Origin of the sequence: Salinivibrio siamensis, from assembly GCF_001996005.1 — a bacterium.
Classification (GTDB): Bacteria; Pseudomonadota; Gammaproteobacteria; order Enterobacterales; family Vibrionaceae; genus Salinivibrio; species Salinivibrio siamensis.
In genome coordinates, this window is the sequence record NZ_MUFB01000010.1 from 1 (window position 1) to 57,671 (window position 57,671).

Genomic DNA, 57,671 nt, shown 5'->3' on the forward strand with positions numbered 1-57,671 from the left:
ATTTAGAAAAGTCTAATTATATTTAAAATTTAGAAAAGTCTAATTATATTTAAACTAAATTAGAATTGACTAAATAAAATGGCGCGCTAAGCTATGAGTATTGGCGAGAAAGGAGTAGGCGATGGCAGAGTCAAGCGTGCCGTTTGAGACAGAAAGCATACCTGACATGGACATTGTTGCCATGCGTGAGCAAGCGTCTTTGGTGGCGACCATGTTGAAAGTGATGGCCCATCCTGAGCGCTTAATTGTGCTGTGCCAGCTTTTGGCCGGAGAGCGCTCCGTGGGGCAATTGCTGCAAGGGTCGTCGCTCAGTCAGTCGGCGTTTTCCCAGCACCTTAGCGTGTTAAAGCGGCATCAACTGGTTAAGGTGCGCAAGTCATCCCAGCAGGTGTTTTATCAGCTCAATGATCCCTACGTCGCGGCGATTATCGCCACCTTGCAGCGGCTCTATTGTGCCTGATGTGTCTGAATCTTAGAGATCAGCACACATTCATTGCCCGTCGATGCACTAAGTTAATTAACATTCAGCCATTTTACCTATCGTTTTCTTGTCGTTACTGACATCAGCCAAAGGATCGAATATGCGAGATGCCCAGCCACAAGGTCAGCTGATCACCCGAGTAATGAATAGCTTCTTCCCGCCTATCCTCATCGTGCTCGCACTGCTGGTCGGGGCGGCGGCGCTGTGGCTTACACCCAAAGAAGAAGATCCGCAAATCGTGGTGCCAATGGCAGATGTGGTGGTACAAGCGCCCGGTTTGAGTGCGCCACAAGTGGCAAAGCAGGTGACGCAGCCTCTGGAGAAAAAAGTCAGTCAAATTGATGGGGTGGAGTATGTGTATTCCACCACCCAAGCAGGCTCCGCGTTGGTCACGGTGCGCTTTTACGTGGGTGAAGATCGCGAGGCAGCCTTGGTGAAGCTTTATAACAAGCTGTACGCCAATCAAGATGCGATCCCAGCCGCGGTGAGCGAATGGGCAATCAAGCCGGTGGAAATTGATGATGTGCCGATTGTGATTGCGGCACTGCGTAGCGAAAACCCTGACCAGCTCGACCATTATGCGCTGCGACGCATTGCCGAGCAGGCGACCTTGGATCTTAAAGCCCTTCCCGAAACCAATGCGGTGAAGGTGGTAGGTGGTGTGCCGCGGCAGGTATTGGTCACGCTCGATCCTGCGGCTATGGCTAGCTATCAAATCAGCGTGTCCGATCTCACCAATGCCTTCTCATTAAGCCATCAAAAGCGCGATGTCGGGGATATTCAGCATCAGGGTGAGCGCTATGTATTAAAAACCGGCCAGTGGTATCAAAGCCTTGACGAGATACGCCATTTAGTGGTGGCGGTGGTTAATGGCAAACCTGTGTACCTGCAGGATGTAGCCGAATTATCCGACGGCGCGCAAGAGTCCACCACAGATACCTGGATCCAATCGACCGATGATAGCCAGCCGCATCCAGCAGTGTTTCTCTCGGTGGCCAAGCAAAAAGGTTCGAACGCGGTGAGCGTGGCCGAGGATATCACCGCCACGCTCAATCATCTGGTCGCCACACAATTTCCCGAGGGCGTGAGCGTCGAGATCATTCGCAATTACGGCCAAACCGCCGATGCCAAAGTAAAAAACTTGGTATCCAGCCTCGGTATTGCGGTGCTCACCGTGGTGGTCTTTGTTGGTTTATTCTTAAACTGGCGCAGTGCCTTAGTGGTGGCGATTGCTATCCCAATCAGTTATGGCGCGGCATTAGGGCTGGATTTAGCCTTTGGCTACTCAATTAACCGCGTCACCTTGTTTGCGTTAATCTTGGCGCTAGGGCTGATTGTCGATGATCCGATTGCCAGTATCGACAACATTGAACGGCACCTGACCCATGATAATAAGCCCCGTGGACGCACGATTGTGCTGGCGATGTTGGAAATCAAACGCGCATTGATCATGTCGACCGTGGCGATTGTGATTGTGTTCACCCCGATGTTTTTTATCACCGGCATGATGGGGCCATATATGGCACCGCTGGCATTCAATGTGCCGGTCAGTGTGGTGATCAGTACCTTGGTGGCGTTTTTAGTCACCCCTTGGCTCGCCAAAAAAATTGTCCGCGCCTCCAATAAAGGTGATGACTATCGCATAGAGACCACGCCGCTGTACCGTGGCTACCGACGCGTGTTGCTGCCATTGCTCGAGAGTAATCGTCGCGCCAAAGCGTTTTTATGGCTAGTGGGCGTGTTGTTCGTCATCGCCGCTCTGCTGCCTGCTTTGCGTCTCGTGCCACTCAAACTCTTGCCGTATGACAATAAAAACGAGTTTCAGGTGGTACTGGATTTGCCGGAAACCGCCAATCATGTTGATACCTCCAACGTGCTGCGAGAAATGAACCGTTATCTACAAACGCAAGCCGAGGTGGTGTCGGTATCCGGCTTTGCCGGGCTCGCCTCACCGATGGATTTTAATGGCATGGTGCGACATTACTTTACTCGCCAAGCGCCTTACCAGGGTGAACTGCGTGTGGTGCTGGTGGATAAGCACCGGCGCACGTTGCAATCGCATGGCTTGGTCACGCGCATGCGTGATGAATTAGAAGCCATTGCAGCAAATTATGATGCCGAGGTGCAATTAGTGGAAATGCCGCCGGGGCCGCCGGTGCTGGCAACCATTGTCGCGGAAGTGTATGGCTCACCAAGCACGCCGTATTCAACCCTGCAAGCGCAAGCGACGCAGGTGGCCGAGCGATTAAAGCGTGAAGCCTTGGTGTCAGAAGTGAGCACCAGTATTCAAGGGTCTTTATCGAGCTGGCAGTTTGTGGTGGACCAAGAAAAAGCCGCCTTGTCGGGTATTGCCGTGGCCGACATCAACCAAGCGCTCAGGGCCGCGAACCAAGGGGTCACGCTGGCCCATTTAGCGGATGCCGATGAAATGGATCCCTTGCCCGTGAGGCTGCAACTTGCGCCAGATGCGCGTGATCAACTTGATGCGCTGCTTGCACTGCACGTACGCGGTCGGGCTGGGGTGGCTAAACAATCGATTCAAGGTGCCTTGGTGGATGCGCCGCAGCCGCTGGTCGCCTTGAGTGAGCTCGGTCATTTTACGCGGCAACCGGTTGATCAGCCCATCTATCATAAAAATTTGCGCCCCGTCGTGTATGTGTACGCCGAACCCACTGGACGCGTGCCGGGCGAAGTAGTCGCCGATGTGATGGCCGACTTTAATCAACCTGAATCGGATAGTGCTCGCCCGCTATCAGCGCGTAGTTATCTGGATAATGGCGGGGGTGATGGCTGGCAAGTTGATGAGGGTATCGAGGTGGTATGGAGTGGTGAAGGAGAGTGGAAGATCACCATTGATGTCTTCCGCGATCTGGGGATTGCCTATGGTGCGGCACTGCTGGGCGTCTTTATTGTGATGCTGATACAAACTGGGCTACCGGCGGTATCGGGCATTATTATGCTCGCGATCCCGCTGACCGTGATTGGCATCATGCCGGGTTTTTGGTTGCTCAATGGCTTAAGCGGTGAGATCAACGGCTACCCAAACCCGGCGCTATTCACCGCCACCGCGATGATTGGCATGATTGCATTGGCAGGGATTGTGGTGCGTAACTCACTGGTGTTAATTGAATTTATTCAACAGTCACTTGCACAAGGCATGGCGCTGAGTGAAGCCCTAGTACAAGCGGGCGCAGTGCGAATGCGGCCTATTTTGCTCACTGCCGGCACCACCTTATTGGGGAATGTGATTATCACCCTCGACCCTATTTTCAATGGCTTAGCGTGGGCAATTATTTTCGGCATTGCCGCGTCTACCGTGTTTACCTTGCTGGTTGTGCCTGTGGTGTACAACCTTGCGTATCAACATCACCCGACCCATGGCTTATCAGTAGAAGGAGAGGATGCATGAAGGCAAAAAAAGGCTTACTCGCACTGGTGCTAGGCACTGGGTTATTGGTGTTATTTTTGGCGATGGCTGGCGCCTTTACCGAGAAAGTGGCGTCAGAATCGCCCCCCAAACCTGTCGCAAGCGATATGAAAACGCTAACACTGGAAGCGGTCGAACAGCCGCAAACGCGTACCTTCTCGGGTAAGCTAGTGGCACGACAAAACGCCACGCTGGCAGCGCGGATGACGGCCACCGTCGCGGAAGTGTTGGTTGATGTCGGTGACCGCGTTGAGCAAGGCGATGTATTACTGCGTTTAGATAATGCCGACCTCAGTGCCAAAGTTCGCCAAGTGCAACAAGCCTTGGCCTCGGCGCAATCGCAATTGAATACCGCGCGCAGTGACTACCGCCGAATGGAGACCTTGTTGGCGAAAAAGCTGGTGCCTCAATCTCAGTTTGATGAAGCGGAAAACCGCTTAAAAACGGCGCAGTCTGATTATCGCCGCGCCCTTGCTGCGGTGGACGAGGCAGAAACCCAATTTGGTTTTAGTCTGGTGCGAGCGCCTTTCTCAGGCGTGATCACGGAAAAGATCATCAACCAAGGTGATACGGCAACACCGGGCGCGGCGATGTTATCGCTGTATAACCCTGCCAGTATTGAAGCGGCGGTGAATATGGCTGAGTCTGCTTTGCCTTTTGTGGCGATTGGCCAATCGTTAACGGTTGAATTGCCCACCTATGATAAAACGCTGATAGGTATGGTGCGCACGATGACGCCCGCCGCCGATGCGAGCTCACGTAGTTATCGTGTCGTGGTGACACTGCCTCATTCGGATCCTAACGATAGCTTGCTGCCAGGCATGTTTGCAAAAGTGACCGTGTCACAAAAGTCCGAACCTGTGCTTTACTTACCGAGCAATGCGTATTATCAAATTGGACAACTTAACTATGTGAAGGTGCTCGATGCGGGTGAGGTGAGCACACGGCTGGTATCGCTCACACAGCAAGGACGCGTACGTAAGGGGTTAAAGCCTGGCGAGGTGGTTATATTGAATCCGTAAAAATGCAGTGATTCAGGTCGCATTATGGAGAATATCGTCAATACTTAAGGTGAGTTTTCCTAAAAGGAGTTCACTATGAAAATAGCGACACTTTCTGCAACCGCAATCGCCGCGACAGCACTCACTGGTTCCCTACTATCTGGGCCAGCGCTCGCTTTAGAGACATCATCACTCAAAGCCTGTGGAGACGGTGCTGGTTGGCCACCATATACCTTTGAAAAAGGCGGACAAGTGCAAGGGTATGATGTTGACGTCCTTGACGCGATATTCGGCAAAGAAGGGGTCGATGTTTCGGTCGAATTGCCTCCTTGGAAACGTTGTGTACTGCAAACGAAGGCCGGCAACTATGATATCGCCCTCAGTGCTTCGTACAGCGAAGAACGGGATAAAAATTATCTTCTTACTGATTATTACTATACGTTACAGCCTAGCTATATTTATTCGACAAGCCAACATCCTAATGGCTTGAATATAAACTCAGTGGACGATTTAAACGGCCTAAGAATGTGTGGCTTACTTGGCTATAATTATACCGGTTTTGGTGTTGACGACAGTAAAGTCAGAAAATCAGCAAAAAGTTTCGAACAGCTCGTGCAAAAAACGGAAGCAGGACGCTGTGATGTCTTCTTGGCGCGTTACGAAATATTGGCTGGATTTAAAGTTTCCCAAGGGACTGATTATCTCGCCGGTGGTATGAAAGCTGAGCCTATTCCGGGCAACAGTGGGGATAAGTTCCACATGATGATCTCGCGTGAGCATCCAGAAGCCATGGAAATAAAAGCCACGCTGGATGCCGGGTTTGAGTCAATGCGTAACGCCGGTGAATTACAGTCTATTCTCGATACTTATATTAAATAAATGGTTATTAAAAAATAAAAAAAAGAGGTGATGCGTCACCTCTTTTTTATTGTTGATAAACATTGTAGTAGAAAGACCAACAGACAGTCGTTTTAATAGTTGGGTGTAAACCCAGTCTATAGCATGAAAAAATGGGTTGTGCTCTCTTTCAATCAACCGATGGCGTTAATGGATAGTCCGGATGTGTTTTTCTCTGATTTTGCTTTGTACATATCTTGATCTGCCGAGGCCATCAGTTCATCTAGATCACGAGGGGACCGATGGTTAAAGAGGACACAGCCAATACTGAGCGATGGGTAGATATGATAGCGCTGCCATCGACATGCGGAGGCCTCGACCGTTTCTTTTAGGCTTTTTAGCACTTTGTTGACATCGCTAGGGTGTACATCTCGCAATACAACAATAAACTCGTCACCGCCCATTCTTGCGACCAAGTCTGATGAGCGGGTGCTTTGGTTTAGCGCTGAGGCTACATGGCTAAGCAATGCATCGCCAGCTTCATGACCGTATGCGTCGTTAACCTTCTTAAAATCATTTAAGTCGATATTGAGCAGCGCAAAGGACTCTTTTTTCTCTTGTGTGAGTGAATCAAGTTTCTCGATCGCGAACCGCCGGTTAGGAAGTTGGGTTAACTCGTCGACGAGTGCTTGTTTTTTCGCGATAAGAAAACTGCGATAGAAAAGTAATGTCAGGCCATAAATAACGATAAATATGCCCGAGCTGATCACGTAAATCATAATACTTAGGCGCAAGATTTCGGGCGAGCGTTTAAGTGTGTATTCGACGGCGAGTGACCATTCACCAGTAGGTAGAGAAATCGGAACCGTAAAGTCGGCATTGACAACTGTCGATTGGGAGCCATAAAAGTAAGCCAGTGTTTCACTGTTTTTGATGGCTACATTGGCGCCACTGAGATCGTATAACCCGACTTCACCGAGCATCTTGATATGGTCAATGACAACACTGACTCCTCCCCAGTAGTTCGACGTATCTGTCGGGGAGGAGAAGATAGGAAACCGTGCAATGATCGCTTGACCACCTTGAACGAGGTTTACGGGCCCAGCGATGTAAACGTCGCCAAGATTTCGCGCTTTTAATACCGCACGGTACTGGTCTGGACGAGAGCGAAAGTCTAATCCGATTGCAGCTTGGTTCCCTTCGAAAGGGTAAACATGGCTGATAATATTATCGGGTGCTAGGCCCACATTGCGGACATAATCTGCCTTGTCTAGGAGTTTTTGCGCCACACTGTCCCAATTGGCCATGGCGAACTCCGGATCAATGGTGACCACGGTCGCCAAGCTATCAGCGACATAGGTATCATGATATATCGCCGCCTCAATCCGGGACCGTATCAAGGAGGCTTTACGATTAATGTCCTCTTGCTCTTCTTGGATGACTCGGTTGACGATAGTGTCGCCAATGAGAGCCGTCACGCCTACTGCAGCAACCAAGTACGCGAGCGTGAAAAGGATAAACCAAGTTTTAAGGCGGCGAGGTAAAACCATATTGCTCCAAGCTAAAAAAGGGGAAAAGAAACATTCTCTCCCCCTTAAGCGTACTCAATTTTTTTATATGCGATCAGTTTATGCCATATTTTTTCAGGATTTTTTCAAACGTGCCATCTGCTTTTATCGTATTAAGCCCTTTGTTGTAGGCATTGATAAACATCTGGCTATCGGGGTTGGCTTTGCCACTCGTGATATGTAAAGGGTTGGTTGAGAGCGCCTGGTCAGTAAAGGCAAACTGGTTACTATCAAGCCCCTCTTCCTGCATCACTGATTGGGCGACGACCTTGTCTTCCAAGGTCAGGTCAATACGATCGGCGAGCAGCTTTTTCAAATTGGTTGCTAGGTTATTGGCAGCAGGTTTATCAAAATGCGTCGCCTCCAAAAACGCATCACCGTAGCCGTAATCGCGCACAATACCAACCACTTTTCCCTGTAAGTCATTTAAACTCGAGAACTGAAAAACGTCATCTGCACGTTTAATAAACGTTAGCTGATTGCTCATATAAGGGTTGCTGTAACGTAGGAACTCAGTGCGTGCTTCAGTGTGCCAAGTGGCGGGAAGCAAGTCGATATTCCCTTTGCTGACCGCATCAAGGGCGCGAGCCCATGGCATGTTTTTAAACTCGACTTCATAGCCTTGGGTGGCCATCGCAGCTTTGACAAGCTCGACAGAAATCCCCGGCCGATTGGGATCTGTAGTCACAAAGGGTGGCCACGGATCCTGAGCCGCTGTCAGCGTTCTTGCCATCGCACTAGGCACCAGTAATAGTATTGCCAAGCTAACGGTAAACAGCTTTTTCATGTTCTCTCCTTGTTATTATTCCTTTAATTACGTTTTAAATTTCCCCATTTGTGCTTTGATGTCTTCACTGAGGGTAAGCACTTTGTCGGTGCGTGCTGCGTTTTCTTGTGCACCTTCAGTCACGTAATTGGTTGCTTCTGAAGCTTCATTGATTGCTTGACTCACTTCATCAATGGCTTGACGTTGCTCGTCAGTGGCTTGCGAGATTTGTCCACTACGCTCGGAAATATCCGTGATGGTCTCGCGTACCTGACTGACAGACTCTTGCGACTCAGAGACACGACCGGCGGTGTTTTCTAAGATACTACCAATGCGTTTTATCTCTTTTTCTACCGACTCAGTCGCTTCACTCAACGACTTGATGTTGGATTGAATTTGCTCGGTGGACTCACTGGTTTTGACTGAAAGACTACGTACTTCGTCAGCCACCACCGCAAAGCCTCGGCCTTGTTCACCCGCACGCGCCGCCTCAATCGCAGCGTTCAGCGCCAAGAGGTTGGTTTGTTCAGAGATATCATTGATGACGTTCACGACATCTGAAATTTTCTCGCCTTCCTCAAGCAGTTTATGCATTTCAGCATTCACGTTCTCCATCTCTGAACGCATATTGATGATTTCAGAGGCTGAACTCTCAATGGTGCCGTACACTTGGTTAACCAGATCAGTGGCCCCCGCTGCACGTGTGGCGGCATCGTTCGCCGTATCCGCAACGGTGGCAATGGATTGATTCATCTGCGTGGCGGCGGCAGCAACGGTAGAGAGGCTTTGTTTCTGTTGCTCCAAGCGTTCCGCGTTAGTGCGCGCCATTTGTCCACTCTCTGCTGAGACTTCAGCGAGATTGATAGAAGCTTGAGTCACTTCATTGACGATTTCACGTAACGAAGCGGTGAAGTGGTTAATATGCTCGGTGATCTGGGCGAATTCTTTGTATTTCGGTGCTGGTATAACGGTAGAGAGATCGCCATCACCACTGGCGAGTTCTCGGACGCGCCCAGTTAAATCGTTGAGCGGTTTAACGACGGTGGCAGTTAAGGCCAAAATTAAGAATACGATGATCACAAGATCGAGCACTAGCAGCTCAATGAGGCTTCGAGTGAGGGTCTCGGATAACTCCGCCTCTAGCCTGTCGGTGTTGTAGAATACCTGAAGTGTCCCCACTTTGTTGGTTTCACCATACTCGGTAAATGAAAGCTCACTTTCTTCGTTGGGCATGGACTCGTACATCGATTTTTCGCCGTCGCCAATGTCTTTCGGCTGGCGTTGCCCCTCGTCATTGGGTGGCCCGAGGCGCAGAAAGACGATGGCAGACCCTTGATTATCCAGTATTCGCACCGCTTTGATATCGGGTGCTTTTAATTCGGCAGAAATCGAGAGTTTGGCCGCTTCCAGGTCGAAGTCCCAAATGGCTTTGGGCAAACTGAGATTCATACGATTGGTGGCATTTTCCACTGTGGTTTCAAGCGCGCTATTCAGTTCCTGTTTGGTATTTTGATAATCAATATAACTTGATATCCCTAATACCACAGAAACAGCAATAACCACTTGAGTGACAAATATTGCTTTTAGACTCTTAAACATAGCGCTACTCTTCCATTTTCATTGTTATGCGATCTTAGTGCGACCATTTTCTCTTCGAGTGATCATTATTCGCCTAGGTGTTCTTTCATTATCTGTTCAACATTGATTTTCTTTAGTCCTTGATTGACGACTTCACGCCATTTTTGCCCTTCGGTATTGTCTGCAAACGCAATGTAGAGTTTTTTATCAACCAAGAGTTTTTTGTTCATTTGTAGATTGGCTTTAACAGCACTGAGAGCAGGATCATTCTCTTTGAGATAGTCCAGCACATTGGCATCGACGACGGCTAGTGGGATACGTTCACGCCCTACTTTCTGTAAATTTTGTGTATCACTGGTGACCGCAGACGATTTGAGTGTGCCATTTGCAATGCGCTCATCTAATTCTGGTGTGTTGACATAGCCACGCACCACACCAATGGTATGTTGAGTTAGATCATCAAGGGTTGACCACTCGATAGGCTGGTTGACGTTTTCAACGAACCCGAGCGGGCCTGTGCCTATGGGGTCAGAGAAGATCAATTCATCTGTTTCGTAATGATATTCTGGAAAATAGCCAGCGTACTGCGCATCATTCTTCACCAAATACACGGTGCGTGACCAAGGGTAAAATTCGACGTTAAGTTCGTGCCCCATGGCTTGTACAGCCGCACGCACAACAGCTACCGACGCACCTTGATCGGGCAAGTTCTTACCAGAATAAGGAGGCCACTCGAGCGATGGCATGGTGAGAACATCGGCTCGAGCTGGTGTTGCTAGAAGAAGGGCCGAGAAAACGATGGCGAACAGATGCTTGAGCATAATGCCTCCAATTTATCCATCATTCCCTTAAGCGTAGACGAGATAAAAATAGGTGGGCGCAGTGATCGTTTATTTGTCGAAAAATATGCGTTTTTTATTGTCATAATGTGATGAAAATAAACAATTTTCTGGTCGGGCCAACAGAAGAGAAGACGATGACTAGCCGGAAATACAGGGGGGATTTCTGGCTTTGTCTATAAACCTGGCCGTTTTTGTCTTTGAGTTAGACAAAAAAGCCGCTGCTTTAAACAGCGGCTTGTTAGTGAGCGATTAATCACGCTCAAGGCTGACGTTAGAGTAGCTACGGTAGCCACGTACCATTACATGGTACTCGGTACCTTCTTTTGCACTGATACGACAGGTCTCATCGTTGCCATAGTCATAAGGACGACAGTCCCAGTTGTTAGTAGTGGGTTTGCTGCCCGCTTTTACATAAAGGTCGGCATCACCCGTGCCACCGCTCATTGCCACATTCACGTTACGGCTGCTATCAACTGTGAACGTAAAAAAGGTTTCACTGCCGCTGCCACCACTTAAACCGGTAACCGGCTGGTTGGGCTGAAGCACGTTTCCACCGTTGTCACCACAACTTGCATCGACGCCTACGGTATTAAATGCATCGATAACGTCTTGCGCATTGTAAGCCAAGTCTTGCGTGGCTTTCACTACGCCGCACGCACCTTGGTCAAATGTGCTGCTGGCGGTCCAGTACAGTTGGTTCGCGGTGGTGAATACTTCGAAGCCTTTGCGAACATCCCAGTTTGCTTTGTTAGCGAGGAGGTAGAAAGCACGGTTATATACGCCGCTTGAATAGTGCACATTCATGCCATCACGGTACTGGCTGGCGTCATCAATTGATTTGCCATCGCGTGAAGGTTGGTCAAAATAGCGCAGACCACCAGTGCCTTTAAAGATGTCGGCACCGACCACCCAATCGACTTCATCATGCATGTAGTATTCTGCAGCTTCACCGGCAATATCAGAAAACGCCTCATTGATCCCGCCCGACATGTCTGCATAGATGAGACCAGAGTTTTGCTCAGTAAAGCCGTGGCTGACCTCGTGGGCACTCACGTTGATATCGACCAGTGGGTAGAACGTTGATTTGCCATCCCCGAATGTCATTGAGCTACCATTCCAGAATGCATTCTCATAGTCGTTGCCGTAGTGGACGCGCATAGTGAGCTGGAAAGTCAGAGGTGCGGTGTTCATCCAATCTTGGTACATGTCAAAAACAACGTTACCGAAATAGTGCGCATCGTTCAGTGCAGAGTAAGCGCCGTTAACATATCTTTCGTCGTTGTAGTTACTGCTATCTGTACACGGGTAGGTGAAGGCAGTGCTGCCTGTGGTACCGTTCTCTAGATCGACCGTTTTCACTTTGTCGTTTTCTAGCGTACATGTGGTGCCGGTTTTGTCGATAGGGAACCCATCATAGTCCGTCCCATAAATATATTGGCCGGTTTTTTCGTTACCACCAGGGCCTGTACCAACGGCAGTGGCATGATTAATACCATCCCAGTGTTTCAGAATCTCACCAGTGTTGGCATCCATCATATAAAAAGGACGGCTTGGATCGTCACCAGCGATAAAGAAATCAACGATATAGACGAGCTGCGCATTCTGCTCGTCATCCAGCTTGACCACCAAGCGAGTGTTCTCGTTTTCAAATGGGGCAGAGGTAATGGTTTGTTGGTTCTGCGTGAAAGCAGCCTTCGCGGCTTCCAAGGCCGCTTGGCTATTGAGCGCGGGTGAGATAGAGGTGATATCGTTCGCGACACCTTGTGCCATGGTACCGTAGACGTCGCTACGTTGACCTTGTTTTTCTGTCGCGACGACAGCCGTGTCAATAACGGGCACACCTTGATAGGTTTGCTGGTAACGCACTTTGACTWTGCCGTTTGGCAAGGTGACACGCTTCACTTCTTTAAACCCTAGTGGGTTGGCTTGTGAACCTGATGGTGCGTAAACACCTGCAGGTTGGTCTAAGACCTGACTTAGCATTGCATCATCAGTGACGTTAATCAGTTCTGCACTCAGTGCCGGTGTGCTAGCGACAACGCTAGAGGCGATAAGCCATGTCAATTTAGAGAGTTTCATTTTATTGCCCTAATTGTTGTTGAAAGATTCCTTTCTTCCCAACTGCACAATAGGAAGACGAACATGTCGGTTCGCATCTTTAACGTGGCCTATCAATAGAATCATTTACAAGCTCGTTACAATTAACAGTGTAAACAATAAATTACGGTATCGGCGTGTTTCAAACGTCAATGAGGTAGAAAACGCATGGTGACTAGTTTATATGACAGTTGTGCTGGTTAATTATTAATTAATGACCATAATTCTTTACAGAATAAATGACTGTTCATTTATGAGATATTTGCCGCAGTATTGATGAATGAGCTTGCTGTCTAAAAAAGAGGTTAAGGTCACAAAGTAAGTGACCTTATTGTTATGTGTGGGACATGAAGCGGTCAGCTTGTTAAGGATTACTGATACGTCGCCACATACAGGTTTTGTCGCCTGTCTGGGTGTCAGTCAGCCAAGTATACTGGCAATTATCATCGTAGCTATAGCGCCCTGTCTGTACTTGAAAGCGACCTAGCTCCGTGTCTTGCAGAGACGTGAAACGACCATCTTTAAGTATTGAGAAGTGCAGGTGCGGGCCTGTTGATGAACCGCCTTGGCACAAGGCGACTGTGCGCTGGCTAGCATAGGTACCGATTTTTGTGTTCTTACTGACCCACTGATTGTTGTTCACTTGAATCCCATCCAAGTGGTAATAATTGGTTGCCCAACCATTATCGTGCGTGACCCGTAATTGGCAGCGAGATAGCACAGTGACATAGCCGTCATGTGCGGCTGTGACACTGTAGGTTGTCCCGCCCCAACGAGGCCAATCGTATGAGACGTCAATGGATGAAAGTGGATAGCCTGAACCCGAGTGGGCATGTGGACCATTTGGAACCCAAGCATATCCTTGACGCCACGGCCACTGCATGAACCCAGTGGGTGGTGCAACCTGTGTTCGTAATGAATGTCGTTGTTGACCCAGTGGCTTTTGATCACTAAACCAAGCCTGATAGTGCGCTTTCCATGCTTGCCAATCACTGGGCGTATTAAGTGCGCTGACTAGCACTTGTGTCGCATGATGCGCCATTTGAGTAGTAGGCTTTTGGGACTGGTATAACAGAGAAGATAGAGTTGCCGCCGTTTGTTTAATGTCTTCGAGCAGTTTGAGTTTGCTGATCCGATCGAGGGCGATGTTTTGCGCTAAAGCAGGCTCATTTGTAATCAGCGTTGTAATCACAATACGCGGGTCGATACCAGATGCGCCGCTCCAGTGCATGACAGCTTCACTCACCGGTTGCCAGTGTGGGAGGTGTGAGCCGAGAAACGCATTGATATCGAGCGGATACTGCCGTGGTCGAAAAGTCAGGTCTTCTTCCGTGACTAACTGACTATTAATGCCGACATTTTCAAGGCTTGTCATCGGGCGTGTTTGTACGTGATTTGCCATCAATGTATGTGCTTGCGATGAGATTGAAAATGCAATAGCGCAGGCTGTAGCAAGGTGGGGTAAACGTAGCATGCTATGCTCTCCTTTCATTGTATGAAAAGTAAGCGTGGCACGATCCGCCTTACTTTCTAGTCATTGTTGTCGGTCTGCGATTGCCTGAAAAGATTGAATGTAATGAAGGAGACACAATGATAGAAAATGTGATACCGGCCATCCGCTGGCCGGTGATAAACGCGTTGGGTTTTATGGCGTACGGCGTTGACTTGCACTTTGCGATTTCACTGCAGGAACCGGATCTTTCGGCCAGAATAGACTAGAGGGGTGTTGTTTGATTTGTGTCAGTACCGCGGTTCTCACCGACTTAATGTCTAATTCACAGTTACGAGAGCGTAGAGCGACGAATAACGCCAAACCAAAGCTGACCCAAAGGTTAATAAAGCCGATCATTAACACAAAGAATAGGCTGGATAATACTGTCCCCCATGACTGGAAATCACTAATATGTGCGTATGCCGCGTGCGCAGATGAGAACGCCACGTGGCGTATATCTAGGGGGACCTCAATCAGGTAGCCCAAATAACTCGTCATGCCCAATAAGACACCAAAAATAAAGTTACCACCCAGTGCGCCATAATTTTCGTGAATGTAAAAAGCCGCTTTCTCACGGTGTTTAGTGGGGATGACCCGAAACAACCGATGGGCGACTAATCGATCTTTTAGCTCAATATAATCCGCTCGGTTATCTAAAATGCCGGTGATGATGCCAGATAAAAACAGCCACACACCGGCGATGCCAGCATAGAGCCAAGCCAAACCACTAAGTGGATGGATGGCTGCTTTTTGATAAGCCGCTTGTTCGCTACTCAGTAATGGGCTGTGATAAAAGTGGCTAAAAAGCAGGCTTACTAAGATGCTCACAGTGATGGCTGCAGTAATGTTTCCCCACACTGCAAACCATTGAGAGCGGTTTACATTTATTAACAGGCGCGCGAGTTTTTTACTGCGTGTCCGTCCTTGTTTGTTTTTCTCTACGTGCGCAGCAAAGTTTGCTGCAGTCATCGCGGGCTGCTTGGTGGCAATGGTAAAGTGCAAAATGTGTACGAGCATAAAGCCAACGCCGTAGTTTAGGCTGACCAATAGCGCATTATTAAGTGGCGCAAGCTGCAGGCTTTCGATATACATCTTTACCCACGCTAGTAGCGAAATAATCACCCCAGCACCACAGGCCCCGCGCAGGATTTTAAAATAATCCTTTTTGGTCTTGGCAATGTAGTGCTCGCCGTGGTTACTTTTGTTTTGGGTGACACTTTGCGCAAAGGTGCGAGTGCTTTTGCGGTAAATCGCGCGTACACTGTTGCGCTCGGTCACCGAGGTAAGTAGTTGTCGCCAAAGGTTAAGCACGCAACGCGCTTTTTGGTGAGGATGGCGAAAATCTAAGATTTGAATCAGCAGTACCATGCGGTTCAACGTTTGATCAAGGCGCTCGAGCATATGCGAAGCGTGTGCGGAGAAACCCATTTGGCTGATGCCGCGTGCGCGGATCCGTTTTACCTGTTGTTGGCATTGTTCAATCATTACCCAAAAATGGGCTGTGTCTTGGCCAGATATGTCGTTGGCCTTGATAGCCGCGACCAAGTGGCTGGTTTCACGTTGAAGCGCAATGAACGGTGAGTCGATTTCACTCAAACGGCGGTCTATGCGAAGTAGCTCAGGGTCTAGCTCTTCTGCCGCAATCCAGATAGATAGCATTTCTAGCGAATAGCAAAGCTCGCTTTTGATATAAGCGCCTGTTGTGCGAATAGCCTCTGTAGGGGCGTTTTTCACCAACAGACAATAAAGCTTAAACCAACATTTATGGGAAATGGTTTTAACCCACGCTTTGTCTTCACCACCGACAAAGTAACTGAGCAAGTCATTGATATCGTTGCAGCGTTTTGGCGGCGGATTGACTTTATTGTAAAGGCGGCGAAAAATTTCGGTGACGAGCCCGTTTTTAGAAAAGATCCCCAATTGCACAAATGCGGGTGACAGTTTTATTTTCTTTGCCTCATTGCACACGCTGTTGGCGAATAATGCTGCTTGAGAAGGGGAGTTGGCTAAGGCTAAGACAAGTTGTTCAAGACGCAGCTCTGCCAGCTCGGGTTCACCTTCACGAAGATAGGTAAAAAATATATCAAGGCGCTCTGTGTCGCTGGCACAGAGTGAGAAACCGTCTATCACTTTAAAGGCCGGTGTAATTGCAGGCATATATCAATTTTCTTATCAGTAGATAGTCAACGCGCGCGTAGTCTACAAGAGGGAGTGAATAGGGGGAAGTAAAAGTGTGTTTAGATCACATCTGCAATGTTCTGACTTGGAGGCGGCAAGCATGAATTTTATCTCTATCCTTGTTCGTTTAATAAAAAAAGCTTTTTTATTAATATCTTGGATAAGATGGTATAAATGCACCATCATGAGTCGATGCTATCGGCTGAGCCAACTGAATAGGCCTTTAAGGGGGAGCCATGATCAGAGAAATTACCCGACCTGACTTTGCGTCGTTTTGGCCAACATTCTCAGCCATTATTAAGGCAGAAGAAACCTATGCGTTGGATCCTGACATGACGCAGCAAGAGGCTTTTTCGCTTTGGTGTGAATCAACACTGGAAGCCTATGCATTGGTAGAAAATGATGTGGTTTTGGGTATTTACTACCTCAAATCTAATGGAATGGGCCCAAGTCGCCATATCTGTAATTGTGGTTATATGGTGGCCAACGAGGCGAGAGGAAGAGGCATCGCACGCCTTTTATGTGAGCATTCACAGGAGAGGGCGATCGCGTTTGGGTTTCAAGCCATGCAGTTTAATAGTGTGGTCTCGACCAACGAGGTGGCGGTAACGCTTTGGCAGAAACTCGGCTTTTCGATTGTTGGCACCATCCCTCGAGCGTACAAGCATTCGCAATTGGGGTTGGTTGACAGTTATGTGATGTACAAATGGTTATAGCATCGCTCAGTATCAGAAAGGTGAAAGCGCTCTCAGTCATTTTACTGGTCACCCAACTCGTGCTGATTGGCTTTTCTTACTACTACCGGGGCATGGCGAGTGGTGAGCTACAAAATATATCGACAGCGGCAGGTAATCATCTTGATGAGTACCTGTCTCGCTTGCAGCACTATGATCGCTTGGAGGCCCTTCTTGGTTACGCTGCGGCGGGTGTTTGGTTATTAACAGTTACTATCTTGAATGTCGGAAAAGCGACAAAGCTCGTGTGGGCACAAGTATCGATTGTTGTCCCTATGGTGATCAGCTTTTTACTGAGTTTTTTCTAGCGCCACTGAGCCGGATAGGAATAGTCTCTCCCTTCGGTTGTGGCAAGCATAGTCGCGTTAATTAGGCACGCTCCGATCAGCCTACAATAACCACTATGGGCTGGAATCAGCAGACTTGTATGATGAACCCTCATCAACGACAATGATAGCCATTCTCATTAATTCTCGTTTATAAGATATGACGCAATTCGCTTTCATACAGTCACTGTGCCCTGTGGCCTTGCCTGATCCTGACACGTCAGTATTAATGGTTCCGTTTGATGTACAGCATTATTCCCCAATGCTATTTGCCAAGCTTGGTATTGAGATGCCCGAGGCGATTCGTCGGGCAGTGTGTAAGCGACAAGCGGAGTTTTTGGCGGGTCGTTATCTGGCAAAAAAAGTACAAATGAGTCTGGGAGTGATGCCGATTGAGATAGCTATCGGTGACAGCCGCGCACCGGTTTGGCCATCAGCATGGACGGGAAGCATCAGTCACAATGATTCGTTAGCCATATGTGCGATGACGCCTCAGAGCTATGAGCATGAAGGCGTCGGTATCGATATTGAGTCATTGATTGATGTGGATAGGCTATCGGAGATGAAGGGTGTGGTCGTTACCGAAAAGGAGCTGGCGGCGCTACCAAGCAATGTACAAAATTTAAGTGGGTTGATGACTCTGTTGTTTTCGGCCAAAGAGAGCATTTTTAAAGCTTTGTACCCTCAAGTTAAACGCTATTTTGACTTTTTAGATGTCGCCTTTTTGCGGATGGACGACCAATGGTTGTACTTTGAGCTGAATACAAAGCTTTCTGACACCTTATTGCCCGGTCTACAGGGAAAGGTGTATTACTCTAGGATGGATGAACGAGTGCTTACCTTTACGCGTTCCGAATATTTCATATGATAATAATTATCATTTATTGAGTTTGTGTTATCGGGCGGTTACAATCGATTTTTTAAGATAGGTTGTGTCCATGGATAGTAACACGCTGAATGCGAAGCCAGTTTTAAGGCTTGCGCTGCTTATTAACATGCTCTCTGTTGGAACCTTGATGATGGTGATGCCGTTGGGTCCCGATTTAGTCCGAGATATTGGCTTAAAAGGTGAGCACATCGGATACATCAGTGGCGGTGCGACGTTTGGCTCCGCAATCATTGGTTTTTTTCTCGCACCGGTATTAGACCGTTATGATCGACGAGTCGCTTTGACACTGTTTCTCCTACTTCGTTCTGTCCTGATTGCCTTGTGTGGATTAGCGACAGAGCCGAAACAGTTGTTACTTATTTTTATTGCCGCAGGCTGTTTCTCCGGCCCTCTTAGCGGCTTAATTATGGCATCTGTCCTTGATGTAACTAACGTGGCGGAGCGAGGTAGGGCGATGGCCTTCGTTGCCAGTGGATTTTCTCTGGCGGCGATCATCATTGTGCCAGCTTCTTTGATGTTGGCGCAGTGGATGGGTTGGCAGGTGACGTTCTTTTTCTTTGGTGGCATGGGAGTAATATTGGCGGTCGCCGTCAGGATCTATATGCCATCGCTGGTCCCACAGGCAAGCGCGATGACAAGTCCAACAATGCGTTCGGCAGGACTATCTAAAATGATCGGCTCCACGCCGTTTGTACTCGCGATGGCGATGATGGGGTTGACACTCTTTGGACATTTTCTATTGGTGCCAAACTTGTCGGCGTATTTCCAGTTTAACCTTGATTTCCCGCGGAACGAGATCAGTTACCTTTACCTCTTGGGTGGGGTGATGAGCATTTTAGCGATGCGTTACAGCGGCAGAATGATGGACAAAGGCTCAGGGCAACCGGTGTTATTTGGCTTAAGCGTGATTGTCGCTATGGTGGTTTATTATGGATTTATCAGCGATAGCACGGATAAGTGGGTCTATCTGATTTTTATGATTTTGATGGCATCGAGTTCGGCGCGTAGTGCGGTCCTGGCAGCGTTTACATCAAGGGTACCACCACCACAATACCGTGCCGCCTTCATGACGTATCAATCAACAGTGTCTAATTTGGCCGCTGGTAGTGCAGGGATTGTCAGTTCCATCTATCTTGTTTCAGGGTCTGCGAATCAATTAGTAGGACTCGATAAACTTGCCACAATGACTATCATTAGTGCGCTCGCGGTTCCTCTGCTTGTTTGCTGGTTTATCCCATCACTTAAACAGTCTCAAACTTCACAACAAGTTCCGGGTTAATTCCCGGGGCTATCCCACTCCGTTTTCACCCTTTACCTGTACGTTTTTCGCTCGTCTTACCGGCTTGGCCGTTTTGCATTGTGAATATCTACGCAAATTTTCATGATCAAACGCAAATAATAATAAAAAAGATTATCAATTGTCTGTGGTTGGGATTGAGCATAAAATAGAAATCATTATCATTTGCACCACCATTTATATGGAGTGGTTAATTTTTGATGGACAAGGAGATAGCGTGTTTAAGTTGACTCGCCTGAATCAGGCTTTATGTGTAGTAGGTATGGTTTCTTCATTTACGGTAATGGCAGACACGGCCAATAACGACGTTAATGAAGTGATGGTGGTGACGGCGAGTCAGACAGAGCATCCGGAGCTCACAGCGCCGGCTTCTGTCTCGTATATTACCCGCGAGGACTTGGACAACCTTGTAGTCAATGATGTTGCTGAAGCGATTGAAAAACTGCCGGGTATTCACATCAACGCGGGCACAACATACGGGCGGAATGAGATCAAAATCCGTGGATTGGATTCAGATTATACCCTGCTGCTAATCAACGGTCGTCGGATTAACTCTCGAGATGGACTCCTTAGCTCTTACGGTAACGATTTTGATCTGTCCACTATTCCGATGTCAGCGGTCGAGCGTATCGAGGTAACCCGTGGCCCTATGTCATCTTTGTATGGTGCCGATGCGTTAGGGGGCGTGGTGAATGTGATTCTTCGCAAACCCACAGAAGAAACGCAGGGCTCTTTGGGTTACCAGTTTGATGGCATTACTGAGGGCTCTGGTGGTAATACTCATAAAATGAATGGCTACGTCAGTGGCGCCCTAGTTCCTGACACCTTATTGGGGAACCTGATCATTGAAAAAAGTGATCGTGATGCGTGGCGGTCAAACCAATCCGTTAACCCAGATACGGATGTGCTGGAGGAACGTGATGAGTTGAGCTTGTACTCCAACCTGACATGGCTGGTGAATGATCAGCAGGATATCGAGCTTGATCTTAACTACAACACAGATGACCGTGATGCGGATTGGAACAACTGGGGTAACGCCGTAAACAATGTGCAGGAAATGGAGCGTTACAACCTGGCATTGACCCATTACGGTTACTGGGAGGCGATGAACTCTCGAGTGCGTTATAACCTCGACCATTCTGAATTGCGAGATGATTCAGAGCTGAATAGTGCAGTCGGTGATATCGAGCAAACCAATAACACTATTGATGCCCAGCTTTCTGGTTATTTAGGCGATCACCTTCTCACGGGCGGCGGCGAATTTCGTGATACTAAACTGGAAAATAACCTGACGCTGACGACCGATTCTGTGCACTACAGTCAGGCGGCGATTTACCTGCAAGATGAAATTTCGCTAGGCGACTTGGCACTGACTCTGAGTGCGCGTTATGACGATCACGAGGTGTACGGCGGTGAGTTTAGCCCGCGTGCTTATGCGGTTTATACGATCACTGACAACTGGGTGATTAAAGGTGGTGTCGGGGAAGCCTTTAAAGCGCCCGGCCTGAATCAGTACAGTGATTCTTACTCGGTGCTAGCGTGTCGGGGTAAATGCCATGTGGTTGGTAACCCGGATCTAGAGGCAGAGACCTCACGGAGCTATGAGCTGGGAACCAGCTATGAAACTGCTCACTGGGGCGCCGGGTTAACCGTGTTCGAAAATGACATTGATGACATGATTGAGGCGGAAACGTGGGATCGCGTCAAAACTGAGTTGAGCTACTTCAACGTCGACGAGGCCGAGATCAAAGGGGTAGAAACATCGCTATGGGCCGACATTACCGACACGGTCAGTGTATCGGTGAATTATACCTACAGCGATGCAGAAGACAAAAGCACACAGACCGATCTGCTCAATACGCCCGCCCATGTGGCTAATGTTCAACTCGACTGGCAGGCGAGAGACAACCTTTATGCTTACACGTCATACCAATACACAGGCTCTCAATACGCAAAAAATGGGTCGGATGTGGTGAAGCTAGATGCTTATGGCACGCTGGACTTAGGGGCTCGCTATCAACCTGTAGATGACCTGAACTTGAAGCTGGGGGTCACCAACCTTACTAACGAAGAGCGAGATGAGACCGCGATAGACCTGGATTACATCATGAAAGCACGCAGCGTCTATGCTGGCGTTTCATACGACTTCTGATAACAACATTCATCAGGACTCCTGATGCCAAAGGAGCCAACACAGGTTGGCTCCTTTTCGTACACAAAAGCAATGTGATGTCACCTTATAACAACTAAACCTACCGAGTTAATACTAAGCCTGTCAGTTTGCAATTAAATGCAAAAAAAAAAGGCTATTGTGTAAATGGAGTTGTGACATGCAACATACCCAACGTGAGAGGCTAGGATCGACCCCCGTATTCTCACCCGACAGAGATCTTTTTTTCTCATCGGAATACAAAACGGTCAGTGGAAAGGGAATTAGCCAAACGATTACTACACCCGCTATCTATGGTGAGCAACGCCAGAGCGCGTTCCAGCAAAAAATACAACAAGCATTCGCGGACGAAAAATCTAAAGGCGTCGAAAATCCGATTTTAATGGGGTCGATTCCGTTTGATGTATCTGAACCGTCTTGTCTCTATATTCCTGAATCTGTTGAGGTGACGGAGCACAACGCGGCAATGCCCGAACCCAATGGAATACTCGCACGTGAGCCTTTACAGATATTGGCTAAACGTAGTGAACCCGATGAATCGTTGTTTAAACATGCGGTTGCAGAGGCCGTAAAAAAGTTTCAGCGCACTGAATTAGAAAAAGCCGTGTTATCTCGGGTACTGAACCTAGAGTTAAGTGATGCCATCTCCGCTGATGATGTGCTTTCACGTTTGATAAAACAAAATCCTACTGGCTTCCATTTTGCCATTCCACAGCAAGACCAATCGGTTTTACTCGGCGCTAGTCCTGAGCTTCTGATTCGGCAGCAAGGGACGTCTATTTTATCGAACCCATTAGCTGGTTCAGCGAAGCGTCAGGGTAATACGGATGCCGATCGACAGGTGAGTGATGCTCTGCTGAAATCGGTAAAAGACAGATATGAACATCGTCTGGTCATTGAAGAAATCGCTCAACAGCTGACACCGTATTGTCGCGAGCTAGACGTACCTACTGGTCCATCGCTGATTTCTACCCCGACTATGTGGCATTTGTCGACACGCATCGAAGGGCAACTTAATGGTTTGGGTGATGAACAGGGTAAGCCGTCGAACTATAACGTCCTGCAGTTAGCGTGTCTACTACACCCAACTCCGGCTGTTTGTGGTTTCCCCTTCACGTTATCACGCGATGCGATCAAAGAGCTGGAAGGCTACGAACGTGGCATGTTCACCGGCATGGTGGGTTGGTGTGATTCTCAAGGGAATGGCGAGTGGGCGGTCACGATCCGTTGTGGAAAGGTACGTGAGAACTCTGTTCGCTTATTTGCAGGAGCGGGGATTGTAGATGCCTCTTGTCCGCAGGCGGAATGGGCGGAAACCGAAGCCAAGTTAGGTACGATGCTCAATGCGTTCGGATTAGGTGAGAAGGGGGCTGCATGAGTATCGCCTTCACCTCATGGCCGCCTGAGCTTGCTGAGCATTATCGCCAGAAAGGCTATTGGACAGATGTGCCGATGACAGACATCTTAACGCGTCACCAACAGAACCCTACTGACCACCTAGCGTTGATTTGTGGCGAACGAAGCTGGACGTACCGTCAGCTTGAGCACGATGCTGAGAGGCTGGCTGCCTCCCTGTTGCAGCTTGGTGTACAACCTGGCGACACGGCGTTGGTGCACCTACCTAATGTCGCTGAGTTTTATATTACCTTTTTTGCCCTCATGAAATTGGGCGTGGTGCCAGTGAATGCGCTATTCAGTCACAACCAGCATGAACTCACTGTCTATGCTGAGCAAATCAGACCGACGCTGGCGATCGTTTCTTCAGGCCACCACTTATTCAGGCAAAGTACGTTTGCTCAAACCTTGAGTGAGCAGGTGACATCACTCAAGTTCTGCTTAGTTGATGGTGATGCGGACTTTGGCTATTCGCTCGCCGCAGCCATTGCGGGTACCTTGATGCCTTGTCATGCGTTCAGTAGTCAGGCGAAAAAAGCCGTCTCTTGGCCAGAGCTGAATGCCTCTGACGTTGCCTTTTTCCAGTTGTCTGGCGGCAGTACCGGTACCCCAAAACTGATCCCCCGAACGCATAATGACTACTACTACAGTGTCCGCGCCAGTGCAGAAATTTGTCGCTTAGACAGCGATACGGTTTATTTGTGTGCATTGCCTGCACCACACAATTACACCTTAAGCTCTCCTGGCGCGCTGGGTGTGTTTTATGCAGGGGGAACCGTGGTTTTGGCGGCAGAGCCCAGTCCAATGACCTGTTTTCCATTGATTCAATCTCATCAGATTACCATGGCTGCGTTGGTGCCCTCTGCTGTTACCTTGTGGTTGCAAGCCGCGGCAGATGATCGCTCGGCGCTTAGTAGTCTGCAATGGCTGCAGGTCGGTGGTGCGCATCTTGGTGAGAGCCTTGCCCGTCGCATTTATCCTAAGTTGGGATGTCATCTACAGCAGGTGTTCGGTATGGCCGAAGGCCTAGTGAATTATACGCGGTTTGAAGACAGTGAGTGGCACGTTCTTCATACCCAAGGGCGTCCCATCAGCGACGATGATGAAATACGGATCGTTGATGAAAACGGCGACGATGTGCCGAGAGGAACTCCGGGTGCCTTGCTCACTCGTGGGCCATATACCTTCCGGGGCTATTACAACAGCCCAGAACATAATCGCGTTGCATTTGATAAGGATGGGTTTTACCGCTCTGGTGATGTCGTCGTGATGACCGAAGACGGTTACTTGATGGTGGTGGGCCGCGACAAAGACCAGATTAATCGTGGTGGCGAAAAGGTGGCGGCCGAAGAGGTCGAAAACCAGCTGCTGGCGGTGCCGGAGATCACGCAGGCTGCGCTGGTTGCCATGCCTGATAGCGTCATGGGAGAGAAAAGTTGTGCATTTATCGTGACGACTAACCCGAAACTAAAACCTCTTACGATCCGAAAACACCTGCGCATGCGTGGTATCGCTGACTATAAACTCCCTGATCGGATCGAAAAAGTCGATGCCTTACCTATGACCCATGTCGGAAAAATTGACAAAAAAGCGCTGCGTCAGCGGATTGCCAACCTACTAAAAAAACAGTCACAGCCTCAGCCCGAAAAGGACGTTTTATCATGACTATTCCTGCATTACCGACTTATACCATGCCTGCCGTCGAGGCCTTTCCAACCAACAAGGTGTCCTGGACGTTTGAGCCAGCGAAAGCGGCGTTTTTGATCCACGATATGCAAACTTATTTTGTGAGCTTTTATGAGCGCGATAGCGCGCTGATGCAAACGCTGCTCGATAATTTGGTGGCCTTAAAACACTTCTGCAAATCTCACGGTATTCCAGTGATCTACACGGCTCAACCCAAAGAGCAGAACCTGGCCGATAGAGCGCTTCTCAATGATATGTGGGGGCCAGGTCTTAACAAATCGCCAGAACTGCAACAAGTCGTTGAGGCGTTAGCACCAGAAGAGGGAGATATTGTTCTCGACAAATGGCGTTACTCGGCGTTTCAGCGTTCACCTTTGGAGCATACGCTCAACGAACTAGGACGTGACCAGTTATTGATTGGGGGGATTTATGGTCATATTGGTTGCCTGATGACGGCAGTGGACGCTTTTATGCGCGATATTAAACCCTTCATGATCGGTGATGCCATTGCTGACTTTTCACTCGAAGAGCATCAAATGACACTCAAGTACGTGGCAGGACGAGCAGGTATGGTGATGTCAACGGCTTCGGTGATAGGTCAGGTGGCGAAAGCCGAGCCGCACGCGTTGCCTGATGTGCTCACTCACGATGGTTTACTCGCCCGCATCGCGAAACTGGTCGACGAAGAGGAAGACGCGTTTGACCCGGATGAGAACCTGATCGATTACGGTTTAGACTCTGTGCAAATCATGGCGTTGATCACCGAATGGCGCAAGCACGGCGTTGAGATCAATTTTGTCCAACTGGCGGAGACGCCAACCTTCAATCACTGGTGGATGTTACTGGAGCAAGCACGAAATCAAGTGAATATGGAGGGACAAGTATGACACCGCTAAATACAGCTCAACATGGGTTATGGCTTGGGCACACTCTTAATGAAGATAAAGCGCTGTTTAACACAGCCGAATGTATCGTTTTTGACGGAAAAGTCGATGCAGACCTATTAGCGAGTGCCGCACGACAAGCAGTGGCGGAGAGTGAATGCCTCTCTTGCTACTACCGTAGTGAGAATCAACAACCCTATCGGGTTTCTACATCTGAATCAGTGGTATTTGAACGCGTCCACCTTGCAGCCTCCTGCGAACAAGATACTGAAATGGCAACAGTGCGCCGTTGGGCAACCCAAGATATGAAGCAGGCGTTTGATTTGGCGCACCAGTTGCCGTGCCGCTTTACGTTACTTCATGGGGAACACCAAGACTATCTGTATCACTGTGTTCATCACATTGCGCTAGATGGTTTCGGCACGACGCTTATCTTTCAACGTATCGCCGAGATTTACTCTCAGTTAATGGAGGAGAGAGCACCCACACCATCGCCTTTCGGTTCGTTTCAGGCTGTGCTGGATGAAGACCAGCAACGCCGAGACTCCGGCGCTTATGACAAAGCCCGTCAGTTTTGGCTCGACACCCTTGCTAAAAATGTGGCGCCGTCTTCTTACCGCCATGATATCGCGCCGATTTCTGCTCAATTTCATCGAGAGAGTTGTACGTTCAATGACACGCTATGGCAACAATGCCAGAGCCTCGCTGAGCATCATCAATTAACTTGGGTGGATTTATTTCTCGCTGCACTTTGTACGCACCTGCGTCATTACAGCGACAACGAACAAGTTGTACTGGGGATGATGGTGATGAACCGTTTAGGTTCAAAATCGTTGACGGTTCCTTGTATGCAAATGAACATCGTACCGCTGGTGGTCGATGTCGTCGCTGACGATGATTTGCTAGACGTTGCCAGAAAGGTTGCGGCGCACAAAAAGAAGATGCGTCGCTTTCAGCACTATCGCTACGAAGACCTTCGTCGGGACCTGAACCGGGTCGGTGGCGGCCAGCGATTGTTTGGTGCCTTAGTGAATATCATGCCGTTCGATCATCCTTTGCATTATGGCAACGTAGCGGCTAGCACGCTAAATCTAAGTGCTGGGCCAGTAGAAGATCTGACTATTGAATTGCACAGTAAGTCAGAAGGCGTGCCAGAAGTAGACATTGATGCCAACCCTGCAGTGTATGACAAAGGTGACCTCGCTGAGTTGCAACAAGAACTGATGAGCTTACTGACACACTGGCTTGCATCGCCGACACAAACGACGAGCTGTGTACTGGCAAGCTTACATGCGCAGGCGCGGCAAGATGCTGTTATATCAGGAGAAAATGACGCACGAACTCACACCCCTGCGGAGTCTGTACTGAATCAGATTCGCCGTCATGCAGCGCAGCAACCAGATGCCATCGCCGTGGAACAGGATGGAGTAGTGTTGACCTATGAGAGTCTGGTCAATAAGGCAGACACGATCGCTAGCGCTTTACGGGCACAAGGTGTGCAATCAGGAGAGCGAGTTGGAGTGGCACTAAGCCGATCGCTGTCTTGTATCACCACAGTGTTAGGAGTCATGTTCAGTGGTGCTGTATACGTGCCGCTCGATCCAGAGCAGCCGATTGAGCGTCAGCACCTGATTGTCGATCAGGCGGCGATCCGTATGCTGATTACCGAAGCGCAGTATCAACACTCCTTATCGGCCTTGCCTGTTACTGTTCAACTGGCGGGGCGTCTGCATAGCGAACCTGTCGCACTACCGGTTGTCGAGGCTGCTGACCCAGCTTATATCATGTTCACGTCTGGTTCGACCGGACAGCCGAAAGGCGTGGTGGTTAGTCATTCGGCGATGAATCATTTCGTCGCAGCGGCAGCTAAGCGTTATGACATCGCGGCGATCGATCGCGTCCTGCAGTTTGCGCCTTTCCATTTTGATGCCAGCATCGAAGAAATCTTCGTGACGCTGGGACAAGGTGCCACACTTGTGCTCCGCACTGATGCCATGCTTGAGTCAATGGCGAGTTTTTCTGATGCGATCACCGCTGAGCGGGTCACTGTGCTGGATTTGCCGACAGCGTTCTGGAATGAGTGGGTGGTGAGTCTACGAGCTGGCACTGCGACATTACCGAATACGCTGAAAGGCGTGATCATCGGTGGTGAAGCGGTTTATCCCGAGCCGTTAGTCCAGTGGAAGACAGCCGTCGAAGAGGCAGGGTTGACCAACCGCATCCGTCTATTCAATACCTACGGCCCGACAGAAACGACCGTGGTTGCAACGTGTAGTGAGTTGCAAGACGTTGATGGTCGTCATGGTCAATTACCTATCGGTCTGCCTTTGTCTGGCATCGACGTATTGGTGCTTGATGATCAGTTGCGCCCGACAACCACAGGCGAGCTGGTGATCCTAGGCGATACACTTGCTGATGGCTACCTCGGCCAGGCGCACCCTGCTTTTATCCGCATACTCGTGGGCGGGGTTGAGCGCCGTGCATACCGTACCGGTGATCGAGTGACACTCATTGATGGCCAGCTGATTTACCTAGGTCGCATTGATAACGAGTTCAAAATCAGTGGTTATCGCATTCAGCCGGGCGAAGTTGAATCCCACCTCCTTGCGCTTGATGGCGTGGAAGAAGCCTGTGTACAGGGGATGGTATTTGATAATGGCCTCCGTCGTTTGGTGGCATTTGTCGCTGGGAAGGGTTGTCAGAATGAAGATGCACTGGCGATTAAAACCGCGCTGCAGTCGAGTCTTCCACCGGCGATGATACCGACCGATTTTCGTTTCTTTGCCAACTTGCCGAAAACCCTCAATAACAAAATTGATCGCAACGCCTTGCTGGCCAGTTATGAGGGGGACAGTGTTGAATCGGTGTTAGCGAGTGAGACTGAAAGCCGAGTCGGTGCAATCTGGCAGCAGATCCTCGGGGTCAGCCTGATTCAGTCGCAGGATAACTTTTTTGAATTAGGCGGGCAGTCACTGCAGACCATTCAAATTGTTAACCGTCTAGGCGCCGAATTTGGTGTCAGTATCAAGGTGTCCGATGTATTTGATCGCCCCGTTTTGAATGAATTTTGTCGCTATCTCGATGAGATGCAGCAGCAGAGTGAAGACGAAGTGGAGATGGTGTGGTGAAGGCCGTGAAGCAGCAAACAGCAGTGACCTCCAGTGGTCAATTTGACAGCAAAGTGGTTTGGGTAACGGGGGCGGCTCGTGGCATTGGGTACGCGGTAGCTATACATTTCCATCAACTGGGTGCTCAGGTGATTGGCTTGGATAAAGACTTTGGGGCTGGGTGCGACACGGGCGCAACGTACCCGTTTGCAACTTATCATGTGGATATTGCTCATCCAGACCAGGTTAAAGCGGTTGCTCAGCGCATCTTATCAGATGTACCGGTGATCGATGTGCTCGCCAATGTGGCGGGTACCCTACGCATGGGAAAAACCGAGAAACTGACCGAAGACGATTGGCATACCTGCCTTAATGTAAATGCTTCCGGTGCTTTTTACTTATTCCAACAGCTGATCCCTGTTTTTAAACAGCAACGTCATGGTGCCGTGGTGACGGTCAGCTCGAATGCCGCCCATGTTCCCCGTCAGCATATGACAGCCTACTGTGCCTCTAAAGCCGCACTGAGCAGTCTAGCCAATTGTGTTGCGCTAGAGCTTGCCCCCTATGGGATACGCTGCAATCTGGTATCGCCGGGATCAACCGATACGCAGATGCAGCGCTCGTTGTGGCACAGCAAAGATGCCGAGCAGCGTACTATTGCGGGATTTCCTTCGCAATTCAAACTGGGTATCCCGCTAGGAAAGATAGCCCAACCTGAGGAAGTCGCGAACGTCGTCGTGTTCCTAGCATCAGATTTAGCCAGCCACGTGACAATGCAAGACATAGTGGTGGATGGCGGCGCAATTCTCAACGCGTGAAGACGACCCGTAGTGATATAGGAAAAACCATGATAGATATGATTTCATTTTTGGCGGATCTTGAGCGCAAAGGTATTCGGTTAGCACTGAATGAAAAAGGTCAGCTGGTTTCTCAGTGCAGCAAACAAGCGATGACGCCAGAAATCGGCCAGCAGATCCGTACTCATAAAGAAGCGATTATTCGGTGCTTACGCGCCCGTCAAGCGTATGAGCAGCCTATTCCGGTGCAAGACGATAAAACAGGACCGCTTTCATTTTCACAGAGTGGTTTGTGGTTTATCGAGCAATATGAGGACAACTCGCACTTATATAATATGCCAGTGCATTTTCGCCTCACCGGTAAACTTGATGTTAATGCACTAGAATACGCGTTTGCTGCTTTGGTGGATAAACATGCCAGCTTGCGAACTCGATTTGTGCGTAATCGCCATGGAAAAGGCGAACAACATATAGATAACCAGACTGCGCTTACTGTGACGCATCATGATTTGTCCCACCTAGACAAAAAGTCGCGTGAAGAAGCCTTACTGACAAGGATCGAGGAAGACATATACCAGTCATTTGATCTAGAGAAAGGCGCTTTGACTCGGGTCGAATTGATTCGACTGGATGAGGAAGAGCATTTGTTGATGCTCACCCAACATCACATCATTTCAGATGGCTGGTCAGTAAAAAACATGTTTGCCGATTTTAAGCAGGCTTTTTTGGCATACCAGAATAACCAGTTAGCACCGTTGAAACCGACTGCTGTCAACTACATCGATTACGCGCACTGGCTCAACTCTTCAGCCTTTCGCGATTATCACCAAGAATTTCGCCCGTTTTGGGTAGAGCGATTGAAAGGTATTCCTGAGGTTCATGCCTTGCCACTGGATAAACCGCGGCCTGCAAATCACAACAATGATGGCGCACTGGTATTTTCGACCATTTCTTTAGCTAAGTGGCAGCAATTTCAGCGGCTATGCCAACAAAATAGTTGTTCGTATTTTATCGGCCTACATGCGGTTTTCTCGCTATTAATGGCGCGCCTAGGTGAAGAAAAGGATGTCGTCATTGGAACACCTTTGGCGTACCGAGAACGCGCGGATATCGAAGATGTCGTGGGATTCTTTGTCAATACCATTGTGTTGAGGACACAGCTCGATGAAGATGCAACCTTTATCGATTACTTGCAATATTGCCGTGAGCAGGATTTGTCAGCGTTTGACCATCAGCTGTTTCGCTTTGAATCACTGAGTGAGGCCATTGGGGCTGATCGAACCACGGCACACAACCCTATTTTCCAGATTATGCTGGTTTATCAGGCAAAGGTCGACTTTAACGATTTGATCCCAGGGTGCGATGCGGTGGAAGAGCCGTCGCCAGTATTACCGGCTAAAACTGACCTGTCACTAAAAGTGACCGAGTTGGTAGATGGTGTCCGTCTCGAGTGGCTATACAGCAAAGGGATATTCGAACATCAGACGATTACCCGCTTCGCAGATATGTTTCTGCAGCTGTTAGACGGTATTCTCGCTGCTCCCGAAACAACAGTAATGGCCTTCCCGCTTGTGGAACAGGCGCACCAAGCCCAAATGGCAAGCGCCTTGGCTCGCTTACCAGTCCACATAGAGATGCCCACGTTGACGCATGAGCAAATCAGTCGCCATGCGTCAACGTGCCCGACTCGACTCGCGGTCACTGGGGTGGACGGTCACTTAAGTTATCAAGCGTTGGAAGAGGCAGCAAATCGTTTAGCCCACTACTTATTGGCACAATCCGCCCACCGCCAAGCGTCGGATGCTGAGACTAAAATAGGTGTTGTCGCCAGTCGAACAACCCAGTATGCGGTGTCGGTACTCGCTGTTTGGAAAGCGGGTATGAGCTATGTGCCGCTCGACCCAGCGTATCCAACCGCGCGACTACAGCACTTAGTTGATGATGCGCAGCTGTCGTTGATGATTGCGCCAGATGCGGATTTTTCGCAATCTCATCCGGCACTGACTGGTTGTGAAGTCATTGATCTCTCCGAACCATCCACTACAGAGAAACTCTCACTGGCAGCACCGACGTCGCCCTCACGCGCGGTCACGGAAAAGGACTTGGCCTATGTGATTTACACCTCGGGTTCAACAGGCCTGCCGAAAGGGGTAGAAGTTGAGCATGGCGCGTTTACGAACCTGCTAACCGACCATACCGCGCGATTAGCGCTGAATCACGATAGTGTGATGCTCAACCCAATGTCTTTGGCGTTTGATGCTGGAAACATGACTGCCATTCTCCCCCTGTTTGCGGGGGCCCATCTGGTGTTTGGTACGCCAGATGACACCTTGCTTGACCAGGCGGACTCATGTCGTGCAACACATATGATCAGCGCAACGGCACTGTTTGCCGCCATGGTTCCTCGGCCACTGCGTACACTTCATACCGTCGCGTTTGGCGGTGAAGCTTGTCCGGCCACGTTGGTGAGTAGTTGGCAGGGCAACCTCCGCCTGCTCAATATGTATGGCCCGACAGAGTTCACTGTAACGGCATTGGTCAAAGAGCTTGAGCCTGGTGAGCCAGTGACCATCGGTCAACCTATCGATAATACACAAGCGCTGATCATAGACGAGCGAGGACAGCTTTGCCCCGTGGGGGTGGCAGGAGAGCTTTGTCTTGCTGGTCTGGGGTTGGCTCGGGGCTATCTGAACCAACCAGATTTAACCGCAAGTGCCTTTGTAACCCTAACCGTCGCGGGACAGCGTGTACGTTGCTACCGAACGGGTGATAAGGCGCGATGGCTTAACAACGGCGACGTCGAATATCTGGGTCGGTTAGATCAACAGATCAAACTGCGTGGTTATCGAATAGAGTTGGCTGAAATTGAGAGTCAACTGGCCAAAGTCGCACCGCAACTTAATCAGGTCAGGGTCATTCTTGCCGGAGAGGGTGCGCAGTGCCAATTGGTTGCTTACGCGACACCACAACATGTGTCATGCCCCGAGCACTCGGTTGATCAAACGGGTGTCGATGTTGGTCAAATTCTGTCTGAGGCGACCCGAATCTTGCCTGAATATATGGTACCAGCAGAGCTTATTATGCTGGATGAACTGCCGTTGACGGTGAACGGTAAGTTGGACGTCAGTCGATTGCCAGCACGCCAACGGATAACACAAGCATATGCGCAGCCAGAAACAGAGATGGAAGCCGACGTACTTACTGTGTGGCGAGATGTGCTGAATACGGATCTGGGTGTGGAAGATGATTTCTTCCGTTTGGGAGGCGATTCAATTTTGAGTATACAACTCAATACTCGTCTTCGTGATGCAGGCTTTCCTTGCACCGTAAAAGATGTTTTTGAAGCGAAAACAGTCCGTAAACTGTGCCGTACTCTTACCGCACGCGCGGTGACCGAGCAGGCCGTTGATGCCGAACAGGGGCAACTATCTGGCGAGTTTGATTTGCACCCTATTCAGCATTGGTTTGATGCTCAGCCTTTTACTCGGCCAGCGCATTGGAACCAAGCGGTAATTTTGGCTATTCCCAACATCGATACGGGTCGTCTCAACGAGATGATGTCAATGCTATTGGCACATCATGACGCACTGCGCCTACGGGTGACTGAAGAGGGAAAGACGCGTCGCCAGCGCTACCAAGCCTCTGTCACTGTGCCCGAGCTGAAAGAGCTGGATGCGTCCACCATGACTCAAGAGTCACTTTATGATGCGCTCACCACATTGCAGTCGCAGTTTGATCTGGTTAACGGCCCCATCATGGCTTGGGCTCGGATCCGTCACTTACCTGCCCAAGGAGAGCAGGAGCCGCAAACTGGTCTGTTTTTGGCATTCCATCACTGGGTCATTGATGCCGTCTCTTGGCGGATCATCGCTGATGATCTGAGGCGCTTATCACAAGGGTTGCCGTTGGCGAATAAAACCTCCAGCTATCGACAATGGGGAGAGGCGCTTCGAGACTATGCGAACCGTCACTCGGCACAGTTTGATTTTTGGTATCGTCAGCTGGATAACATCAGAAACGGTGGAGGCAGCACCTTGCCAGCGGTTCTTAACCAAGACCCAGATGGTCGTGTCGTTCCTAGCCAGGCGATGTTACAACTCGATCAAGCCAACACAGCGCGTTTGGTTGGTCCTGCAAATACTGCCTTTAATACCGAGGTGCGTGACTTGCTGTTATCGGCTTTGAGTATCACGCTTAATGAATTGGGCTGGGGAGAGCAAGCCACCGTGATGTTAGAGGGGCATGGCCGGGAAGAGATTGATGCGCAATTGGATGTCAGTCGCACCGTGGGGTGGTTCACTAGCACCTATCCATGCCGAGTTGCGGTGAGATCAACCTTGGCAGAAACCATCAAGCACGTTAAAGAAGCACTGCGTGAGGTGCCTGATAATGGGGTGGGGTTCAACGCCTTACGTTGCTTCCACCCTCAAGGTGAGCAGCTAACTTTCTCACCGATTGTCTTGAACTACTTGGGCCGTCAGACACAAAAGCACGATCAACCGGCTGAGCAATGGCGTCCTTTACCTATTGTGCCTGGACAGACCGCCTCACCGCTTAATCCTGGCGAAGAACTGCTCAGTTTGCATGGGGGGATCGATGATGGCCAGTTAACACTACGGCAGGTTGGCGTTTTAGATCAGACGCTTAGCGAGCAATTCATGGCAGCATTTAAAGCCAACCTGGTCAAGATCGTCCATGATTGTGAGCAGCACGCGACAATATATGGGCGTAGGTTTACCCCCTCGGATTACCCGCTTGTGAGCCTTGCTCAAGGCGAGCTAGATAGACTGAGCGAGCGCTTTGATATTGAAGCGTTGCTGCCCGCATCATCACTACAGCAAAGCATGTTTGTTCACCAGCGTCGTTGCCCAGACGATGAGGCATACCTGTTGCAGACGCCGATTCGGTATCGTCAACCGGTGGATAGGGTGCGGTATCAGCAGGCTTGGCAGGCCGTTGTCTCGGCGTTTCCAGCCCTACGGACCGTGATGAGTGGCCCTTACGGCGCTGATAATCAGTTGGTACAAGTGGTTCAGCGTCAGATAGCTATGCCATTCGAATGGGTCGAACTGGCTGATGAGGAAGATCCTGCCACTCAGATTGCGGCCTATTGCCAGCAAGACCGTCAACGTGGTATCGCGCTTGATGGCGATGCTTTAATGCGCGTGCGTTGCTTCCGGCTTGCCGATGATGATATTCAAGTTATCTTCAGTTGCCACCATGCTGTCATTGATGGTTGGAGCGGTCCGCGTTTGTTTTCAGCGTTGCATCAGGCCTACGAGGCACTGAGTGAGCCCAATAATGGCCTGCCATCGGCATTTTTGCCGGCAGATGAGGCCTATATAGCGCATGCAGAGTACGCTGCGAGTGCTCGTCCTGATGCGGCGGCGTTCTGGGCGAATAAAGCATTGACGACGGCCAAAGCCGACGATTTAACCCCGCTATTCGGTCCGGACTTTGCCTCTTTACCCATGCAGCGACAACCAGAAGTGGTTAGAACAGCACTCAATGAGCAAGAGCAGGCGGCATTGCAGCATTTTGCTCGTGAGGTCGGGGTAACCCACAGTACCGTGGCGCAATTTGCGTGGCACCGTCTGGTCGCACGTGAGTGCGGGCTGCCAAGCGACAAGACAACGACGATTGTTGGCAATGTTGTACCGGGTCGCGATGCGCCCGTGACGGGAATCGCTAACAGTGTTGGGTTATATATCAACACGTTACCCTTGATCGTCGATTGGCAGCGTCACCTAACATTGGCTGATCAATTGCGTGCGCTGCAAGATGAAGCGATGGCACTGAATCAGCATGCGACACAGTCGCTGATCGAGTTACACGCTGGACATCGTCGTTTGTTTGACAGTGTCTTTGTTTATGAGAATTATCCACGAGCAGAGGTGGATGATCACCAAGCGCACATGGTTCCCGGAGCTAACCTGTATCCTGAGTTTGGCGTTGCGTTTGAAAAAGTCGAGGTACCGCTCAGTTTGGTCGTCAATGAAGTAGGAGGTCAGCTGTCGCTGCGTTTCGAGTTTGATGGCGCGCAGGTCGAGCCATCCCGTGCTCGTGATGTGTTGGACCAATGGCGGGCGTCACTATTAGAAGTGTTTACCGCCGATCCGCAATACACCCTGGAACTTGACCCCGCAGAGGCTTTGCCTGAGGTATCGGTCGATATAGCGTCTCAGACAAAGCGCGATCAGCAGCCAAAAGAAGGTGTGAAGTCTGATTGTGCACAAGGCAGTCAGTATTCATCGGAAGTGGCGCGTTTGGTCAGCGAGGAGTGGCAACAAAGTACTCACCTTTGTGTCACCCCTGAGAGCCCGCATTGGTATCAGCCTTTATGCGTGTTAGGGATAAGCTCACTGGCGGCGATTGGGTTGGTGCAACGGCTCAATTATGCGCTGAACATGCACGATGTATCAGCGATGGGTGTCGCACAGCCGATAACGTTAGCGTTTTTGTATCAGCATGCGACACCAGATGCAATTTGCCGAGCACTCAGTGTGGGTCGCGCACAACCGCCAAAGAGTGAGCAACCTGTGATGGAGGCGACCGATGCAGGTGAATAATCAATTCAGTGAAGAGGCAACCTGTTTAGCACCGATGTTAGAGGCCGCCCTCATGGAGGCGGCTACCTCAGGCCTCATTGCCATTGACTTTGGCGACCAATCGATCCGCTATGATCAACTATTGGTGGCGGTCAGTCAGGTGCAGCAGCGGTTAAACCAGGCTGGATTGCAGCCTGGTGATCGCGTTGGCATACATTTAATGCGCTCGCCAACCCTGATAGCGACCTTATTGGCGTGTGTGTTTTCAGGTGTGGCCTTTGTACCGCTCGACCCGCTGTTTCCTGCTGGGCGATTAAGAGAGATCGCCGATGAGGCGAAGTTAAGCGCGGTGATAGAGGCAAACAGCGATGGGGCAGCGCCAATTGCGTTTGACTGTCCTGTTATCACCTTGGGTCTTGTTGAGGAGTGTGTAGTAAACGAAAGTGGCCTGAAGCCATTACACTTACCTTTACTGAGTCCGCAAACCACCGCCTATATTATGTTTACCTCTGGTTCAACCGGTAAGCCGAAAGGAGTGGTGATCAGCCACCAGGCAATGGCGACTTTTTTGTCTGCCGCTGTGACGCGACTCAACCTTGATGACAAGTGCCACTGGCTACTGATCACGACCATTGCGTTTGATATCTCGATATTGGAGATTTTTGCGCCTTTGTTGGTTGGTGGTCGCCTATGCCTCGCGAATAGTGAGGAGCACAAAGATCCCCATCTTGTCGCGGCGATGTTAACACGTCATCCATCGTTAAATACGCTTCAAGCAACACCGACGTTTTGGCGAATGATGATCAATACTGGTTGGAGCGGAAAGACAGGCCTAAGAGCATTGATAGGAGGGGAAGCATTAGATGCTGGATTGGCGGAACAGCTAATGGCGCGTTCGAGGATACTTTGGAACTGCTACGGTCCGACAGAAGCCACCGTGTGGTCAATGATGTCAGAAGTAAAAACCGCGCACCAGATCACCATTGGGTCTAGCCTAGTGGGATATGCCCATTGTGTGCTGGATGACGAGGGGCAGCCTGTCGATTTAGGGCATGAAGGGGAGCTATGTATCTCAGGTAATGCACTCAGCGATGGTTACTGGCAAAGGGATGACCTGACGGCGCGTCAGTTTATTACGCGCAATGATGGTCGGCGTTATTACCGTACCGGCGATATCGTTCGGCGGTTGGCGGATGACTGTTATCAATATATTGGCCGTCAGGATAGTCAGATTAAACTGCGTGGCTACCGGATTGAATTAGGAGAAATCGAAGCGCGTCTCCGCGAGTTAGATACGGTGCTTGATGCAGCGGTGAAACTAGAGGGAGAAGGTGAGAATCGTATTCTCGTTGGTTATATAGAGCAAGGAGAATGCGGCACCGCCTACACGCCGGAGATGACGCGTCTGCAATTGCGAAAAGCACTGTCCCCTCATTTACCCGGTTATATGATCCCCACTCGTTTTGTCTGGCTGGCGAGCTTGCCGAAAACGGCAAGTGGAAAGGTTGACCGCAAACAATTAACGGCGAGCTAACTCGGCTCACGACGGAAAAAACCGCCGAAAGGCGGTTTTTCAAACGGTAACACGACGTTTATTCGCTCAGTGGCTCAGCGTTGGGCTTATTGACCAATTCAGCAATATCATCCATGACTTTAAGTGCAGCGAGTGGACCACCGACTGAAGTCCACAACGAACCATCAACCGGTGCAAAGCGACCTGCTTCAATGGCGCTTAGTTGGCGGAATGCTGGGGTGCTTTCTGCTTGTTTCATCGCGTCAACCGCGTCACCAGACGCGCTGAGTGTACCGATTACCATCCAATCACCATCTAGTACATCAAGCGCTTCCAAGCTCAGTGACATGGAATGGGTATGGCCTGGATCCTGCTGGTCGCTCGGGCGCTTCATGCCAACATCGGCGATCACCTGACTGGCAAAAGAATCCCGGAACATGTACGCCGGCCCTTTCGGATTCCAGCGCACGACACTGATGGTTTGCCCCAGTTTGTCGCCAATSGCTTGTTTTGTCTTTTTCACATGGGCGTGGTAGCGCGTCATAAAGGCTTCGGCTTCGGTTTGACGGTTTAGAATAGTCGCAGTGCGCTTAAATACCTTTTTCCAATTTTCACCGTAGTCAAATGTGACCACTGTTGGTGCAATTTCGCTTAGCAGCGCAATCACTTCAGGTCGATTGGGCGCGGTTAAGATTAAATCTGGCGCCAGTTCTAGAATGCTTTCTAAGTTTGGCCGAGACAGCCCACCGACGACCTGGATTTCATCGTCAATGACAGGTTTTAAATATCGAGGTAAAGACGACTGGCCGCGGCCATTGACCGTACCAATTGGGGTGAGGCCTAACGCGAGGGTGGTATCTAAGTCGATTTCGCTTAGCGTAATGATGCGTTTAGGCTGTGCAGGGATCGCAACACGCTCTCCATACGCATTCTCGACTGTACGGGTTTCGGCGGCACTGGCTTGGTTCACCATGCAGAACAGAGCGAGGGCCGTAAAAAGGCTTCTCAGCAAAWTAATGCTCCTTATTATATGTCCAATGAAATGAATAAATTCTGGTGAATCTYACCTAATAAGGCGACTGATAACTATTTTTATTTAATTCTGTTATCAGAAAACGGGTGTTGATATCATGCCCGACATCGTTGTGATACAAGGAGTTGCAAGCGTGTCGAAATCTCACCTCGCCTGGTTAGGGGGCGGTGTTCTCAGTGTTTGTCTTTTTTCGATGATATCAATGTCGGTTGGAGCAGGGGAGTATGGCGCAGCAGACGCTTTTGCGTACTATTTGTCTGCAATCATCCCATCCTCTTCAATGCATCCGTCAGAACATATGACAATGGTGATGGACACCCTACGCTTGCCACGCACACTGTGCGCATTGTTGGTCGGTGTTAGCTTATCATTGGCGGCGTCATTACTCCAAAGCGCGACCCGTAACCCACTGGCAGAGCCAGGCTTGCTGGGTGTGAATGCCGGCGCAGTGCTAGGGTTGGTCACCGGCTTGACTTATTTTGGCGTCGAATCTGCATTGGGATATCTCGTCTGGTCTGGATTAGGCGCGTTGGCGGGCAATGTGTTGGTCTTACTTGTTAGCCAAGTGGTGGGGAAGTCCAGTCCACTCAAGCTGATTTTGGTCGGGGTCGCGATGAATGCCACCTTTGGAGGGGTATCCAATTACCTTTTACTGTCAAACCAAGTGGTCTTAGATCAGTTTCGGTTTTGGAACCTCGGCTCGCTGGCGGCTGCGGACATGACGGCGATGATGCTGATCTCTCCCTTTATGCTCGCTGCCATCGCGTTGACATTCTTACTGGCGCGTCAGCTCACCATGATGCAGCTTGGCGAGCAGCAGGCACAATCGCTTGGCATTAATACCTATTGGGTGCGAGTGGGGGTGTTACTGGCGTCTACTCTGTTTACCGCTTGCGCTATTTCTGTGGCTGGGCCGATCAGCTTTGTTGGTTTTCTAGCCGCTTATTGTGCCCGCATGGTCGAGCCCGTTCGCTTGTCTCTCCAGGTTATCTTCTCGGCGCTATTCGGTATTTGTTTTATCTTGATTGCCGATATCTTGGCGCGTTGGATCATTCAGCCTTATGAAATGCCAAGTGGCGTGTTGTTGGCAATGATAGGCGCGCCGGTGTTGATTGGTGTGGTTCGACGTGGCGGGTTTCGCGCATTGCTGGCCGTTAAGTAGGAGCAAGTAGTATGGAAAAAATGGTTACTCAGGCTCGGCAAATAGCGGACGATTCATCAAGCAATCAAACGCCGCGCCACATACCAAACGGAAAATGGCTATGGCAGTTTGGTCATTACACAATGCTTATCGAACGCCGAGCGTTGTGCATAAGCATACTAATGATGCTGATCCTTATAGTGATGAGTTTGCTGGCTGTAAGTATTGGCTCGGCCAAGCTGACGCCCTGGCTGGCGTTTAAATCCTTATTCGGCGAGTCGAGTCGCATGGCAGAAATCATGGTGTTTAACATTCGCCTGCCGCGTGTGGTTGCGGTGTTAGTTGCTGGCGCGGCGATGGGTTTGTCGGGGTGTATGATCCAAACCTTAGTGCGCAACCGGCTTGCAACCCCTGATATGGTCGGTGTCAATGAGGGGGCGACATTAGCCATCACGTTTTTTACCCTTTATATCACATTGGGAGCTTGGCCATGGTGGGCGGCTCCCTTGGGGGCAATGTTTGCTGCATTCATGTTGTATACATTGTGCCGACACCCTGGAGAGCAAGGATACCTGTTTGTGGTGATTGGTATTGGTGTTTCTGAGCTCATGCGGGCTGTGGGTGAGTTTCTGATGTCGACGGAGTCCATTGTGCATGTCAGCAGTGTATATTTTTGGACCATGGGAAACTTTGTGGGTCAGGGGTACAGTGTTAGCGTGCCGGTGGCGTGCCTATTACTATTATTGACCCCGGCCGTGATTTACTTTTCCCGACAGTTGGATGTGCTGCGGCTGGGTCTTCCTACTGCCCAGAGCCTGGGGGTAAACATCAGCCGTGTGCAGATAGCCATTCTACTGTTAGCGATTGTGACTGCCGCGTTGGGAACCGCAATTGGTGGTCCCGTGGTGTTTATCGCCATGGCAGCGCCTATTATTGCGACTTACCTACTTAAGGGGCGTGTCGTCCCACTTTGGACAGCAGCAATACTCGGCGCGCTGCTACTTTTGGTGAGCGATACATTGGTCAGGGTCTTAGCCGATCCCCACGAAGTCGCGACAGGGATCATGACCCGTATTCTAGGTGGCATCATGCTATTTGTGTTTTTACTGCGAGATAAAGGGCAGGCAGATTAATGACAGCATTATCGATGACAGGTGTCGGGTTTTCTTATGAGAAAAAAACGATCCTCAAAGATGTTTCATTCAACTTGAGTAAAGGCAAGTTGGTGGGGATTGTTGGCCCGAATGGGGGTGGCAAATCTACCTTGCTCAAGATGATGGCTAAGCACCTCGTGCCGCAGCAAGGCGTGATTACTCTGAACGGACAACCCTTGTCGGATTATTCGATGAAAGCGCTGGCCAAAGCGCTGGCATTTCTACCCCAGCAGCCGATCAGTCCGGCTGGGATCACGGTTGAACAGCTCGTGCAGTACGGGCGACATCCTCACCAAGGTTGGTTCAATCAATGGAGTGATGAAGACGCGACTCAAGTCAGCAACGCCATCGGTAAAATGAAATTGAATGGTTTGCTCACGCAACCCATGACAAGTTTATCGGGGGGGGCAACGTCAACGGGCTTGGCTAGCAATGATTTTGGCGCAAAACACAGAGGTTATTCTGCTTGATGAGCCGACCAGCGCATTAGATATTGGCCATCAAATCGAAGTGATGGAGAGCATTCACCAAATGGTGGCGATGGGTAAAACCGTGGTGCTAGTTATCCATGACCTTGCGGCGGCGGCGCGTTACTGTGATGAACTGATCGCCATAGGTGATCAAGGTATTGTGGCGACAGGGCCAGTGACGGATGTGATCACTGAGCCGATGATCAATAAGCTCTACAATACCCAGGTGGATATTCTCAATGCGCCTTTCGATGATGCCCCGGTCATCGTCCCACGGCGTCAAGCCGCGTATAGCACTGATTAATTTATGTTTTCACGAGTAGATTGGCGAACAATGAAAGCCAGCTGTTGAAGCTGGCAGTGGTCAATCAAACGCGCGTTTGCGGTCGTACGGCTACGCCTCTAGCATGCGTTGGCGACTAAAGGATCCGAGTGTCTTTGACGGCGAACATTAACGGCAGTGGCGAGCATGTCTAGCATGGTCTCAGTATCTTTCCAGCCGAGACAAGCATCTGTGATTGATTGCCCAAAGGTCATCTCTTTCGATATCTCTTGCCGACCTTCAACCAGGAAACTTTCCGCCATAATGGCGTTAATGCCATGATTTCCTTTGCTAATCTGACGACATAGCTCTTCGGCGACAAGCAGCTGGCGTTGGAATTGCTTCAGACTGTTGCCGTGACTACAGTCGATCATTAAGCCTGTATTTATTCCTTTGTCTTGCAGTTGTAGCAAGGCATTACTGATATCTGTTTCGCTGTAATTGGGGGCTTTACCACCTCGTAAAATTAAATGACAGTCGGGGTTACCGGTGCTGTTCACCGCATAAAGCTGTCCATCTTGACCTGTCGCGGTGTAACGATGGGAGTGGTTGCTGGCAATAATGGCATCCATCGCCACACCAATATTTCCGTCAGTGCCATTTTTAAACCCGATTGGACAAGGGAGTCCAGAGCTTTGCTGACGATGGGGTTGAGATTCCGTCGTTCTCGCGCCAATGGCGCCCCAGCTCATTAAATCAGCGAGGTAAGTAAAGCTGGTGGTATCGAGAAACTCCGTCGCAGTTGGTAGCCCCAGCGCATTGATATCAACCAGCAACGCTCTAGCTTGCTGAAGCCCCTTGCCGATTTTATCGCTGCCATCCAAATCGGGGTCAAACAGTAATCCTTTCCAACCAACAGAGGTCCGTGGCTTTTCAAAGTAGGTTCGCATCACTACAACCAATTGATCCTGGTAGCGCTCGGCATAACGAGCCAGTAGCTTGGCGTACTCTAGCGCTGCCGCTGGATCATGAATTGAGCAAGGGCCGATAACGACCAACAAACGATCATCGCGACCATGTAAAACCTCTCTTATTGTACGTCGAGAGTGATCAATGTGTTCGCTTAGTGTGTCTGGGCAGGGGATGTCGGTTGCAAGTGCAGCCGGTTTAGGCAGTGCCTGCCACGAATGGGCGCGGATCACTGAAGGGTCAATAGCCATTATTTGTTCCTTGTTTGTCATCATGAGATGACACCACTCTTGTGCTTCAAAGCGCCATTACAGACTAATGGGTAAATAATCTATATTGTTATAATTATCATCAAGATATGCTCACCGCGCTCGCGGTCTCAAACAAGTGTTACTGATGAAATGATATCTATTCGCGTTTGATTATACACAAACTCATCAGCGATAAAAGAGCAAATATTTGCCTCAGCGATGTTGCTTTCCTACATTATCCTACAGCGCTGAAGTGCCCCTTTTCTTGGCAACTCTTCGCTCTAAAGCGAAAAATGCAATTCATAACAGTCAGTCGGGGATTCAACCGCGAAGTGCAACACTCTCGTTTGCAGCTAATGATAATTTTGACATTTATTGTGAGGAGTGTGTTCCGTTTTGATGGTTTTTCTAGCAATGAATAGGCTGTGGTATTAGCCTTTTTATTTCTCTAGCGAAAGCAGGTGCGTGATAATTTTGATTCTAAGCCTCACTGGTATCAAGGCCTTCAGGGTATTTCACTAACTAGCGCGCCTTTCATTTCTTTATATTTTAAGCTGTCTTTTATTGGTGTTGGCTCAGGTTCTCACGTTGACAGTATTTTTACTTGGAGGTATATTTCTATGCGCATAAATTCAGTGATTTATGCTTATAAATGAACGCTTCAGCCCAATGTCGTTTAATTTTTATAATACGTCTTTAGGATCTAAATAGAATGAACAAAAAAAGTCTGTGTGAAAAAGGGTGTTTTTTGTTGGTGGTGAGCCTGTTTGCTAACGCTTCATATGCGCAAGAATGGTTAGAGGGTGTTTATATCAATCAAGAAAAAGACTCTCTTATGGAAGAGGTGGTCTTCTGCAAAGATGGTAAAGCATATGCAGGTATGTCACCTCGAAACTATGAAATGACGACTAAGAACGATGAAAGATTCGTTGTTCTGAAGTCAAATGGTGTGTTCACTTTTAAAGTATCTGATGACAGTAAAGAGTTGTTCCCTGTCGATAGTTTCACCAAAAACTGGTTTACAGAAAAAACACTTCTTCTAGATAGTGATCGAAAAGACACTTGTAGATAGGAAAGGTTATCTTCCACGAGCCATACCAAAACATACAACCAGATCAAACACTTTGGTTAGACTGTTTTTACTTCTGATAACCTTTTCGACTAAATACTTTGCTTTATTATAGGAAATATAATGACTAATGAAATTACTGAGAGTCCGATTAAAGTGGTTCAGTTCTCGCGTAAGAATTTTATCGCGCAGGTAGTGATAGGTGGACTGATGATTGCTGCAGGTATAGCCTTAAATGTCTTTGTCGCAGCTTTGGGCGGTTTGTCATTTATCTTAATGTCAGTTGCCAATAATAGCATCGATCATTTAAGGTTTTATCAAGACCGTATGGAAATAAAGCTATTAGCTCTTCGCTCTAGAGATACAATTTTTAACAAAGATATATCGGATGTGCAAGTAGAGTCCAATGTTGTGATCTTGACCGTTAAAGAGGGCGAAAAGCAAAAGACAAAGAAAATCCCCTTAGGTTATTTTTCCGAAGAGGATAAAAAAGAAATAGTCGCTTACTGCGAAGGTATAAAAAATGACTCTATTAATTGATAGTTTGACGAACACGAAGGGTCATGATTAGTCGTCATATTGTGAGTGATATTATATATCCTCATAAACCTAAGTCATACGCCTCAAGCTAGTGGTCGAGAGTCTTTTCTATTCTTTTTAGTACTGACAATGTTGTTTCGAGTTCTGCTTGGGTAATACCTTTTGTGCACTCGGTCGCCCATTGGAATTGCTTTTTATCGAGTTTGGCATAGACTGCTCTTCCACTTTCGGTGAGACTGACCAATTTAGCGCGTTTGTGATCCGGGTTTTCGCTGAATTGCAATAGATCATCGTTGTGCATGGCATCAACTAATCTTTGAACCGCCTGCCGTGTTAAGCCCATTGCTCGCGCTATTTGCGATACTGTTTGTGGACTGTTTGCTAAGAAAAGCGCGCCTAGAACTTTCCATCTCGCACTCGTGATGTCGTACTCAGCGCCCATTTGGTCGCCCGCATTGACGAGACTCCCCCCTAATTTAAATACTTCCAGAACAATATCGGTGAAAACGTGACTTTTTTGAAGTGTGGACATATGCTCTTTTTTTCTCAATTTGACAGCATGTTGACAATATGCATGATAGTTACCATAATGACAACATATTACCAATTTATGAGATTTAAGGAAATCAAATGATCCTAATCCACTGTCTTGCGGCAATCATTGCTAGTTTGTGTGTTGCCACGTTTTTCTGCACCACGGTTTTGGTTGAGCTTTTTGGTAGCACGATGGCGATTGAAGCAGCGAAAAGTCTGATTGTTTGGCCAGGGTTGTTTGTTCTTGTTCCATCAATCGTTGTCGCAGGCAGCAGTGGTTTTGTGTTAGCTAAGACAAAAGGCAATCGGGGCGGGCTGATACAGAATAAGAAAAAAAGAATGCCATTTATCGCGCTCAACGGTCTGTTGGTGCTTGTGCCGTGTGCGCTCTTGCTCGATAGCTGGGCGTCTAATGGGGGACTTGGTACCCGCTTTTATATAGTACAATTGATCGAGCTAATTGCGGGTGCAATCAACTTGCTTCTGCTAGGGAAGAATATGAGAGATGGTTTTAGGTTAACTAATAGGTTCCGCAATTAGTCCCCGAAAGAGGGAATGCCAAAAAAAGCATGCAGAGGTGGCGCTTTACAACATAGATATGGAGGATGTGATAGTAATCAGGCTATCCTGTTTATTATTGCTATGAGTTTAATATGGATATTTACCTAGAAATAGAGGTGTCGAAAGCGCAGCATGAGGCTATTGAAGCGCTTAGAAACAAGGCATTTCCTGACCATCAAGTTTCCCGTTCCTACTATAAGCAGCTTTTGCATATGCGGGCTTTGCAGTACCACGACAATCAACTGATTGGTTATATGGGGCTGGATTATAGGGTAGTGAATGTCGGTGGTGAGGTATACAAAGTGTTAGGCGTGAGTGATTTTTGCATCGACAGCGCTTGGCAAAGAAAAGGGATAGGCTCGGGTATGCTGGCGCAACTGACTGACTATGCGCGAGATAAAGATGTTGATTTCATTATTCTTATTTCTGAGCTGCACGATTTTTATGTGGCCAATGGCTTTCAGCTCGTCGAGTCACATGCCTCTTGGCTACGCATCCATGAACATACAAATTATGGCGTTGCGGTCGAGTATGTTGATGAATTGTACGTTAAACCGATGAAAGATAAATCATGGCCTGCGGGGCATATGGATTGGCTTGGATATAGGTATTAATGCCATAGGTATAAGTAGCTTATGCCGCGTAAGAGGGGGTTAGTCGTTTTTTGTGTTGTGTGCTGGGCGTGGCTCAAATCCCACCTGATCACGTCCATTGTTCTTGGCCCAATATAGGCGTTGATCCGCCAAGTGGACAAGATAGTCAGGCGAGATGTCTGGCGTACACTCAATGGTCGCAACCCCCAAACTAGCGGTAACATGACGAGCGGCGTTGGATCTGCTGTGGGGAATACCGAGTGCTGCAATCGACGCTTTAATCGTCATCGCAATCGATACGGCGTCTGCATGCTGGGTTTCCGGTAAAATACAACTAAATTCCTCGCCACCATATCTCGCGGCCAAATCTTGTGGACGCTTGAGGCTTTGTTGAATCACCTCGCCAACTGCCTTTAGGCATCTATCGCCTGCCAAGTGACCATAGGTGTTATTGAAGTGCTTAAAGTAATCTAAATCGATCATGATCAGCGACATAGAGGCGTTTATCCGCTTGAGCCGTTGATATTCGCCGTCGAGCACGTTATCAAAGCGGCGGCGGTTCGCTAAGCCAGTGAGGGCATCGGTAATACTCAGCGTTTCAAGCTTGTCACGAGCAATTTTGAGCTCGGAAAGGTAGTTTAATTGATCCCAATAGGTGCGAAGTGTAAATAAGGCGAGTAACCACAACACAATCAGCGCTCCCACAGCGACTCTCACCTGATGACGCCAATCCGCCTGCCAATGCTGGTCTGCTTCCCCGACTACGGCATAAAAGGGGAGCCCCTCGACTTTACGAATACTGAATAAACGTGGCACGCCATCTATTGGCGAGGTGGCGCGAAAGCTCTTGTCGGTTTGCCCGGATGTGATAAAAGCCTCAACGATAGGATCATCAATGAGTTTACCCAAGGTTTCCGGCTTAGCGGGCTTTCTTGCCAATAATCGAAGGTTTTTGTCAGTGATAGCGACCACATCCAGGGGATCTATGGAAATATGCTCGACCCATTTAGAGAAAAAGGTGAGATCAACGCCCACCGCGGCAAACCCTTTGAAGCCTGGCTGCTCGGGCAAAAGCTCACGCGTCTGTGTGATGTTTAGTGGGCCGGTCGTACTTTTAAACGCGTTGGAGACAAATGTATCTCGATCAGGGAAGTCGCGTAGTGCTCGGCAATAGTCTCGGTGACTTCCATCCCACCCTAGTTCGTCACTATTCGCATGGGTAATGATACAGTTTTGATCAAAAAGGCCGGCGAGAATGACATTAGGGACGGTGTTCATTTTGGAGACCACAAGCGCCGTTAGTTGCTGATGTGCCTGCAAATCTTTGGGCGGATAGACGAGATCCTCAGGCTCAACATGCCCTAGTATATCTCTTAATAAATAGTCGGTGATTTGAAATGAGCCTTCGATCCATTCGGCGATCAAAAAACTCACGCCTTCGACGCGCCCACGGGCTTTATCTTCTTCTTGTTGTAACGAGCGCATTAAGCCCATTGTTGCGACTGCACCGAGAAGCAAGCAAAAAACCACACAAAAAATCAGACTGCTCTTTCGGTTGGACACTAATCACACTGCTCCTTTGTTCACAAATTTAACTATAGGAGCCGCTACTTCGGTTGTCGACAAGGCTGAATAGACGCGCGCCTGCAGCTGTCGGCAGGCGCGATCGTAGCGTCTTGATGTGATTGGTAGACTGGGCGCTCTTTTGTTGCATCACCGCAAACGACTCGTAAGGGGCCAGTTTATAGGTTGTGCTTAACTGTTTGACCGGATCCATGTTGTAGCTGAGGCAGGTTAAGTCCTTATCGCGCCAGTGTTCGGGGAGAGTGATGGCTTGTTTTTGCTCGCTAAAGTTACTGACTACCAAAATACGGTGGGTATCGTCGAAGCGCTCGTAAGCCATCACGTTAGGGTGTGACTCTTCCACAGGCGCAAACTGGCCGTGTACGATCAATGGATATTGCTTGCGCAGCTTAATCAGTTCACGGTAGTGATAAAGCACTGAGCCGCTATTTTCTGTCGCCCGTGCCACATTGATGGTGGTGTAGTTAGGATTAACCGGTAACCATGGTGTTCCTTGGGTAAAGCCTGCCTGCGGTGCGTTCTCCCATTGCATTGGGGTACGGGCGTTATCGCGACTGTTTTGGTATACCGCCTCCATCATGGTGTCGGGATCGACACCTTCCGCGACGCGTAAATCGTAAAAATTGCGGGTTTCGATGTCTTGATAATCGTCGATAGACGGGAAGGCGACATTGGTCATCGCAATCTCTTCCCCTTGGTAGATATACGGCGTACCTTTCATCAAGTGCAAGGTGGTGGCGAGCATTTTTGCCGAGCGGGTCCGATATTGGCCGTCGTGACCAAACTTGGATACGGCACGCGGCAAATCATGGTTGTTCCAAAATAGTGAGTTCCAACCGCTATCGGCCAGCGCTTGTTGCCATTTGAACAGTACCTGTTTGAGGGCGGCGATATCCAGCGGCACGGGCTGCCATTTATCGCCGTCTTTCCAGGTAGCGGTGATGTGTTCAAATTGGAACACCATGGAGAGTTCATTGCGTTCCGGTGCGCTGTAAAGCTTGGCGATCTCGGGCGTTGCGCCCCATGTTTCGCCGACGGTGAGCAAGTCTTTGCCACCAAATGTGGCATGATTCATTGCCTGTAGCAGTGGGTGAAGGCGCGGGCCATTGCCAGTAATGCCTTTATCGATTTCTTTGCCAATTAAATCAATCACATCAAGGCGGAATCCGCCAATGCCTTTGTCAATCCACCAGTTCATCATTTTATGCACGGCGTCATGGACGGCGGGATTTTCCCAGTTCAGATCGGGCTGACGTTTGGAGAACAAGTGAAAGTAATACTGCTCGGTGTTTGGCTCCCATTGCCATGCGCTGCCACCAAAAATTGAGCCTTGATCATCGGGTGCACTGCCATCGGGTTTGGCATCGCGCCAAATGTAAAAGTCGCGATAAGGACTGTTTTTGTCGTGAAGCGCTGCTTGGAACCAAGGGTGTTCGTCGGAGGTATGGTTCACCACCAAATCCATCACGATTTTGATGCCAAGTGTGCCGGCTTTATCAATCAAGCGCGTCATGTCTTCCATGGTGCCAAATTCAGGCGCGATCGCGCGGTAATCGGAAATGTCATAGCCATTGTCATCCATCGGCGATTGATACACCGGCGATAGCCATAACACATTGACGCCGAGCCAATGTAAGTAATCGAGCTTCTCGATAATTCCGTTAAGATCGCCAATGCCATCACCATTGGTGTCGTAAAAACTGCGAGGGTAGATTTGATAAACAACGGCATCATGCCACCAAGCGTTCTGCATACCGATTACCTCTTATCGACAATAAAAATCCTCAAAGCCTCAGCTTGAGATGTGGCCAACAGCCTAGCGCGCGAGCAGTGCTAAGAAAAATAGGCGTGACGCTTGTTGATATAACCGTTTGACTATAGGTAAGATGATAATAGATGAAAAATATGCGTTATCATTGAATCACGTATCTTGATTAGGCTATAAAGTAAGCCATTAAACTGTGAGTGGGGGCGGTATGGATGTAGAAAAAGTCGCCGGCTACTTTATTGCGGTGGTTGAGGCGGGTGGTATTAAAGCGGCTGCGTTGCAGTTAGGGATCAGCCAACCCTCATTGACGGCACAGATCCAAAAGCTGGAGCAACGTCTCGCGTGCCCGCTGTTGGTTCGACACCCTCGCGGCGTCAGTATGACTGCAGCAGGAGAGCTTTATTATCAGCATGCCACGGCACTGCACGCCGAGCGGCAAAGGCTTCATGCCCAGATTCATGCTTTGCAAGCGCGTGAAGCAGGACAAATAAAGCTTGGCACTGGGGAGGCGTGGTGGCCCTTGTTTGTCAAACCGGCAGTACTTGAGTATCAAGCGGATCGTCAGTGTGCCGTCCATATTGAATTCGGTAACCGTTTGGCATTAATGGCGTCGCTACTCAGTGGCGATGTGGATGTATTTATCGGTCATGAAATTGACGATTTGGTTGCGAGCCAGCAAGTGCGCTTTATGCCGTTGTTTCAGGATACGGAAAGCTATTATGTGGCTGATAACCATCCGCTACTCACAGACACATCCGCCAGCATCGACTCTCAGCGCCTGAGTGATTGGCCTTTGATGCGTGTCACGCCTGATCATGCCCGGCATGCGCATTTGCTGGCGAACCCCATCAGCCCAACGACGCACGTCAACCAAGTGGTGTTTGATGTTGATGCCCTCAGTCCCGGTATTGACTTATTACACGACACTCAGTCGGTGATGCCCTATACCAGTCGAGCCCAGATGTATCTGGCGAGTCAGGGGGTAAAAGTGTTGGGTGTTCACCCGAGTAAGAGAAGTAACGTCGGTTTATATACCTTGCGCAATGAGCGGAATGAAAAAGTCGACGCGCTGATCCAGCAGCTGTGTGAGGCGGCTCATCAGATGGACACTTCGCCATGTCATACCAGTTAGGGTAAAGCTTATTGGTTAAGAAAGTGCTAGACTAAGTCGCCTTTGTCGCACACTGTCTGTGTCGTGCTGGCTGCGAATGTAGGGATTAGCTAGCCGATTCAGGGTGTTCCAGTGGTGACATCGATGAAATCAATAGGTAGCGCCAATTACCAATTTGGCCTTAGCGCTGCTAATTTGTGGCGCAAATCACATGCAGTACCTTTATTATCAAAGGAAAGATGATGGTAATTCCAGAAAACAGCAGTATTGTTATTTTTGGTGCATCTGGCGATCTGACCTTCCGTAAGCTGATCCCAGCCCTGTACCACTTATATGCGAACAAACAGCTGCCTGCGTCTTTCGCGATTCTAGGCGCAAGCCGCACCTTCTACAGTGACGAGTCATTTCGCGATAAACTACGTCACTCCATGCAAGAGCTTGAAGAGACCGATCCTGCCACGCTCGACGCCTTTATGGCGCATGTTCACTATCAATCATTTAATATCTCTGACACCAACGAATATGGTGCGTTGACAAGCCGCTTGGATGCGCTTTCTGACCAATATGGCTTTACTCAGCGCAATACGCTTTTCTACCTCGCGACTCCACCGAAGCTGTATAACTTTATTCCTGCCTGCCTGGCAGCGCATGGCCTCAATGATGAGAGCAACGGTTGGAAACGCTTGGTGGTTGAAAAGCCGTTTGGTTATGACTTAGCCTCCGCGCGTCAGCTCGACAAAGACATTCATGCTTATTTTGCCGAGCATCAGATCTATCGCATTGACCATTACTTAGGTAAAGAAACGGTGCAAAACCTACTGGTTTTCCGTTTTTCTAATGCGATGTTTGAACCGCTTTGGAACCGTAACTTCATTGACTATGTAGAAATTACGGGGGCTGAAAACCTTGGGGTAGAAGGCCGCGGTGGTTACTACGATCAGTCTGGTGCGGTGCGCGACATGTTCCAAAATCACTTGTTGCAAGTGTTATCGCTTGTGGCGATGGAGCCTCCGGCGCAAATCAATGCTGACGCCATGCGTGATGAAGTATTCAAAGCGTTGCAGTCACTCGAGCCGCTCTCTGAAGACGACTTACACAATAACCTAGTGCTAGGTCAGTACACCGAATCTCACGTGGGTGGTAAGCCACTGCCTAGTTATCGTGATGAGCCAGGTGTGGCGGAAGACTCGCGTACTGAGACCTATGTTGGCCTGAAGATGTTTATCAACAACTGGCGTTGGAATGGGGTGCCGTTTTATGTGCGCACCGGTAAACGCTTGCCAACACGCGTGACCGAAGTGGTGATCCACTTTAAACAAACTCCGCATCCTGTATTTGGTAAAAATGCCCCTGAGAACCGTTTGGTGATCCGCATTCAGCCCGACGAAGGCATCCAAATGAGCTTTGGTCTTAAAGAGCCAGGTGCCGGCTTTAACGCGAAAGCGGTCAATATGGATTTCCATTATACGTCGCTGGAAGAAACCCAGATGCTGACCGCCTATGAACGTTTGTTGCTAGATGCCCTCAAAGGCGATGCGACCTTGTTTGCTCGCAGTGATGCGGTCGAAGCTTGCTGGCAGTTTGTTGAGCCTATTCTGCAGTACAAAGAAAATGACAAAGCCTTGTTTGGCTATGCCTGCGGAACATGGGGACCGAAAGAAGCGGATCAGTTGCTGGAGCGTGATGGCCATGCTTGGCGCTTTCCCTGCAAAAACCTGACTGACACGGAATACTGCGAATTATGATAAATGCCCGAATTTTTGATGATGCCGACGCGGTGGTCAATCACTTAGCCGACGCGATGCAAGCGCTCAGCGCGCAAGATCGTGCCGTGCACATTTCGCTTTCTGGCGGCAGCACGCCCAAAATGCTGTTTAAGCGTTTAGCCAGTGATGATTATGCCAATGCGATTCAGTGGCAAAACCTGCATTTTTGGTGGGGCGATGAGCGCTGTGTGGCACCGGATGATGCCGAGAGTAACTTCGGCGAAGCCAATAAGCTGCTATTTAGCCAGATTCGCATCCCGGAAGAGAACATTCACCGCATTCGGGGTGAAGACGATCCGGATGTGGAAGCGGCCCGCTTTAGTGCCGAAATGCAAGCCTTGATCCCAAGCGAAAACGGCACGCCTGTGTTTGATTGGATTTTGCTGGGCGTCGGTGGCGATGGCCATACGGCCTCGCTGTTCCCGCACGATCCTCAGTATGACAATACCGCGCTCGTGCTGGTGGCTTCGCATCCTGAATCGGGGCAAAAGCGTGTATCAAAAACCGCCCGTGTTTTGCGTGCGGCGAAGAAAATCAGTTATCTGGTGTTGGGTGAAGGTAAGCAAGCGATCGTGCATGAGATCGCCACACACGAGCCTACCCAACTGCCATATCCTGCCGCCAATATCCGTAGTGCCAAAGGCACCACGGAATGGGTACTCGATGCCGCGGCAGCAAAAAAATTACCAGAACAGAATTAATGGAGAGCACGATGAAAGGTGATATCGGCGTAATTGGTTTGGCGGTCATGGGCCAAAACCTGATCCTCAACATGAATGACAACGGCTTTAAAGTGGTGGCGCATAACCGTACCGCGGCCAAAGTCGATGAATTTCTGGAAGGCCCAGCGAAGGRCACCAACATTGTTGGCGCTTACTCGTTAGAAGAGCTGGTTGAAAAGCTCGAAAAACCACGCAAAGTGATGCTGATGGTTCGTGCAGGCACCGTTGTAGATACCTTTATCGACAAACTGACGCCACTGCTTGATGAAGGCGACATCATTATTGATGGCGGTAATACCAACTACCCAGATACCAACCGTCGCGTGGCAGCACTGCGTGAAAAAGGCATTCACTTTATCGGTGCCGGTGTCTCCGGCGGTGAAGAAGGAGCCCGTTTTGGACCATCTATCATGCCGGGTGGCTCTGAAGAAGCATGGCCAGCGGTTAAACCTATCTTCCAAGGTATCGCCGCGAAAACCGACGCCGGTGAACCATGCTGTGATTGGGTTGGACGTGATGGCGCCGGCCACTTTGTGAAAATGGTTCACAACGGTATCGAGTATGGCGACATGCAGCTGATCACCGAAGCGTACCAGTTCATGAAAGACGGCCTTGGCATGAGCCATGACGAGATGCAGCAGGTGTTTACCGACTGGAATAAAACCGAGCTGGATAGCTATTTAATTGAAATCACCGCAGACATTTTGGGCTATAAAGACCAAGACGGTGAGCCATTGGTTGAGAAAATTCTCGACACTGCAGGCCAAAAAGGCACCGGTAAATGGACCGGCATCAACGCGCTGGATCTTGGCATTCCGCTCACTCTGATTTCTGAGTCCGTGTTCTCTCGTTGCCTGTCGGCACTTAAAGATCAGCGTGTCGCGGCAGAGAAGCTGTTTGAAAAACACATCCAGCCGGTTGAAGGCGATAAAGCCGAGTGGGTTGATGCGCTGCGTCAAGCGCTGCTGGCGTCAAAAATTATCTCTTACGCGCAAGGTTTTATGCTGATGCGTGAAGCGTCTAACGAGAATGGCTGGGATCTTAACTACGGTAACGTCGCACTGATGTGGCGCGGTGGCTGTATTATCCGTTCGGCCTTCTTGGGTAACATCCGTGATGCGTTTGATAAGGATCCTAACTTGGCCTTCTTGGGCTCAGATGCGTACTTTAAAGGGATCTTGGATAACTGCTTGGCAGCATGGCGTAAAGTGGCGGCGAAATCGATGGAAACGGGCATCCCCATGCCATGTACTACATCGGCGTTGACCTTCTTGGATGGCTACACCACGGCACGCTTGCCCGCGAACTTGCTGCAAGCACAGCGTGACTACTTCGGTGCGCACACCTATGAGCGCCTTGATCAGCCGCGCGGTGAGTTCTTCCACACCAACTGGACAGGCACGGGTGGTAACACCGCCTCGACAACGTACGACGTGTAACGTGACAGACTAAGTCACTGCCTGTCGCAATAAATAGAAAAGGGATGCTTCGGCATCCCTTTTTGTTGGCATAAGCAAAAAACTCACTTAGCATAGGCAAAAAAGGAGACCCTATGCCGCGTCCTAAAATGCCCCGCCGTATCTGCGGGAAACCCCATACCAACTGTTTTAAACCCAACGCCATTCCACTCAGTGAACTTGAGACGGTGACCATTGGTCTGGATGAGTTCGAAGCCATGCGTCTTGTTGATCATCAGGGTATGCAGCAACTGCAAGCGGCGGAAGTCATGGGCGTATCTCGTCAAACGTTAGCCAACCTGGTTAAACGCGCTCGCGCCAAAACCACCGCCTGCCTTGTAGAAGGCAAAGCCTTGGTGTTTGAGTCAGAAGAGTCGTGTTAGGTTAGCCATCTACAAAAACAAGATCTGTGCTGCGTGTGACTCACCAAGGTGCTTTTATGGTTTACTAAACTGTAATTTCACGTCAATGATTGCCGTGAAAATAGGTATTTTTAAACCAATACTTCCATTTAGTTATTGTCATTCATCATGCGGCTTAGCAAGGATGCGCGCGTGTTCGAAAAAGCATTCTGTCGCGCGACGTTGCAGTTTGACGCGAATACTCTCGATGTCTTGACGCAACTTTCCTCATTTTTCTCTCACAGAATAGTTTGCATATGCCACAAATCAAGCGTATTTTTGGCATATGCTATTTATATAAAGAGAGAACGGAAGATGACAATTGCTATTGCGATGAACCAAGACCGCCCTGCGGGACATTTTATGAAGGCCGAGCACTTTGCGCTGTTTGACGATGATGGCCAAGCACTCGTTCAGTTCGCCAACCCACGTGTAACAGAAGTTTGCGGTGCCAAAAACGCCTTGATAGCGATGCTGAAAGCTAACCAAGTAACACGTGTGGTGACTCGTCATATTGGCGAGCATGCGTTAGCGGGATTACTTGATGCTGGCTTACATGTTTATCAGTTAACCAATGGTCGCCTAAATCCAACCCAGTGGTTGTCGCCTGCGTACTGGCAACCGCTTACGGATGCGAGTCAAGGACGGCCGGCGTTGCAGCGAATGAAGCAGCAAAAACCACAACAACAGAACGCCGCTTGTCACTCAGAGCGTGGGAAAGGCTGTGGCGCGCAAGGCCGCAGTTTAGGTCATCAACATCGAGGGTGTGGTAAGCGGCAAGGTAAAGGCGGTCACGCCAGTGGACAGGGTTGCGGTTGCCATGACTGAATTACGTGTGATGCCGCCACGGTCGCATCATCAGTGTGTGGCTTGTAGTGACAATGGGCTGTTTAATCTTAGATTTTACCAAGACGATGAAACTGCAGTGAGCGCAAAAGTATGGTTAGAAAGCACTTGGCAGGGGTATCAAGATCAGCTACACGGTGGGGTGGTTGCCACGCTTTTAGATGCAGCTTTCACCCATTGTACCTTCTTGTTTGCCCCGCAAAGTGTGACAGCGTCACTTAATATTCGCTATCACCATCCAGTGCCCGTTGCCGTTGAGGCGGAGGTACGAGCATGGTGTATAAAAGCGAAACATGGAATGAGTCAGTTGGAGGCAACGCTTACCGTTGCGGGCACTGTGTGTGCCAGTGCAACAGCAAGCTTTATGCGAATGCGTGCGTCAAAAACTAGCTAACGGCGCGGCGCAGGCGATCATGCACGGCAAGCCATGCTTCGCCATGAGGAGGCTGGGCGAGCCAGATCTCATCGACGCCGAGTTGGTCGGCTTGGGCAAGTTGGTGATATAACGCTTGCCCGTAGCGTGCAGCGTCATCCGGCATGGCAATGCAGACCAGATCATCCCGTGTTGGGGCGTCGCCAAAGTGAAGCAAGGCCGCGCGTTTTTCCGGATGGGGCGCAGAGAGATCAGACAAGTCTGCCGCCACCATCTGCAACCGCGTATTGGGTTGGTAATGGCTTCCCACATTGCCGGGCACCACGGTGTCGTGCTGCTCGGGGGCGTCGACCGTTTCACCCAGCACGGCGCTCAGCTCGCTGGCGGTGATTGGACCGGCGCGAAGTACCCGGAATGGACGCTTGGTAAGATCGACAATGGTCGACTCCAGCCCATGTTGGCAAGGGCCGCCATCAATCACCGCGGCGATCTTTCCGCCTAAACCATGCATCACTTGCTCCGCCGTGGTGGGGCTGAGCTTTTTATACGGGTTCGCAGACGGGGCGGCAACAGCAAGCTGATGGGTGGCGAGCAAGTCTAACAACACAGGTTGCGCGGGCACGCGAAGCCCAATGGTATCCAATCCACCCGTGACTACCGGTGAAATATGCTCGGCACGTGGCAACAGCAGTGTCATCGGCCCTGGCCAGAAGGCATTCGCCAGCTTATACGCTTCATCCGGGATCGGCGTTGCCCACTCGGTAATCGATGCGACGTCACCGAGATGCACAATCAAAGGGTGGTTCGCGGGTCGACCCTTGGCGGTAAAAATACCCGCGACGGCGTCTGGATTGCTGGCATCCGCTGCCAAACCGTACACGGTTTCTGTGGGCACCGCGACTTGTTCGCCGGCTTTTAGCAGTTCGGCGGCTTGTGTTAGGTCCGTTGAACACTGCGCTGAGAGAAGTTGCGTTTTCAACGACATGCTCCGTTTTATTTTGCTACGTTCAGGTGATACCACTGACCCGAGCGATCGCGTTGCCATACTGCACCTTGCGCATCAATTTGCATCAAGTACAGCCAGCCGTGATTCGCCAGCGCGGCTATATCGTCATGGCGTGCAAGTATACTATCAATTGCCTCCCGAGGGGCAGCGATAAATACGCTTAATCGCACTGGCTGGTGGCGATATCGACGGCCATCGTGCACTGATTGATGTGATAAGCCAATTCGTAAGTCGCCACCATTCCCTTCAAATACGCCAATGTGGCCACCCACGATGTTGTGGAGCAGCTTGTTGCCGCTGCCGAATTTTTCCGGTGCGGTGACAGAAGCAAAGTACTGCAGATTGATCCAATTGGTCACCACCATGGGCGCGGTGAGTATGGTTTCAAGCTGGCTAAAGTCACGGTCTTTGTGCATGTCGTAGTCGTGTAAAAAGCTGCGACCTTGC

45 protein-coding genes (1 of these 45 running past the window's edge) are annotated in these 57,671 nt (G+C 49.6%); 31 read left to right on the plus strand and 14 right to left on the minus strand.

Going from position 1 to position 57,671, the window contains the following annotated elements:
* The first annotated feature begins 166 nt into the window (after positions 1-166).
* The 4 genes from BZG73_RS06775 (at position 167) to BZG73_RS06790 (ending at position 5,788) form a co-directional block, all read left to right on the plus strand.
* A complete protein-coding gene (locus BZG73_RS06775; protein WP_077667977.1) occupies positions 167-460 on the plus strand; it encodes an ArsR/SmtB family transcription factor in 294 nt (97 codons plus the stop codon).
* A gap of 121 nt (positions 461-581) precedes the next feature.
* Positions 582-3,890, plus strand: coding sequence for an efflux RND transporter permease subunit (locus tag BZG73_RS06780; RefSeq protein WP_077667919.1), 3,309 nt, complete (start codon positions 582-584; stop codon positions 3,888-3,890).
* Positions 3,887-4,930 carry an efflux RND transporter periplasmic adaptor subunit gene (locus tag BZG73_RS06785; RefSeq protein ID WP_077667920.1) on the plus strand — a complete coding sequence of 348 codons (1,044 nt, stop codon included), beginning with the start codon at positions 3,887-3,889 and terminating at the stop codon, positions 4,928-4,930. The genes BZG73_RS06780 and BZG73_RS06785 overlap by 4 nt, the downstream gene beginning before the upstream one ends.
* Before the next feature lie 75 nt (positions 4,931-5,005).
* Positions 5,006-5,788, plus strand: a complete 783-nt coding sequence (locus BZG73_RS06790) for a substrate-binding periplasmic protein (RefSeq protein WP_077667921.1) — start codon at positions 5,006-5,008, stop codon at positions 5,786-5,788.
* A gap of 152 nt (positions 5,789-5,940) precedes the next feature.
* On the opposite strand, the gene BZG73_RS06795 is transcribed toward BZG73_RS06790, so the two are convergent.
* The 7 genes from BZG73_RS06795 to BZG73_RS06825 all read right to left on the minus strand — a co-directional run bounded on the left by BZG73_RS06795 (position 5,941) and on the right by BZG73_RS06825 (position 16,246).
* Positions 5,941-7,296 (minus strand): diguanylate cyclase domain-containing protein, encoded by a 1,356-nt coding sequence (locus tag BZG73_RS06795; RefSeq protein ID WP_077667922.1) that lies wholly within the window; start codon positions 7,294-7,296, stop codon positions 5,941-5,943.
* A 73-nt stretch (positions 7,297-7,369) separates the two neighbouring features.
* Positions 7,370-8,101, minus strand: a complete 732-nt coding sequence (locus BZG73_RS06800; protein ID WP_077667923.1) for a substrate-binding periplasmic protein — start codon at positions 8,099-8,101, stop codon at positions 7,370-7,372.
* 27 nt (positions 8,102-8,128) lie between these two features.
* Positions 8,129-9,679 (minus strand): methyl-accepting chemotaxis protein, encoded by a 1,551-nt coding sequence (locus BZG73_RS06805; protein ID WP_046075781.1) that lies wholly within the window; start codon positions 9,677-9,679, stop codon positions 8,129-8,131.
* A gap of 65 nt (positions 9,680-9,744) precedes the next feature.
* Positions 9,745-10,479, minus strand: coding sequence for a substrate-binding periplasmic protein (locus tag BZG73_RS06810; protein WP_077667924.1), 735 nt, complete (start codon positions 10,477-10,479; stop codon positions 9,745-9,747).
* A gap of 270 nt (positions 10,480-10,749) precedes the next feature.
* Entirely contained in the window at positions 10,750-12,579 is a 1,830-nt protein-coding gene (locus tag BZG73_RS06815; RefSeq protein ID WP_077667925.1) for a M4 family metallopeptidase, read from the minus strand.
* Positions 12,580-12,961: 382 nt separating this feature from the next.
* The gene (locus BZG73_RS16245) at positions 12,962-14,071 is read right to left on the minus strand and encodes a M23 family metallopeptidase (protein ID WP_077667926.1); all 1,110 of its coding nucleotides are present in this window, start codon (positions 14,069-14,071) and stop codon (positions 12,962-12,964) included.
* A 171-nt stretch (positions 14,072-14,242) separates the two neighbouring features.
* A complete protein-coding gene (locus tag BZG73_RS06825) occupies positions 14,243-16,246 on the minus strand; it encodes a hypothetical protein (protein WP_077579086.1) in 2,004 nt (667 codons plus the stop codon).
* 257 nt (positions 16,247-16,503) lie between these two features.
* Between BZG73_RS06825 and BZG73_RS06830 the strand changes: the two genes are divergently transcribed.
* The 12 genes from BZG73_RS06830 to BZG73_RS06885 all read left to right on the plus strand — a co-directional run bounded on the left by BZG73_RS06830 (position 16,504) and on the right by BZG73_RS06885 (position 37,634).
* On the plus strand, positions 16,504-16,983 hold the full coding sequence (locus tag BZG73_RS06830; protein ID WP_077579087.1) for a GNAT family N-acetyltransferase: 480 nt from the start codon (positions 16,504-16,506) through the stop codon (positions 16,981-16,983).
* Entirely contained in the window at positions 16,974-17,309 is a 336-nt protein-coding gene (locus tag BZG73_RS06835; RefSeq protein ID WP_077667927.1) for a hypothetical protein, read from the plus strand. Before BZG73_RS06830 ends, BZG73_RS06835 begins: the two co-directional genes overlap by 10 nt.
* 178 nt (positions 17,310-17,487) lie before the next feature.
* Positions 17,488-18,195, plus strand: a complete 708-nt coding sequence (locus tag BZG73_RS06840; protein WP_077667928.1) for a 4'-phosphopantetheinyl transferase family protein — start codon at positions 17,488-17,490, stop codon at positions 18,193-18,195.
* Positions 18,196-18,265: 70 nt separating this feature from the next.
* A complete protein-coding gene (locus BZG73_RS06845) occupies positions 18,266-19,495 on the plus strand; it encodes an MFS transporter (protein WP_158075276.1) in 1,230 nt (409 codons plus the stop codon).
* A gap of 235 nt (positions 19,496-19,730) precedes the next feature.
* Positions 19,731-21,665 carry a TonB-dependent receptor domain-containing protein gene (locus tag BZG73_RS06850; RefSeq protein ID WP_235606029.1) on the plus strand — a complete coding sequence of 645 codons (1,935 nt, stop codon included), beginning with the start codon at positions 19,731-19,733 and terminating at the stop codon, positions 21,663-21,665.
* Positions 21,666-21,843: 178 nt separating this feature from the next.
* Entirely contained in the window at positions 21,844-23,061 is a 1,218-nt protein-coding gene (locus tag BZG73_RS06855; RefSeq protein WP_077606567.1) for an isochorismate synthase, read from the plus strand.
* On the plus strand, positions 23,058-24,743 hold the full coding sequence (locus BZG73_RS06860; protein WP_077667929.1) for a (2,3-dihydroxybenzoyl)adenylate synthase: 1,686 nt from the start codon (positions 23,058-23,060) through the stop codon (positions 24,741-24,743). Before BZG73_RS06855 ends, BZG73_RS06860 begins: the two co-directional genes overlap by 4 nt.
* Complete coding sequence (locus BZG73_RS06865) at positions 24,740-25,651, plus strand: isochorismatase family protein (protein WP_077667930.1); 912 nt, start codon at positions 24,740-24,742, stop codon at positions 25,649-25,651. Before BZG73_RS06860 ends, BZG73_RS06865 begins: the two co-directional genes overlap by 4 nt.
* Positions 25,648-28,776 (plus strand): non-ribosomal peptide synthetase, encoded by a 3,129-nt coding sequence (locus BZG73_RS06870; protein ID WP_077667931.1) that lies wholly within the window; start codon positions 25,648-25,650, stop codon positions 28,774-28,776. Before BZG73_RS06865 ends, BZG73_RS06870 begins: the two co-directional genes overlap by 4 nt.
* Before the next feature lie 5 nt (positions 28,777-28,781).
* Positions 28,782-29,573 carry a 2,3-dihydro-2,3-dihydroxybenzoate dehydrogenase gene (dhbA, locus tag BZG73_RS06875; RefSeq protein ID WP_235606030.1) on the plus strand — a complete coding sequence of 264 codons (792 nt, stop codon included), beginning with the start codon at positions 28,782-28,784 and terminating at the stop codon, positions 29,571-29,573.
* 29 nt (positions 29,574-29,602) lie between these two features.
* Positions 29,603-36,121 carry a non-ribosomal peptide synthetase gene (locus tag BZG73_RS06880; protein ID WP_077667932.1) on the plus strand — a complete coding sequence of 2,173 codons (6,519 nt, stop codon included), beginning with the start codon at positions 29,603-29,605 and terminating at the stop codon, positions 36,119-36,121.
* Complete coding sequence (locus BZG73_RS06885; protein WP_101494478.1) at positions 36,108-37,634, plus strand: amino acid adenylation domain-containing protein; 1,527 nt, start codon at positions 36,108-36,110, stop codon at positions 37,632-37,634. The genes BZG73_RS06880 and BZG73_RS06885 overlap by 14 nt, the downstream gene beginning before the upstream one ends.
* A gap of 58 nt (positions 37,635-37,692) precedes the next feature.
* On the opposite strand, the gene BZG73_RS06890 is transcribed toward BZG73_RS06885, so the two are convergent.
* Positions 37,693-38,625, minus strand: coding sequence for an ABC transporter substrate-binding protein (locus tag BZG73_RS06890; protein ID WP_235606031.1), 933 nt, complete (start codon positions 38,623-38,625; stop codon positions 37,693-37,695).
* Between the two features lie 154 nt (positions 38,626-38,779).
* Here BZG73_RS06890 and BZG73_RS06895 point away from each other — a divergent pair, with 154 nt between their 5' ends.
* The 4 genes from BZG73_RS06895 (at position 38,780) to BZG73_RS16255 (ending at position 41,715) form a co-directional block, all read left to right on the plus strand.
* On the plus strand, positions 38,780-39,808 hold the full coding sequence (locus BZG73_RS06895) for a FecCD family ABC transporter permease (protein WP_274532369.1): 1,029 nt from the start codon (positions 38,780-38,782) through the stop codon (positions 39,806-39,808).
* Positions 39,809-39,969: 161 nt separating this feature from the next.
* Positions 39,970-40,920 carry a FecCD family ABC transporter permease gene (locus BZG73_RS06900; protein WP_274534125.1) on the plus strand — a complete coding sequence of 317 codons (951 nt, stop codon included), beginning with the start codon at positions 39,970-39,972 and terminating at the stop codon, positions 40,918-40,920.
* Positions 40,920-41,411, plus strand: coding sequence for an ABC transporter ATP-binding protein (locus BZG73_RS16250; protein ID WP_327294683.1), 492 nt, complete (start codon positions 40,920-40,922; stop codon positions 41,409-41,411). The genes BZG73_RS06900 and BZG73_RS16250 overlap by 1 nt, the downstream gene beginning before the upstream one ends.
* Complete coding sequence (locus BZG73_RS16255; protein WP_327294685.1) at positions 41,380-41,715, plus strand: ABC transporter ATP-binding protein; 336 nt, start codon at positions 41,380-41,382, stop codon at positions 41,713-41,715. Before BZG73_RS16250 ends, BZG73_RS16255 begins: the two co-directional genes overlap by 32 nt.
* 98 nt (positions 41,716-41,813) lie before the next feature.
* Here BZG73_RS16255 and BZG73_RS06910 read toward each other — a convergent pair whose 3' ends face one another.
* Entirely contained in the window at positions 41,814-42,893 is a 1,080-nt protein-coding gene (locus tag BZG73_RS06910; protein ID WP_077667933.1) for a 3-deoxy-7-phosphoheptulonate synthase, read from the minus strand.
* Between the two features lie 712 nt (positions 42,894-43,605).
* Between BZG73_RS06910 and BZG73_RS06915 the strand changes: the two genes are divergently transcribed.
* Together BZG73_RS06915 and BZG73_RS06920 are read left to right on the plus strand one after the other, a co-directional pair.
* Positions 43,606-43,965 (plus strand): hypothetical protein, encoded by a 360-nt coding sequence (locus BZG73_RS06915; protein ID WP_077667934.1) that lies wholly within the window; start codon positions 43,606-43,608, stop codon positions 43,963-43,965.
* A gap of 120 nt (positions 43,966-44,085) precedes the next feature.
* Complete coding sequence (locus tag BZG73_RS06920; RefSeq protein ID WP_077667935.1) at positions 44,086-44,502, plus strand: hypothetical protein; 417 nt, start codon at positions 44,086-44,088, stop codon at positions 44,500-44,502.
* 88 nt (positions 44,503-44,590) lie between these two features.
* On the opposite strand, the gene BZG73_RS06925 is transcribed toward BZG73_RS06920, so the two are convergent.
* Entirely contained in the window at positions 44,591-45,034 is a 444-nt protein-coding gene (locus BZG73_RS06925) for a MarR family winged helix-turn-helix transcriptional regulator (RefSeq protein WP_077667936.1), read from the minus strand.
* Positions 45,035-45,132: 98 nt separating this feature from the next.
* Between BZG73_RS06925 and BZG73_RS06930 the strand changes: the two genes are divergently transcribed.
* Both BZG73_RS06930 and BZG73_RS06935 read left to right on the plus strand, forming a co-directional pair.
* Entirely contained in the window at positions 45,133-45,576 is a 444-nt protein-coding gene (locus tag BZG73_RS06930) for a hypothetical protein (protein ID WP_077667937.1), read from the plus strand.
* Between the two features lie 113 nt (positions 45,577-45,689).
* On the plus strand, positions 45,690-46,211 hold the full coding sequence (locus BZG73_RS06935; protein WP_077667938.1) for a GNAT family N-acetyltransferase: 522 nt from the start codon (positions 45,690-45,692) through the stop codon (positions 46,209-46,211).
* A gap of 39 nt (positions 46,212-46,250) precedes the next feature.
* Here the strand turns inward: BZG73_RS06935 and BZG73_RS06940 are convergent, their stop codons facing one another.
* Complete coding sequence (locus BZG73_RS06940) at positions 46,251-47,675, minus strand: sensor domain-containing diguanylate cyclase (protein WP_158075277.1); 1,425 nt, start codon at positions 47,673-47,675, stop codon at positions 46,251-46,253.
* Between the two features lie 106 nt (positions 47,676-47,781).
* Complete coding sequence (locus BZG73_RS06945; protein WP_077667940.1) at positions 47,782-49,527, minus strand: glycoside hydrolase family 13 protein; 1,746 nt, start codon at positions 49,525-49,527, stop codon at positions 47,782-47,784.
* Between the two features lie 223 nt (positions 49,528-49,750).
* Here BZG73_RS06945 and BZG73_RS06950 point away from each other — a divergent pair, with 223 nt between their 5' ends.
* From BZG73_RS06950 to BZG73_RS06980, 7 genes are all read left to right on the plus strand, one after another.
* Entirely contained in the window at positions 49,751-50,674 is a 924-nt protein-coding gene (locus tag BZG73_RS06950) for a LysR family transcriptional regulator (protein WP_077667941.1), read from the plus strand.
* A 221-nt stretch (positions 50,675-50,895) separates the two neighbouring features.
* A complete protein-coding gene (gene zwf, locus BZG73_RS06955) occupies positions 50,896-52,398 on the plus strand; it encodes a glucose-6-phosphate dehydrogenase (RefSeq protein WP_046075800.1) in 1,503 nt (500 codons plus the stop codon).
* Positions 52,395-53,120 (plus strand): 6-phosphogluconolactonase, encoded by a 726-nt coding sequence (gene pgl / locus BZG73_RS06960; RefSeq protein WP_077667942.1) that lies wholly within the window; start codon positions 52,395-52,397, stop codon positions 53,118-53,120. The genes zwf and pgl overlap by 4 nt, the downstream gene beginning before the upstream one ends.
* 11 nt (positions 53,121-53,131) lie before the next feature.
* The gene (gnd, locus tag BZG73_RS06965; protein ID WP_077667943.1) at positions 53,132-54,580 is read left to right on the plus strand and encodes a decarboxylating NADP(+)-dependent phosphogluconate dehydrogenase; all 1,449 of its coding nucleotides are present in this window, start codon (positions 53,132-53,134) and stop codon (positions 54,578-54,580) included.
* A gap of 113 nt (positions 54,581-54,693) precedes the next feature.
* Positions 54,694-54,981 (plus strand): DUF134 domain-containing protein, encoded by a 288-nt coding sequence (locus tag BZG73_RS06970; protein WP_074214694.1) that lies wholly within the window; start codon positions 54,694-54,696, stop codon positions 54,979-54,981.
* Between the two features lie 333 nt (positions 54,982-55,314).
* Positions 55,315-55,827: a NifB/NifX family molybdenum-iron cluster-binding protein gene (locus BZG73_RS06975; protein WP_158075279.1), complete on the plus strand. Its 513-nt coding sequence runs from the start codon at positions 55,315-55,317 to the stop codon at positions 55,825-55,827.
* The gene (locus tag BZG73_RS06980; protein WP_052708130.1) at positions 55,820-56,239 is read left to right on the plus strand and encodes a PaaI family thioesterase; all 420 of its coding nucleotides are present in this window, start codon (positions 55,820-55,822) and stop codon (positions 56,237-56,239) included. The genes BZG73_RS06975 and BZG73_RS06980 overlap by 8 nt, the downstream gene beginning before the upstream one ends.
* On the opposite strand, the gene BZG73_RS06985 is transcribed toward BZG73_RS06980, so the two are convergent.
* Positions 56,232-57,203 (minus strand): L-threonylcarbamoyladenylate synthase, encoded by a 972-nt coding sequence (locus tag BZG73_RS06985; RefSeq protein WP_101494480.1) that lies wholly within the window; start codon positions 57,201-57,203, stop codon positions 56,232-56,234. The genes BZG73_RS06980 and BZG73_RS06985 overlap by 8 nt on opposite strands.
* Before the next feature lie 8 nt (positions 57,204-57,211).
* A protein-coding gene (locus BZG73_RS06990; RefSeq protein WP_077667945.1) for a DUF2309 domain-containing protein crosses the window boundary here: on the minus strand, positions 57,212-57,671 show its end. 1,988 nt of this gene lie beyond the right edge of the window; 460 of the gene's 2,448 nt are visible here — the last part of the coding sequence; its start codon lies beyond the right edge, outside the window — the gene reads right to left on this strand; it ends in the stop codon at positions 57,212-57,214.

Coding starts and splice junctions, on each gene's coding strand:
- BZG73_RS06785 (WP_077667920.1), top strand. CDS start 3,887: ATGAAGGCAAAAAAAGGCTTACTCGCACTGGTGCTAGGCACTGGGTTA.
- BZG73_RS06900 (WP_274534125.1), top strand. CDS start 39,970: ATGATGCTGATCCTTATAGTGATGAGTTTGCTGGCTGTAAGTATTGGC.
- pgl (WP_077667942.1), top strand. CDS start 52,395: ATGATAAATGCCCGAATTTTTGATGATGCCGACGCGGTGGTCAATCAC.
- BZG73_RS06975 (WP_158075279.1), top strand. CDS start 55,315: ATGACAATTGCTATTGCGATGAACCAAGACCGCCCTGCGGGACATTTT.
- BZG73_RS06985 (WP_101494480.1), bottom strand. CDS start 57,203: ATGTCGTTGAAAACGCAACTTCTCTCAGCGCAGTGTTCAACGGACCTA.
- BZG73_RS06810 (WP_077667924.1), bottom strand. CDS start 10,479: ATGCTCAAGCATCTGTTCGCCATCGTTTTCTCGGCCCTTCTTCTAGCA.
- BZG73_RS06775 (WP_077667977.1), top strand. CDS start 167: ATGGACATTGTTGCCATGCGTGAGCAAGCGTCTTTGGTGGCGACCATG.
- BZG73_RS06860 (WP_077667929.1), top strand. CDS start 23,058: ATGAGTATCGCCTTCACCTCATGGCCGCCTGAGCTTGCTGAGCATTAT.
- BZG73_RS06790 (WP_077667921.1), top strand. CDS start 5,006: ATGAAAATAGCGACACTTTCTGCAACCGCAATCGCCGCGACAGCACTC.
- BZG73_RS06885 (WP_101494478.1), top strand. CDS start 36,108: ATGCAGGTGAATAATCAATTCAGTGAAGAGGCAACCTGTTTAGCACCG.
- BZG73_RS06830 (WP_077579087.1), top strand. CDS start 16,504: ATGATCAGAGAAATTACCCGACCTGACTTTGCGTCGTTTTGGCCAACA.
- BZG73_RS06845 (WP_158075276.1), top strand. CDS start 18,266: ATGGATAGTAACACGCTGAATGCGAAGCCAGTTTTAAGGCTTGCGCTG.
- BZG73_RS06915 (WP_077667934.1), top strand. CDS start 43,606: ATGAACAAAAAAAGTCTGTGTGAAAAAGGGTGTTTTTTGTTGGTGGTG.
- BZG73_RS06805 (WP_046075781.1), bottom strand. CDS start 9,679: ATGTTTAAGAGTCTAAAAGCAATATTTGTCACTCAAGTGGTTATTGCT.
- BZG73_RS06980 (WP_052708130.1), top strand. CDS start 55,820: ATGACTGAATTACGTGTGATGCCGCCACGGTCGCATCATCAGTGTGTG.
- BZG73_RS16250 (WP_327294683.1), top strand. CDS start 40,920: ATGACAGCATTATCGATGACAGGTGTCGGGTTTTCTTATGAGAAAAAA.
- BZG73_RS06880 (WP_077667932.1), top strand. CDS start 29,603: ATGATAGATATGATTTCATTTTTGGCGGATCTTGAGCGCAAAGGTATT.
- BZG73_RS06920 (WP_077667935.1), top strand. CDS start 44,086: ATGACTAATGAAATTACTGAGAGTCCGATTAAAGTGGTTCAGTTCTCG.
- zwf (WP_046075800.1), top strand. CDS start 50,896: ATGGTAATTCCAGAAAACAGCAGTATTGTTATTTTTGGTGCATCTGGC.
- BZG73_RS06825 (WP_077579086.1), bottom strand. CDS start 16,246: ATGCCTGCAATTACACCGGCCTTTAAAGTGATAGACGGTTTCTCACTC.
- BZG73_RS06945 (WP_077667940.1), bottom strand. CDS start 49,527: ATGCAGAACGCTTGGTGGCATGATGCCGTTGTTTATCAAATCTACCCT.
- BZG73_RS06780 (WP_077667919.1), top strand. CDS start 582: ATGCGAGATGCCCAGCCACAAGGTCAGCTGATCACCCGAGTAATGAAT.
- BZG73_RS06800 (WP_077667923.1), bottom strand. CDS start 8,101: ATGAAAAAGCTGTTTACCGTTAGCTTGGCAATACTATTACTGGTGCCT.
- BZG73_RS06870 (WP_077667931.1), top strand. CDS start 25,648: ATGACACCGCTAAATACAGCTCAACATGGGTTATGGCTTGGGCACACT.
- BZG73_RS06935 (WP_077667938.1), top strand. CDS start 45,690: ATGGATATTTACCTAGAAATAGAGGTGTCGAAAGCGCAGCATGAGGCT.
- BZG73_RS06855 (WP_077606567.1), top strand. CDS start 21,844: ATGCAACATACCCAACGTGAGAGGCTAGGATCGACCCCCGTATTCTCA.
- BZG73_RS06925 (WP_077667936.1), bottom strand. CDS start 45,034: ATGTCCACACTTCAAAAAAGTCACGTTTTCACCGATATTGTTCTGGAA.
- BZG73_RS06950 (WP_077667941.1), top strand. CDS start 49,751: ATGGATGTAGAAAAAGTCGCCGGCTACTTTATTGCGGTGGTTGAGGCG.
- BZG73_RS06865 (WP_077667930.1), top strand. CDS start 24,740: ATGACTATTCCTGCATTACCGACTTATACCATGCCTGCCGTCGAGGCC.
- BZG73_RS06910 (WP_077667933.1), bottom strand. CDS start 42,893: ATGGCTATTGACCCTTCAGTGATCCGCGCCCATTCGTGGCAGGCACTG.
- BZG73_RS06940 (WP_158075277.1), bottom strand. CDS start 47,675: ATGCGCTCGTTACAACAAGAAGAAGATAAAGCCCGTGGGCGCGTCGAA.
- BZG73_RS16245 (WP_077667926.1), bottom strand. CDS start 14,071: ATGCTACGTTTACCCCACCTTGCTACAGCCTGCGCTATTGCATTTTCA.
- BZG73_RS06795 (WP_077667922.1), bottom strand. CDS start 7,296: ATGGTTTTACCTCGCCGCCTTAAAACTTGGTTTATCCTTTTCACGCTC.
- BZG73_RS06840 (WP_077667928.1), top strand. CDS start 17,488: ATGACGCAATTCGCTTTCATACAGTCACTGTGCCCTGTGGCCTTGCCT.
- BZG73_RS06970 (WP_074214694.1), top strand. CDS start 54,694: ATGCCGCGTCCTAAAATGCCCCGCCGTATCTGCGGGAAACCCCATACC.
- BZG73_RS06835 (WP_077667927.1), top strand. CDS start 16,974: ATGGTTATAGCATCGCTCAGTATCAGAAAGGTGAAAGCGCTCTCAGTC.
- BZG73_RS06930 (WP_077667937.1), top strand. CDS start 45,133: ATGATCCTAATCCACTGTCTTGCGGCAATCATTGCTAGTTTGTGTGTT.